Source organism: Halopseudomonas formosensis (genome assembly GCF_900115905.1).
Lineage (GTDB): Bacteria > Pseudomonadota > Gammaproteobacteria > Pseudomonadales > Pseudomonadaceae > Halopseudomonas > Halopseudomonas formosensis.
In genome coordinates, this window is record NZ_FOYD01000002.1 from 115,344 (window position 1) to 173,014 (window position 57,671).

At 63.6% G+C, this 57,671-nt stretch carries 47 protein-coding genes and 1 pseudogene (2 of these 48 cut by a window edge); 18 read left to right on the plus strand and 30 right to left on the minus strand.

Annotation, left to right across the window (positions count from 1 at the left end; translation table 11 throughout):
• Positions 1-543: the 5' portion of a putative 2-dehydropantoate 2-reductase gene (locus tag BM046_RS03585; RefSeq protein ID WP_090537082.1), read on the minus strand. The gene continues 399 nt to the left of window position 1, outside the view; 543 of the gene's 942 nt are visible here — the first part of the coding sequence; it begins with the start codon at positions 541-543; the stop codon falls past the left edge of the window.
• A 226-nt stretch (positions 544-769) separates the two neighbouring features.
• Between BM046_RS03585 and BM046_RS03590 the strand changes: the two genes are divergently transcribed.
• Entirely contained in the window at positions 770-1,846 is a 1,077-nt protein-coding gene (locus tag BM046_RS03590; protein WP_090537084.1) for a 3-deoxy-7-phosphoheptulonate synthase, read from the plus strand.
• 54 nt (positions 1,847-1,900) lie between these two features.
• On the opposite strand, the gene BM046_RS03595 is transcribed toward BM046_RS03590, so the two are convergent.
• Positions 1,901-2,170 carry a GNAT family N-acetyltransferase gene (locus BM046_RS03595; protein WP_090537086.1) on the minus strand — a complete coding sequence of 90 codons (270 nt, stop codon included), beginning with the start codon at positions 2,168-2,170 and terminating at the stop codon, positions 1,901-1,903.
• Between the two features lie 85 nt (positions 2,171-2,255).
• Positions 2,256-3,650, minus strand: a complete 1,395-nt coding sequence (locus BM046_RS03600) for a GntP family permease (RefSeq protein WP_090537089.1) — start codon at positions 3,648-3,650, stop codon at positions 2,256-2,258.
• A gap of 264 nt (positions 3,651-3,914) precedes the next feature.
• Between BM046_RS03600 and BM046_RS03605 the strand changes: the two genes are divergently transcribed.
• Positions 3,915-4,172, plus strand: coding sequence for an Lpp/OprI family alanine-zipper lipoprotein (locus tag BM046_RS03605; RefSeq protein WP_090537091.1), 258 nt, complete (start codon positions 3,915-3,917; stop codon positions 4,170-4,172).
• 57 nt (positions 4,173-4,229) lie between these two features.
• Here BM046_RS03605 and BM046_RS03610 read toward each other — a convergent pair whose 3' ends face one another.
• The 3 genes from BM046_RS03610 to BM046_RS03620 are packed head-to-tail and all read right to left on the minus strand — an operon-like array spanning position 4,230 to position 6,126.
• Positions 4,230-5,120, minus strand: a complete 891-nt coding sequence (locus BM046_RS03610) for a L,D-transpeptidase family protein (RefSeq protein WP_090537092.1) — start codon at positions 5,118-5,120, stop codon at positions 4,230-4,232.
• A 49-nt stretch (positions 5,121-5,169) separates the two neighbouring features.
• A complete protein-coding gene (locus BM046_RS03615; protein ID WP_143084142.1) occupies positions 5,170-5,487 on the minus strand; it encodes a hypothetical protein in 318 nt (105 codons plus the stop codon).
• A gap of 12 nt (positions 5,488-5,499) precedes the next feature.
• A complete protein-coding gene (locus BM046_RS03620; protein WP_218149992.1) occupies positions 5,500-6,126 on the minus strand; it encodes an arylesterase in 627 nt (208 codons plus the stop codon).
• Between the two features lie 13 nt (positions 6,127-6,139).
• Here BM046_RS03620 and BM046_RS03625 point away from each other — a divergent pair, with 13 nt between their 5' ends.
• Together BM046_RS03625 and BM046_RS03630 are read left to right on the plus strand one after the other, a co-directional pair.
• Positions 6,140-6,820 (plus strand): ABC transporter ATP-binding protein, encoded by a 681-nt coding sequence (locus BM046_RS03625; RefSeq protein WP_090537097.1) that lies wholly within the window; start codon positions 6,140-6,142, stop codon positions 6,818-6,820.
• Positions 6,817-9,312, plus strand: coding sequence for an ABC transporter permease (locus tag BM046_RS03630; protein WP_090537099.1), 2,496 nt, complete (start codon positions 6,817-6,819; stop codon positions 9,310-9,312). Before BM046_RS03625 ends, BM046_RS03630 begins: the two co-directional genes overlap by 4 nt.
• 136 nt (positions 9,313-9,448) lie before the next feature.
• Here the strand turns inward: BM046_RS03630 and greB are convergent, their stop codons facing one another.
• The gene (greB, locus tag BM046_RS03635) at positions 9,449-9,925 is read right to left on the minus strand and encodes a transcription elongation factor GreB (RefSeq protein ID WP_090537100.1); all 477 of its coding nucleotides are present in this window, start codon (positions 9,923-9,925) and stop codon (positions 9,449-9,451) included.
• Positions 9,926-10,041: 116 nt separating this feature from the next.
• On the opposite strand from greB, the gene BM046_RS03640 reads away from it, so the two are divergent.
• The 3 genes from BM046_RS03640 to dacB all read left to right on the plus strand — a co-directional run bounded on the left by BM046_RS03640 (position 10,042) and on the right by dacB (position 14,212).
• Positions 10,042-11,754, plus strand: coding sequence for a DEAD/DEAH box helicase (locus BM046_RS03640; protein WP_090537102.1), 1,713 nt, complete (start codon positions 10,042-10,044; stop codon positions 11,752-11,754).
• A 10-nt stretch (positions 11,755-11,764) separates the two neighbouring features.
• A complete protein-coding gene (locus BM046_RS03645) occupies positions 11,765-12,577 on the plus strand; it encodes a TatD family hydrolase (RefSeq protein WP_090537104.1) in 813 nt (270 codons plus the stop codon).
• A 159-nt stretch (positions 12,578-12,736) separates the two neighbouring features.
• Entirely contained in the window at positions 12,737-14,212 is a 1,476-nt protein-coding gene (gene dacB, locus BM046_RS03650; protein ID WP_090537106.1) for a D-alanyl-D-alanine carboxypeptidase/D-alanyl-D-alanine endopeptidase, read from the plus strand.
• A gap of 414 nt (positions 14,213-14,626) precedes the next feature.
• Here dacB and rlmKL read toward each other — a convergent pair whose 3' ends face one another.
• Positions 14,627-16,810: a bifunctional 23S rRNA (guanine(2069)-N(7))-methyltransferase RlmK/23S rRNA (guanine(2445)-N(2))-methyltransferase RlmL gene (gene rlmKL / locus BM046_RS03655; protein WP_090537719.1), complete on the minus strand. Its 2,184-nt coding sequence runs from the start codon at positions 16,808-16,810 to the stop codon at positions 14,627-14,629.
• 254 nt (positions 16,811-17,064) lie between these two features.
• Here rlmKL and rmf point away from each other — a divergent pair, with 254 nt between their 5' ends.
• Positions 17,065-17,280 (plus strand): ribosome modulation factor, encoded by a 216-nt coding sequence (rmf, locus tag BM046_RS03660; protein ID WP_090537108.1) that lies wholly within the window; start codon positions 17,065-17,067, stop codon positions 17,278-17,280.
• A 121-nt stretch (positions 17,281-17,401) separates the two neighbouring features.
• On the opposite strand, the gene BM046_RS03665 is transcribed toward rmf, so the two are convergent.
• The 3 genes and pseudogenes from BM046_RS03665 to BM046_RS03675 form a co-directional block, all read right to left on the minus strand.
• Positions 17,402-18,436 carry a quinone-dependent dihydroorotate dehydrogenase gene (locus tag BM046_RS03665; protein ID WP_090537721.1) on the minus strand — a complete coding sequence of 345 codons (1,035 nt, stop codon included), beginning with the start codon at positions 18,434-18,436 and terminating at the stop codon, positions 17,402-17,404.
• A 127-nt stretch (positions 18,437-18,563) separates the two neighbouring features.
• Positions 18,564-18,785, minus strand: coding sequence for a DUF2835 domain-containing protein (locus BM046_RS03670; protein ID WP_090537110.1), 222 nt, complete (start codon positions 18,783-18,785; stop codon positions 18,564-18,566).
• A 3-nt stretch (positions 18,786-18,788) separates the two neighbouring features.
• Positions 18,789-22,121, minus strand: a pseudogene (locus BM046_RS03675) (NAD-glutamate dehydrogenase); the annotation flags it as partial.
• A 339-nt stretch (positions 22,122-22,460) separates the two neighbouring features.
• Here BM046_RS03675 and BM046_RS03680 point away from each other — a divergent pair.
• The 6 genes from BM046_RS03680 to BM046_RS03705 are packed head-to-tail and all read left to right on the plus strand — an operon-like array spanning position 22,461 to position 29,249.
• Positions 22,461-23,420, plus strand: coding sequence for an AAA family ATPase (locus BM046_RS03680; RefSeq protein ID WP_090537114.1), 960 nt, complete (start codon positions 22,461-22,463; stop codon positions 23,418-23,420).
• A 3-nt stretch (positions 23,421-23,423) separates the two neighbouring features.
• Positions 23,424-24,353: a DUF58 domain-containing protein gene (locus tag BM046_RS03685; protein WP_090537116.1), complete on the plus strand. Its 930-nt coding sequence runs from the start codon at positions 23,424-23,426 to the stop codon at positions 24,351-24,353.
• Positions 24,350-24,814 (plus strand): DUF4381 family protein, encoded by a 465-nt coding sequence (locus BM046_RS03690; protein WP_177197778.1) that lies wholly within the window; start codon positions 24,350-24,352, stop codon positions 24,812-24,814. Before BM046_RS03685 ends, BM046_RS03690 begins: the two co-directional genes overlap by 4 nt.
• The gene (locus tag BM046_RS03695) at positions 24,807-25,802 is read left to right on the plus strand and encodes a vWA domain-containing protein (RefSeq protein WP_090537118.1); all 996 of its coding nucleotides are present in this window, start codon (positions 24,807-24,809) and stop codon (positions 25,800-25,802) included. Before BM046_RS03690 ends, BM046_RS03695 begins: the two co-directional genes overlap by 8 nt.
• Positions 25,795-27,591: a VWA domain-containing protein gene (locus BM046_RS03700; protein WP_090537120.1), complete on the plus strand. Its 1,797-nt coding sequence runs from the start codon at positions 25,795-25,797 to the stop codon at positions 27,589-27,591. The genes BM046_RS03695 and BM046_RS03700 overlap by 8 nt, the downstream gene beginning before the upstream one ends.
• Positions 27,588-29,249 (plus strand): BatD family protein, encoded by a 1,662-nt coding sequence (locus BM046_RS03705; RefSeq protein ID WP_177197779.1) that lies wholly within the window; start codon positions 27,588-27,590, stop codon positions 29,247-29,249. Before BM046_RS03700 ends, BM046_RS03705 begins: the two co-directional genes overlap by 4 nt.
• A gap of 859 nt (positions 29,250-30,108) precedes the next feature.
• On the opposite strand, the gene BM046_RS03710 is transcribed toward BM046_RS03705, so the two are convergent.
• From BM046_RS03710 to BM046_RS03755, 10 genes are all read right to left on the minus strand, one after another.
• A complete protein-coding gene (locus BM046_RS03710; protein WP_090537123.1) occupies positions 30,109-32,460 on the minus strand; it encodes an efflux RND transporter permease subunit in 2,352 nt (783 codons plus the stop codon).
• A gap of 57 nt (positions 32,461-32,517) precedes the next feature.
• The gene (locus tag BM046_RS03715) at positions 32,518-33,639 is read right to left on the minus strand and encodes a WD40/YVTN/BNR-like repeat-containing protein (RefSeq protein ID WP_090537124.1); all 1,122 of its coding nucleotides are present in this window, start codon (positions 33,637-33,639) and stop codon (positions 32,518-32,520) included.
• Positions 33,640-34,021: 382 nt separating this feature from the next.
• Entirely contained in the window at positions 34,022-36,667 is a 2,646-nt protein-coding gene (gene pepN, locus BM046_RS03720; RefSeq protein ID WP_090537126.1) for an aminopeptidase N, read from the minus strand.
• Between the two features lie 10 nt (positions 36,668-36,677).
• The gene (locus BM046_RS03725) at positions 36,678-37,511 is read right to left on the minus strand and encodes a DUF2797 domain-containing protein (RefSeq protein ID WP_090537128.1); all 834 of its coding nucleotides are present in this window, start codon (positions 37,509-37,511) and stop codon (positions 36,678-36,680) included.
• Positions 37,511-37,783 (minus strand): YeaC family protein, encoded by a 273-nt coding sequence (locus tag BM046_RS03730; protein WP_090537130.1) that lies wholly within the window; start codon positions 37,781-37,783, stop codon positions 37,511-37,513. The genes BM046_RS03725 and BM046_RS03730 overlap by 1 nt, the downstream gene beginning before the upstream one ends.
• Before the next feature lie 621 nt (positions 37,784-38,404).
• A complete protein-coding gene (locus tag BM046_RS03735) occupies positions 38,405-39,256 on the minus strand; it encodes a rhomboid family intramembrane serine protease (RefSeq protein ID WP_090537131.1) in 852 nt (283 codons plus the stop codon).
• Positions 39,253-40,212, minus strand: a complete 960-nt coding sequence (locus BM046_RS03740; RefSeq protein ID WP_090537133.1) for a metallophosphoesterase — start codon at positions 40,210-40,212, stop codon at positions 39,253-39,255. Before BM046_RS03740 ends, BM046_RS03735 begins: the two co-directional genes overlap by 4 nt.
• A gap of 5 nt (positions 40,213-40,217) precedes the next feature.
• Complete coding sequence (locus BM046_RS03745; protein WP_090537134.1) at positions 40,218-41,099, minus strand: NAD(+) kinase; 882 nt, start codon at positions 41,097-41,099, stop codon at positions 40,218-40,220.
• A 102-nt stretch (positions 41,100-41,201) separates the two neighbouring features.
• A complete protein-coding gene (locus BM046_RS03750) occupies positions 41,202-42,065 on the minus strand; it encodes a hypothetical protein (RefSeq protein ID WP_143084144.1) in 864 nt (287 codons plus the stop codon).
• 269 nt (positions 42,066-42,334) lie between these two features.
• Positions 42,335-44,365 (minus strand): NADPH-dependent 2,4-dienoyl-CoA reductase, encoded by a 2,031-nt coding sequence (locus BM046_RS03755; protein ID WP_090537139.1) that lies wholly within the window; start codon positions 44,363-44,365, stop codon positions 42,335-42,337.
• A 148-nt stretch (positions 44,366-44,513) separates the two neighbouring features.
• Between BM046_RS03755 and BM046_RS03760 the strand changes: the two genes are divergently transcribed.
• The 3 genes from BM046_RS03760 (at position 44,514) to BM046_RS03770 (ending at position 46,703) form a co-directional block, all read left to right on the plus strand.
• Positions 44,514-45,533, plus strand: coding sequence for an AraC family transcriptional regulator (locus tag BM046_RS03760; RefSeq protein WP_090537142.1), 1,020 nt, complete (start codon positions 44,514-44,516; stop codon positions 45,531-45,533).
• Positions 45,534-46,044: 511 nt separating this feature from the next.
• The gene (locus tag BM046_RS03765; RefSeq protein WP_090537724.1) at positions 46,045-46,248 is read left to right on the plus strand and encodes a heavy-metal-associated domain-containing protein; all 204 of its coding nucleotides are present in this window, start codon (positions 46,045-46,047) and stop codon (positions 46,246-46,248) included.
• 17 nt (positions 46,249-46,265) lie between these two features.
• Positions 46,266-46,703: a DUF411 domain-containing protein gene (locus BM046_RS03770; protein WP_090537144.1), complete on the plus strand. Its 438-nt coding sequence runs from the start codon at positions 46,266-46,268 to the stop codon at positions 46,701-46,703.
• On the opposite strand, the gene BM046_RS03775 is transcribed toward BM046_RS03770, so the two are convergent.
• The 7 genes from BM046_RS03775 to galU all read right to left on the minus strand — a co-directional run bounded on the left by BM046_RS03775 (position 46,704) and on the right by galU (position 55,156).
• Complete coding sequence (locus BM046_RS03775; RefSeq protein ID WP_090537146.1) at positions 46,704-47,501, minus strand: flagellar protein MotY; 798 nt, start codon at positions 47,499-47,501, stop codon at positions 46,704-46,706.
• 376 nt (positions 47,502-47,877) lie between these two features.
• Positions 47,878-48,321, minus strand: a complete 444-nt coding sequence (locus BM046_RS03780; RefSeq protein ID WP_090537148.1) for an REP-associated tyrosine transposase — start codon at positions 48,319-48,321, stop codon at positions 47,878-47,880.
• 348 nt (positions 48,322-48,669) lie between these two features.
• The gene (gene galE / locus BM046_RS03785) at positions 48,670-49,686 is read right to left on the minus strand and encodes a UDP-glucose 4-epimerase GalE (protein WP_090537149.1); all 1,017 of its coding nucleotides are present in this window, start codon (positions 49,684-49,686) and stop codon (positions 48,670-48,672) included.
• 13 nt (positions 49,687-49,699) lie between these two features.
• On the minus strand, positions 49,700-51,094 hold the full coding sequence (locus BM046_RS03790) for a phosphohexomutase domain-containing protein (RefSeq protein ID WP_090537151.1): 1,395 nt from the start codon (positions 51,092-51,094) through the stop codon (positions 49,700-49,702).
• A gap of 48 nt (positions 51,095-51,142) precedes the next feature.
• Positions 51,143-52,750: a glucose-6-phosphate isomerase gene (pgi, locus tag BM046_RS03795; protein ID WP_235818562.1), complete on the minus strand. Its 1,608-nt coding sequence runs from the start codon at positions 52,748-52,750 to the stop codon at positions 51,143-51,145.
• Between the two features lie 215 nt (positions 52,751-52,965).
• Entirely contained in the window at positions 52,966-54,261 is a 1,296-nt protein-coding gene (locus tag BM046_RS03800; RefSeq protein WP_090537155.1) for a UDP-glucose dehydrogenase family protein, read from the minus strand.
• A gap of 10 nt (positions 54,262-54,271) precedes the next feature.
• Positions 54,272-55,156, minus strand: coding sequence for a UTP--glucose-1-phosphate uridylyltransferase GalU (gene galU / locus BM046_RS03805; protein ID WP_090537156.1), 885 nt, complete (start codon positions 55,154-55,156; stop codon positions 54,272-54,274).
• Positions 55,157-55,351: 195 nt separating this feature from the next.
• Here galU and BM046_RS03810 point away from each other — a divergent pair, with 195 nt between their 5' ends.
• Positions 55,352-56,602, plus strand: coding sequence for a DUF2235 domain-containing protein (locus tag BM046_RS03810; protein ID WP_090537158.1), 1,251 nt, complete (start codon positions 55,352-55,354; stop codon positions 56,600-56,602).
• 207 nt (positions 56,603-56,809) lie between these two features.
• Here BM046_RS03810 and BM046_RS03815 read toward each other — a convergent pair whose 3' ends face one another.
• Positions 56,810-57,577: an ElyC/SanA/YdcF family protein gene (locus tag BM046_RS03815; RefSeq protein ID WP_235818574.1), complete on the minus strand. Its 768-nt coding sequence runs from the start codon at positions 57,575-57,577 to the stop codon at positions 56,810-56,812.
• A 46-nt stretch (positions 57,578-57,623) separates the two neighbouring features.
• Positions 57,624-57,671, minus strand: partial view of a sugar transferase gene (locus BM046_RS16380; RefSeq protein ID WP_235818563.1) — the final stretch only. It continues 1,236 nt past the right edge of the window; the window shows 48 of its 1,284 coding nt (coding positions 1,237-1,284); its start codon lies off the right edge, out of view; the stop codon is at positions 57,624-57,626.

The window sequence follows — 57,671 nt, forward strand, 5'->3', positions numbered from 1 at the left end:
GGCACGCAGGCTCGCCTCGCGGAACATGGCCGCACCCTCGGCAATGATCTGCTCCTGGGCCTGGGCATCCGCCCCACCGGAATGGTAGGCCAGGTCGATCATGCCGTTATCCTGATGCACCACCACGCCCGGACCCTTGCGGTACAGGCACACATAGCACAGCCCGCCGATCAGATGCAGATCCGCCGGCAGCTCATCGCGCAGCTGGTCCTCGTTCCCCAGCCCGTTCTGCAACAGCACGACCCGTGCGCCCGGAGCCGCCGCTTTGGCGATCAGCGGTGCCAGTGCCGCATTGCTGGTCGACTTGGCACCCACCAGCAGCCAGTCGCAGGCAGGCATCTGCGCTGCATCGTCATAGGCCTGGGCCGGATTGAGGTTCAGTTCCCCGTGCACCATGCTGTCGATGGTGATGCCATTCTGCTTGACCGCTTCGTACTCGCTGCGCAGCAGAAAGTGCACGTCATAACCCGCCCGGGCCAGCATCACGCCGTAAAATCCACCGATAGCGCCGGTGCCGATCACACCGATACGTGGCTTCGCCATCCGTCAGTCCCCTCTTTCATGTGCTGTATGAATTGCCACCCATGGTAAACCCTGTACCGCGCCGGCAACAGTCACCAAGCCGACAATGCCCGGGGTCGAACATGTGACATTGATCGGATCAATAGCCCCGACAGGCTAGCCCTGGCAGGCATCCATGCTTTAAGCTGTCCGCCATTTGATGACGGGCTGGCGGTTTGCCGGCCTGACCGACTCGCTGGGAAGGAAGATGGCTGATTTACCTATTAACGATCTGAACGTTGCTTCCAACGAAGCAATGATTACGCCGGCCCAACTCAAGGCCAAAATCCCCATGAGCAAAGCGGCCGAGGCCACCATCACCGAGAGTCGCCAGGTGATCCGCGATATCCTCGACGGCAAGGACCAGCGCCTGTTCATCGTCATCGGCCCCTGCTCCATCCACGACGTGGAAGCCGCCAAGGACTATGCCCGCCGGCTCAAGGAGCTGGCCGCCGAAGTCAGCGACAGCCTCTATCTGGTCATGCGGGTATATTTCGAGAAGCCGCGTACCACCGTCGGCTGGAAGGGGCTGATCAACGACCCCTATCTGGATGACAGCTTCAAGATCGAGGACGGCCTGCACATCGGCCGTCAGCTGCTCAGCGATCTGGTGGAAATGGGTCTGCCCACCGCCACCGAGGCACTGGACCCCATCTCCCCCCAGTACCTGCAGGATCTGATTTCCTGGTCGGCCATCGGTGCCCGCACCACCGAGTCCCAGACCCACCGTGAACTGGCCTCCGGCCTGTCCTGTGCGGTCGGCTTCAAGAACGGTACCGACGGCAACCTGGGTGTCGCCATCAACGCCCTGCAGTCCACCGCCAGCCCGCACCGCTTCATGGGCATCAATGCCGAAGGCCAGGTCTCCATCGTCACCACCCGTGGCAACCGCTACGGCCACGTGGTGCTGCGCGGCGGCAACGGCAAGCCGAACTACGACTCGGTCAGCGTCGCCCTGTGCGAGAAGGAACTGGAGAAGGCCGGGATCAAGCCCAACATCATGATCGACTGCAGTCACGCCAACTCCAACAAGGACCCGGCGCTGCAACCGCTGGTAATGGACAACGTCGCCAACCAGATCGCCGAAGGCAACAACTCCATCGTCGGTCTGATGGTCGAGAGCCACATCGGCTGGGGGAGTCAGCCGATCAACAAGGATCTGTCACAGCTGCAGTATGGCGTCTCCATCACCGACGCCTGCATCGACTGGGATACCACCGTCAAGGCCGTGCGCAGCATGCATGCCAAGGTCAAGGACGTACTGCCCCAGCGCAAGCGGGCCTGATCGACAGACCCGATGGATCCCGCCGCCGGACCGGCGCGGGATCCGGCTTCAGTCTCAACCAGCCTGCTGGCGGGACATGTAGCGCTCCATGTAGGAGCAGGAAGGGATCACCTTGTAACCCTGCTCCGCTGCGTACTTCAGCGCCTCGGCGGCCAGCTGTGCTGCCAACCCCCTGCCCCGCAACGCCTCCGGAACGAAGGTACGATAGATATCCATTGTCTGTTTACCCAGATCCATGTAGGTCAGATAGGCGCGCCCTGCGTCATCATCGATATAGAAAATCCGGCCTTCGATATCGTGCTGAACCGCAACCTCTGAATTCATGGCGACCTCCTACGCGTGCATGGAAATGGGATGTTACACAAATTGACCGGGGCCGGGGCGGAAAGATTCCACCCCGGCCTCCCCGTCAGGCGGAGACGCCCACTCCCAGTGCCATCAGCAGCCCTATGGACAGCAGACAGGCCACCACAGGTATCGCCACTGTCACCACGAACATGTCCTTGTAGGCCTCCCGATGACTCAGACCCATGATCATGAAGGTGGCGATAACGGCGCCGCAGTGTGGCAGCGAGTCCAGACCACCGGAGGCAATGGCGGCGATACGGTGCAGGATTTCGGGCTGGATGCCCATCTCCAGATAGCTCGGCGCCAGGGTCTGCATGAAGATCTGCAGCCCGCCGGAGGAGGAGCCGACAATCGCCGACAGGGTACTGATGGAGGCGAACACCGACAGCAACGGCGGCATGTCCACCCCGAGAATCCACTGGGCGAACTCGCCGAAGCCGGCGGTCTGGGTCACCACTCCACCGAAGCCGATGACCGCAGCCGTATTGAGCAGCGGCATGACCGAATCCTCGGCACCCTGGCCGAACACCTTGCCCACCTGGCGGCGGGCATTGCCGAACAGCAGCACACAGGCAATGGAGCCGACGATCAGCGCAATGCTCGGCCAGATGATCGGTTGGGCCGCACTGAAGCGCAGGAGGTCAGCGAATACACCCTGCGCGTCCGACCAATCACCCAGCCCCAGAATCAGTCGCGGCAGCATGATTACCGCCAGTACCAGCGCCAGCGGCAGCAGCGCCAGCCCCCACGGCGGGGCCTCGTTCGGGTCACCGATCAGCTGTTCCATGCGCCGGTCCTGCTCGTTCTCGACAAAGCCCTCGCCCGTGGCCCTGGCCAGACGCCACTCGCGCTCCACATACCACATGCCCAGGCCGGCCATGACCACAGCGGCAAACAGCCCTATCCAGCCACCGGCGAACAGGTCGGTGCCCAGGGCGCTGGCGGAGATCACGTTGTGGATGGAAGGCGAGCCCGGCAGGGCTGTCATGGTGAAGGTACCTGCGCCAATGGAGGTGGCAGCACACCAGATACGCTTGGGCAGATTGGCCTCGCGCATCAGGGTGATACCCAGCGGATACATGGTGAACACCACCACGAACACCACGACTCCACCGTAGGTCAGCAGCGCACAGACCACCATCCCGACCAGCAGCGTGTGCTTGACCCCGAGCCCGCGGGTAATGGCCACGGCGATGCTCTTGGCCGCCTGACTGGTGGCCATGGCCTTGCCGAAAATGGCACCACAGAGAAACAGCAGGAAGAACTTGCCTGCGAAGGTGTAGGCCCCCAGGGGCCCGAACGGATAATGCTCCAGCAGTGCCGCAGGCAGCAGTATCCCATTGGGGATAGCCACCACCAGCGCACAGATGACCGAAGCCAGAAAGATGTTCACGCCTCGCAGCGCAAACCAGATCAACAACGCCAGACCAGCGAACAGGCCAAGGTATCCCAGCATACGACGCAATCCTTTTTATGTTTGTGTTATCGCGCCGTCAACATTACCCCAGCTGCTGTAGGGAACAAACCGGTGAATGCACAGGTCACTGTGCTGAATATGCAGAAAAGCAATCTGGTGATGACGGGTGTCAAGATCCGTTTGTCAGATTTGCTGCCATAATTGCATTTGGTGACGAACTGCCTTAAAAAGCGAACCGGCAGGACGTCATTCATTCTGGTCCTGACGATCAGTCCCTTCGATGAGAGTTAAAGGAGTATCACGATGAAAACTGCGCTGAAACTGTCGGCACTGTCCATGGCCGCTCTGCTGGCTGTCGGTTGTGCAAGCAACAAGGGTTATGAAGAAACAAGCGCTCGCCTGTCTGCCAACGAGAATGCAGCAGCCCGCGCTCAATCCACCGCTGACGAAGCCAACCGCAAGGCCGAAGAAGCTCTGGCTGCCGCCCAGCGCGCACAGCAGACTGCTGACGAAGCCAACGAGCGCGCCCTGCGCATGCTCGAGCGTTCCAGCCGCAAGTAACAGGGCTGTTTATCCCCTCCCCTCCAGCAGTCAGGGGGGAGGGGTTTGTCGAATCCCTCAGAACTGCCCGTAGGGCTCACCTATCACCTCTGGCACCCCCTCCTCGGCGAACACCAGATCACGGATCTTCTGCCAGTCCAGGCGGAAACCGGACACCAGTTCATTGCGTTCCTGCAGCAGCTGCTGAATCGCCGCCTGCTTGTCCAGTACAGACGGGAAGCCATGTTCGTCCAGCGGCGTGTGTACTTCCAGATAGAGCTTGCCGTCCATCACACCCAACTTGTAGGGCTGGTTGACTATGGTCACCGGAGTGCCCACCGGCACCTGCGGGAACAGCTCGGTCACATCCTGGTTGTTCATGCGGAAACAGCCGTGACTGACCCGCATGCCGATCCCGAAGGACTTGTTGGTGCCATGGATCACGTAACCGCTCAGAGCCAGATTCATCTTGTACGGCCCCATCGGGTTGTCCGGGCCCGGCGGCACCACCGCCGGCAGTATCTCGCCCTGGGCAGCATGCTCCTCGCGGATGGACCTGGGCGGATACCAGGAGGGATTGGCTTCCTTGCGTGCCACCCGGGTCTGGCCTATCGGCGAGGACCAGCCCTCCCGGCCGATACCTACCGGCCAGGTACTGACCCGCTGCTCATCCCGGGGATAGAAATACATCCGGTATTCCGGAAGGTTGATGACGATGCCCTCGCGCGGCGCGTCAGGCAGGATATGCATGCCCGGCAGGGTGATCGCCGTGCCGTCGCCGGGCAGCCAGGGATCCACTCCCGGGTTGGCTGCCACTATCTCGTTGAAACCGAAGCCGTGGGCATCGGCCAGGTCCGCCAGGGTATCCTCATAGCGCGCCTTGAGGACGCGAACCTCACCCACCAGTTGCTGCTCGCTCGTGGCCAGCGGATAGTCCGCCGCCTGAACGCCGCACAACGGCACAGCCATTCCCAACGCCACCAGCCATCGCTGCAGAAGCTTCACCGGGGCTCCCCCTCTATGCATACAGATCATACTGTTGAGTCTCTGGCACTGCCCCGGTTCCCGGGCGCGCAGCGGAACGGCGACCGGCCGCGCGCATGGTTCGGGCCACGTCCACGCACTGCGGACACAGGCTGCGAAGCGATTGCCGCTGCAACTCCCGGTACACCGGCTGCGACGGCAGCAGATCGCCACACAGCGATCGCTCCAGCGGCGCATCCAGCCGCAGATTGATATCCACCAGATGTACGTGCCAGGGATCACCCACAAACAGGTCCTGCTGCTCGTCCTGTTCCACTACACACCAACGCTTGGCCATCCAGGACAATGTCACCTGACCTGCTCCTTACCGTGAATCGATGCCGTCCAGCCACTGCCGGATGACGGGCCAGGCATTATCCAGCAAAAGCGGCTGCGCTGCAGCGCCCGGGTGAATGCCGTCGTCCAGCATCAGTTCCGGAACAGTGCCGACGCCCTCCAGCAGAAAAGGCACCAGCGGCACATCCAGGCTCTGCGACAGGTCGACGAATACCTGTTCGAAGGCATCGTTGTAACGGGGGCCGTAATTGGGCGGGATGCGCATGCCCAGCAGTATCACATCCGCACCGCTGGCCCGGGACTGCTCCACCATCGCCGAAAGATTCTGTTGCATATTGGCCGCCGGCAATCCGCGCAGCCCGTCATTGCCCCCGAGCTCGATGATCACCAGCTCCGGCTGCACCTGCTCCAGCAGCACTGGAAGCCGCGCCAGCCCGCCCGCCGTGGTCTCTCCGCTGACCGAGGCGTTGACCACCCGGTGGGGATAATCCTGCTCCTCAAGGCGCTTCTGCAGCAGTGAAACCCAGCCCTGCTCGATTTCCAGACCGAACGCGGCGCTGATACTATCGCCGATCAGCAGGATATTCTGTGCCGGCACGGGCAGCGCCAGCAGCAACAACAGCACGCCCGCGGCGCATCTTTTCAGGACAGTCATCAAGGCCGATTCCATGTCAGAGAGCGTTATCACTGCCCGCCACCTTAGCAAAGTCGTAAATGCCCCGGAAGCCAGGCTTACCATCCTCGACGATGTCAGTCTGGACATCTCCCGCGGCAGCAGTGTGGCAATCGTCGGCGCCTCCGGATCGGGCAAGTCCACCCTGCTGAGCCTGCTGGCGGGGCTTGATCTGCCCAGTACCGGCGAAGTGATTCTGGCCGGCCGCTCGCTGACCGGGCTCGACGAGGACCAGCGCGCCGCCCTGCGGGCCGAGCAGGTCGGTTTCGTCTTCCAGTCCTTCCAGTTGCTCGACAGCCTCACCGCGCTGGAAAACGTCATGCTGCCGCTGGAACTCGACGGCCGCCGCGACGCCGCCAACCGCGCCCGGCATCTGCTCGGCCGCGTCGGTCTCGACCACCGCCTGACTCACTATCCGCGCCAGCTGTCCGGTGGCGAACAGCAGCGGGTCGCCATTGCCCGCGCCTTCGCCAGTGATCCTGCGATCCTGTTCGCCGATGAGCCCACCGGCAATCTGGATGCGGCCACCGGCGCACGTATCACCGACCTGCTGTTCGAACTCAACCGGGAACAGGGCACCACCCTGGTTCTGGTCACCCATGACGAGCGCCTGGCCCAACGCTGCGCCAGCGCCCTGCACCTGGACGCCGGACGGCTGCAGGAGAACTCCGCATGAGCGGCGATCTGCCACTGGCCTCGCGCCTGCTGTTGCGCGAGTGGCGTGCCGGGGAGCTTCGGGTCATGCTCCTGGCGCTGCTGATTGCCGTCACCGTCAGCACCGCCATCAGCTTCTTCACCGACCGGCTGCAACGGGGCATGGTCACCCGCGCCGCCGAGTTTCTCGGTGCCGACATGCGCCTCTCTTCGCGGGACCCATGGCCCGACGAAGTTCTTCAAGAGGCCATCAAGAACAATCTGCAACACACTGATATCGTTGATTTTTCCAGCATCACTTCAAGCGAAACCGAGATGCTGCTTTCCAGCATCAAGGCCGTCGGGCCGGGCTACCCGCTGCGCGGCGAGGTACGCATCAGCGATGAGCCCCATGGCTCGGAGCGCACCGCCACCGCAATCCCGGAGCCCGGCACCGTCTGGGTTGAAGCCAGGCTGCTGAGCCAGCTGGACATGCAGGTCGGCGACCTGCTGGAAGTGGGCTATGCCCAGTTACGGGTGGCCGCGGTACTGACCCATGAACCCGACCGCGCCGGCGACTTCTACAGCCTGACTCCCCGGGTATTGATGAACCTTGGCGACCTGCCGGCAACCCGGGTCATCCAGCCGGGCAGCCGGGTGCGTTACCGCCTGCTGGTCAGTGGCGAGGAGGCCGATCTGCAACGCCTGCGCAGCTGGCTGGAGCCGCGCCTGGAAAGTCACCAGCGCATCACCTCGGTGGCCGATGACAATCGGCAGATCGGCAGTGCCCTGACCCGCGCCAACCAGCTCCTCGGGCTCGCCAGTATCGCCGCCGTGGTGCTGGCCGGAGTCGCCGTGGCCCTGTCCGCCAGTCGTTTTGCCCAGCGCCACTTCGACACCAGCGCCCTGCTGCGCTGCCTGGGTGCCAGCCGCACCCGCACCCTGCGGCTGTTCCTGCTGCAGTTGCTGGGTCTGGGCATCCTCGCCACCCTGCTCGGCCTGGCCAGCGGCTGGCTGATGCAGGCCGGACTGGTCTACCTGCTTCGCGAACTGCTGCCGCCGGACCTGCCGGGGGCCGGACTGCGCCCCCTGCTGGTGGGAGCCGCTACCGGCATGGTTTCACTGTTCGGCTTTGCCCTGCCACCCCTGCTGCGCCTGGGCCGGGTCTCCCCCCTGCGCGTGCTGCGCCGGGAGCTGACGCCGCTGCCCGGCAGCGGCTGGTTCATCTACGGGCTTGCCTTGTCCGCCCTGAGCCTGCTGATGTGGCAGTTCACCGATAATCTGCCGATGACCCTGGCAGTAATAACAGGAGGCGCCATTGCCGCCCTGCTGCTGGGCATCCTGGCCTGGCTGCTGCTGCGCGCCAGCGGCGACCGCCTGCGCCATCTCGGGCTGGCCTGGCGTCTGGGCAGCGGCCAGCTGCTCAAGCACCCCGCTGCTGCGGCAGGTCAGGTCCTGGCCTTCGGTCTGATTCTCATGGCCATGGTGGTGATCTTCGTTCTGCGGACCGAGCTGCTGGATACCTGGCAGGCCCAGTTGCCCGACGACGCTCCCAACCACTTCGCCCTCAACATACTGCCGGATCAGGAACAGGCCTTTGCCCAGGCGCTGGGCGAGATAGGCGCCACCAGCGCCCCGCTCTACCCGGTCACCCCGGGCCGCCTCACCAGCATCAATGGCCAGCCGGTGCGCACCCAGGTGACCAAGGACAGCCCGGGCGAGCGGGCCATCAACCGGGACCTGAGCCTGACCTGGGCCAGCGAACTGGCCCCCGACAACGAACTGGTCACAGGGCACTGGTGGCCGGACCTGCCCGAGGCAGAGGGCCATCGCGTCTCGGTCGAGGCGGAGCTGGCCGGGAGTCTGGGCATAGGCGTGGGCGACCAGCTCGGCTTTGTCATTGCCGGCACTACCCTGGAAGCCGAGGTCAGCAGTATCCGCAGCGTCAACTGGGACAACTTCACCCCCAACTTCTACATGGTGTTCTCCCCCGGCGCGCTGGACGGCATGCCCACCACGCTGCTGACCAGCTTCCACCTGCCGGCGGATCAGCGCGAGGGTCTGCGCCAGCTGACCCGCGCCTTTCCAGCCATGACCCTGCTGGAAGTCGAAGCCATTCTCGCCCAGCTGCGCGACATCCTGCGCCAGGTCACCATCGCCGTGGAATATGTTCTGATATTCGTGCTGCTGGCCGGCTTCACGGTACTGTTCGCCTCGCTGCAGTCGACCCTGGACACCCGCTTATACGAAGGCGCCCTGCTGCGTACCCTCGGCGCCCGCCGGCAACTGCTGCGCCAGGCCAACCGCCTGGAGTTCACCCTGCTCGGCACCCTCGCCGGCCTGCTGGCGGTGCTCGCCGCCGAGCTGGTCACCTGGCTGCTCTACCGCTTCGCCCTGAATCTGGAATGGCAACCGCACTACCTGCTGTGGCTGCTGGTCCCCGGCGCCGGCGCCCTGCTGATCGGCCTGGCGGGAGCGCTGGGCACACGGGCAGTGGTCAATCAGAGTCCTATGGGGTTGTTGCGCAGGGGGTAGTGGGCTGGGTGCTCCCGGGGGGAGCTGGGAGGGACGAGCACCAGCTCGTCCACGGACTGCCAGGGTGTAGCGCACCTGCGCTACGCCTGAGTGCTGATCCGCGAGACAACGCCTGTCGTCGAGCGGGTGCCCGAGTTCAGCTCTTCTCATACTCGATCGAATTGATATACCACACCGTCGTCCCCGCCTCGGTGGTCACTTGCGCCTCGTCATCCACCTCCTTCTTCAACAGCGCCCGCGCCATGGGCGAGTCGATGGAGATGTAGTCCTTGCGGTCGAAGATCTCGTCGTAACCGACGATCCGGAACCTGAGCTTGCGCCCTTTCTCATTCTCGATCTCCACCCAGGCGCCGAAGAACACCCTGCCCTCCTGCTCAGGTCGGTAATCCACCACCTTCAGGTATTCCAGACACTTGCGCAGGTAGCGCACCCGCCGGTCGATCTCCCGCAGGCGCTTCTTGTTGTACTGATAGTCGGCATTCTCGCTGCGATCGCCCAGGCTGGCGGCCCAGGTGACCTTGCGCGTGATCTCGGGGCGTTCCACGCGCCAGAGATGGTCCAGTTCCTGACGCAGATTCTCGTAACCCTGACGGGTAATCAACGGGGTTTTCAACGGCTACTCCTTCCATCACCTGCTGCAGGTGGTCGGCTGAACGAAATGCCTCAAGCAATCGGTCTTGAAAGTGCGTATACTACGCGATCTTCAATCCCCCAAGGTTTACTTCCCGTATGTCCGATACCGCTCCGGCGGCACCGCAATTTGCCGATCTTGGCTTGCCTGCACCGCTTCTTGAGGCCCTCAACAGCCTCGGCTATGAAACACCTTCTCCCATCCAGGCCGAGGCGATCCCGACGCTGCTGGCCGGCGAGGACCTGCTGGGCCTGGCCCAGACCGGCACCGGCAAGACCGCTGCCTTTTCCCTGCCCCTGCTGGCAGGCATCGATGTCAGCCTGCGTGCCACCCAGGCGCTGATTCTTACCCCGACCCGCGAGCTGGCTCTGCAGGTCGCCGAAGCGCTGCAGCGCTATGCGCAGAACATGCGCGGTTTTTCCGTACTGGCCCTGTACGGTGGCTCCCCCTTCGCGCCCCAGTTCAAGGCGCTGGAACGTGGTGCCCATGTGGTAGTGGCAACTCCCGGTCGTCTGACCGACCACATGCGCCGTGGCAGCATCAAGTTCGACAACATCCGTTTCCTGGTCCTCGACGAAGCGGATGAAATGCTCAAGATGGGCTTTGCCGACGACCTGGAAGCCGTCTTCGAGAAGGTGCCCGAGCACACGCAGAAAGCGCTGTTCTCCGCCACCATGCCCGCCGGCGTGCGTACCGTGGCCCGCAATCACATGCGCGAGCCCAAGGAAATCCGTCTGCACAGCGGCAAGAGCAGCAGCCTGGACACCATTACCCAGAAGGTCTGGGAAGTGGCCAACCACCACAAGCTGGACGCCATGACCCGCCTGCTGGAAGTCGAGCCGGTGGAGGCCATGATCGTCTTCGTCCGCACCAAGACTGCCAGTCTGGAGCTGTCCGAGCGGCTGGAAGCGCGTGGCTTTGCCGCCGCGGCGCTGAACGGCGACCTCAGTCAGCAACTGCGTGAGCAGGTGGTCGACCGCCTCAAGCGCGGTCTGCTGGACATTGTCGTGGCCACTGACGTGGCGGCCCGTGGTCTGGACGTGGAGCGTATCTCCCACGTACTCAACTACGATCTGCCCCACGACAGCGAATCCTATGTGCACCGCATCGGCCGTACCGGCCGCGCCGGTCGCTCCGGGACCGCCATCCTGTTCGCCACCCCGCGCGAGCGTCGACTGCTGCATCTGCTGGAGAAGGCCACCGGCCAGAAGATCGAGCAGCAGGCACTGCCGACCGCCGACGCGGTACGCAGCGGTCGCCTGAGCAAGCTGGCCACCCGTCTGCAGACCGCTGCCGAAGGCACCGGCTCGCTGCATCAGCAGCTGGTCGAGGAACTGCTGCAGGTGACCAACATGGAGCCCCTGGAGCTGGTCGCCGCCCTGCTGGCGATCCTGCCCGGCGCCAAGACCCTGATCGAGCCCGTGGCCGATCTGCCGGTCGCCCCGCCGCGACGCGAGCGCGAGATGGGTGATGATCGCGACGCCGGTCTGGTCCGCTACAAGGTTCAGGGTGGCCGTTCCAACAACCTGATGCCCAAGCCGCTGGTCGATGTACTGGTCAAGCATGGTGGCCTGCGCCGTCAGCAGATTGGTCACATCAAGATGTTCACCGAACACACAGGTGTCTATCTGCCCCAGCTGGACCAGTCGGTGCTCAACAAGCTGGCCGGCGTGGAAGTCAACGGCGTCGCCCTGCAGATCCGCGAATGGCCGCTGCCACCCGGTGAAGTCGAGCGTCCGCGCAGCCCCCGCCCGCCGCGCAAGGACTTTGCCGGCAAGCCCCGCACCAGCAAACCGGCGCGGCGTGCCTGAGTAGCCACTGATGCAGTGGGTCGATATCGGCGTCAACCTGCTTGACGCCGCCTTTGACAAGGACAGGGACCAGGTGCTGGAACGCGCCTGGGAGTCCGGGGTCAGCCAGATGGTACTGACCGCCACCACCGTGGAAGAGTGCGCTGCCCTGCAGACGCTCTGCAACACCGACCCGCAGCGGCTGTTCTGCACGGCGGGTATCCATCCCCATCACGCCCGTGACTGGAGTGCCGATACCGAAGCCGATCTGCGCCTGCTGGCCCAGGCCGACCCGGTGCGGGCCATCGGTGAATGCGGCCTGGACTTCAATCGCGACTTCTCCCCGCGGCCAGTGCAGATCAGCGCCTTCGAGCGTCAACTGGAACTGGCGGCGGAGCTGGGCTATCCGGTCTTCGTGCATGAGCGCGAGGCCAGCGACACGCTCAGCGCCATACTGCGAGATTTCCGCGACCGTCTGCCCGCTGCGGTAGTGCATTGCTTCACCGCCGACAAGGATGCCCTGTACCGCTACCTCGATCTGGATCTGCATATCGGCATCACCGGCTGGATCTGTGATGAACGCCGGGGCACCCACCTGCAGCCGCTGGTTCGGGATATCCCCGCCGGACGACTGATGCTGGAAACCGATGCTCCCTGGCTGCTGCCACGCACCCTGAATCCCAAGCCGAAGAACCGTCGTAACGAACCCGCCTTCATCACCGAAGTGGCCACCATGGTCGCCCGCTGCCGAGAGGAAAGCCTCGAGCAACTGGCCGCCCACACCACAGCAACCGCCCGCGCCTTCTTCCGCCTCGACGCGCCTGATGACAGCCAGCTGACATAAGCGCAGCGGCTGAAACACGGGGGCAGTAAAAACCTCGTCCAGCCCCTTGCTACCAGCTAGTCTCCCCTGCGCCCTTGAGCTATTCTGTGCGCAATCGGCTGTCCCTTCGGGAATGGATGCTCGGCACAGCCCCAACGCCGTTTTCCCCGGGAGTCACCCTTGATGCTGCACCTGAAAAAACTCTTCCTCTGCAGCCTGATTCCGCTCGCCGGTTTCCTGACCAGCAGCGACATCCTTGCCCAGAGTGACCGTGGGTCCCTGCCGGCCCGTGTCAGCTCCGCGCTGGCCGCGGCCAAGATTCCAACCGATGCCATGTCTCTGGCGGTGATTCCGCTGGAGGGCCAGGGCATGGCCCAGTTCGTCAATGCCGATCAACCGGTCAACCCGGCCTCGACCATGAAGCTGGTCACCACCTACGCAGCCCTTGAGCTGCTCGGCCCCAATTACCAGTGGCAGACCGATCTCTACGGTACCGGCCCCATCAGCAATGGCGAGCTTCAGGGCGACCTGATCTTCCGCAGCAGCGGCGATCCCAAGCTGACCATGGAGCGCCTGTGGCTGATGCTGCGCGACCTGCGTGCCGCCGGCGTGCGCGAGGTGCGCGGTGATCTGGTCCTGCAGCCCGCGGATCTGCGCATGCCCGCTGATCTGCCACCCTTCCAGGACGACGGCAATGATCCGACACGCCCCTTTCTGGTCGAACCCGACCCGCTGCTGACCAACCTCAAGCTGTTGTCGCTGCGTACCTACGGTGAAGCCGGGGGCGTACGCACCCATCTGGAGCCGGCGCTGCCCGAGGTCACCATCGACAATCAGCTGAGCGTGCTGGCCCCGGTCAACAGCTGCCCCTGGCCGAACGTGCACTACGCGGTGAAGGATGACGGCCAGCGCGCCACCATCACCCTCACCGGCTCACTGCATCAGGGCTGCAGCGCCGAGCGCTATCTGTCGGCACTGGACGCTCCGGTATATACCGCCAGCCTGATCCGCACCCTCTGGCACGAAATGGGCGGGCGTATCCACGGTGGCAACCGCATCGGCCATTCGCCAAGCGGCGCCCGCCTGCTGGCCCGCAGCACCTCACCGGACCTGGTGGACGTTGCCCGGGATATCAACAAGTTCAGCAACAACACCATGGCGCGCCAGCTGTTCCTGACCATAGGCCGCGAACAGCGCAGTGCGGCGGACGCCGACGACCACAAGGCCGCCACCCGCATCATCAACCAGTGGCTGGCCGACAAGGGCATTCAGGCCAATGGGCTGGTACTGGAAAACGGTGCCGGGCTGTCGCGCATGGAGCGCATGACGGCCAGGGACATGAGTCAGCTGCTGAGCCACGCCTGGCGCAGCCCCTATGCCGCCGAGTTCGTCGCCTCCCTGCCCCTGGCGGCGATGGATGGCACCATGCGCCGACGCCTGCGCAATACCCCGGTGGCCGGCCAGGCCCATATCAAGACCGGCACCCTGCGCAACGTCCGCGCCATCGCCGGCATCACCCGAGACAACAACGGCCAGAGCTGGGCGGTCACCGCCATCGTCAACCACCCCGCCGCCGGCGGCAGCCGCGAAGCCCTGGACCTGGTCCTCACCGACGTCCACCGCCGCGGCCCCACCGACGTAGCCGACCGCCGCTGAGCCGGGGGCGGGTGCTCCTGCGGTTCGGGGAGAATCCCGGTTTCGGTGCAGGAAAATCCCGGCTTGGGTGTAGGAGCACCGCCCTCGGTGCGAACCGGCCCAGCCCACATTCGCACCCGGGGCGGGTGCTCCTACGGTGCGAGGTGGTGGCAGCTTCATTTGTAGGAGCACCGCCACGGTGCGAAAGCGAAGTCCGGCCAAAACACCGAGCCAGCCCCGGTGCGAAAGTGGACTCCAGCCAAGACACCGAGCCAGCCCCATTCGCACCCGGGCCGGGTGCTCCTACGGTTCGGGGAAAATCCCGGTTTTGCTGTAGGAGCACCGCCACGGTGCGAAAGCGGAGCCCAGCCAAGACACCGAGTCCGCTCCATTCGCACCCGGGGCGGGTGCTCCTACAAGGCCGGGGGTGCGCTGTTACTGCCGGCGGGTAATCCGCCAGCTGCGGTGTATCCGCGGGTTGCGCTGGAAGTCCTTGTCCAGGGTCTGGGCGGAGATATCCTCGACCTGGTACTTCTCCTCCAGTGCCGGGTCCAGCTTGAAGCGGCGGAAGTTGTTGGAGAAATACAGCACCCCGCCGGGTGCCAGACGGGCCATGGCCATGTCCAGCAGCTGCACATGGTCGCGCTGCACATCGAACACGTCGTCCATGCGTTTGGAGTTGGAGAAGGTCGGCGGGTCGATGAAGATCAGATCGTACTCGCCCCTGTCCTGCTCCAGCCATTTCATCACGTCATCCTGCACCAGCTGGTGCAGGTCCGACAAACCATTGAGCGCCAGATTGCGCCGCGCCCAATCCAGATAGGTTTTCGACAGATCCACACTGGTGGTGCGCCGTGCGCCACCCACCGCCGCGTGCACAGTGGCACTGGCGGTGTAGCAGAACAGGTTCAGGAAGCGCTTGCCGCGGGCCTCCTCGGCGATGCGCAAGCGCATGGGTCTGTGGTCTAGGAAGAGCCCGGTATCCAGGTAGTCGGTGAGGTTGACCAGCAGCCTGACCTGTCCCTCCTGCACCGTGAGGAACTCGCCCCGACGATCCATGCGCTCGTACTGCTGCTTGCCGGTCTGGCGCTGACGCTGCTTGAGCACCACCCGCTCGGCGGGTATGCCCAGCACCTGCGGCAGGGCCACCAGCACATCCTGCAGCCGGGCCTGGGCCTTGTCCTCGCTGACGCTGGCCGGCGCGGCGTATTCCTGCACATGGGCCCAGCCATCATAGAGATCGACCGCCACGGCAAATTCGGGCATGTCCGCGTCATACAGCCGGTAGCAGCTGATGTTCTGCTGGCGGGCCCACTTGCCCAGGGTCTTGAGATTCTTCTTCAGGCGGTTGGCGAACATCTGCGCCGATTCGCTCAGGCGCGCCTCGGTAACCGGCGCCGCGCCGGCCTTCTCCCCCGCCGAATCCGGCTGATTGCTGCCGGTGATGTAGCGTTCGGGCTGCAGATCCATCAACAGCAGCTTGCAGGGCAAGGCACCGTTGAACAGCGAGTACTGCTTGTGGCTGCGGATACCCATGCGCCGGCCCAGCTCGGGGTTGCCGGTGAAGATCGCCGCCTGCCACCCGGTGCATTCCCGACGCAGCACCTCGCCCAGCTTCTGGTACAGGTAGACCAGACTCGCGGCCTCGCCCAGACGCTCGCCATAGGGCGGATTGCAGACGATCAGACCGGTCTGCCCCCGGTCCGGGTGGGGTGCGAAGGTGGCCAGCTCGCCCTGGTAGACCTTGATCCATTCGCCCAGCCCGGCGCGCTGGATGTTGTTGCGCAGCGGCTGCAGCAGACGCGGATCGGCCTCGTAGCCGCGAATCCATGAGGGCGTACGGGCCAGGCCGGCTTCGGCACGCTGGCGGGCCTCTTCCAGCAGACGGTTCCACATCGCCGGCACGTGCTGCAGCCAGTGACTGAAGCCCCAGTGCTGTCGATGCAGGTTGGGCGCGATGTCCGCGGCCATCAGCCCGGCCTCGACCAGGAAGGTACCGGAACCGCACATTGGATCGGCCAATGCCGCCCCCTGGGCCGCCATGGCCGGCCAGTTGGCACGTATCAGCACGGCGGCCGCCAGGTTCTCCTTGAGCGGAGCAGCGCCCTGCTGCAGACGGTAGCCGCGCTGATGCAGGCTGTTGCCGGACATATCCAGCGCCAGCTGCACCTCGCCATTGCGGCAATGCACGTTGATCCGCAGCTGGGGGTTGACCTTGTCTACCGAAGGCCGTTCGCCAGAGGGCGTGCGCAGGCGGTCAACGATGGCGTCCTTGACCCGCAGCGCGCCGAAATGGGTATTGTCGACCCCCGGCAGCGTACCGCTGAAATCCACCGCCAGGGTGCCGTCGCTGGCCAGATGATCCGCCCAATCCAGCGTCGCCACACCGTCATACATCGCCTGGGCGCTGTCCGCTGGGAATCGCTGGAGAATCAACAGCACCCGGTTGGCCAGGCGCGACCACAGGCACAGGCGATAACCCAGTTCCAGATTGCCGCTGGCATGGACGCCGGCCACGGTTTCCCGGGCGCTTTGCGCTCCCAATGCGCGCACCTCGTCGAGCAACAGCCCCTCGATTCCTTTCGGGCAGGTAATAAAAAATTCAAGGGTGTCGCGCATCTGTTTGATTTCCATCGTTATGTAATATCTGGCAGGCAACCCTGAGGATTAAGGGTGCTGTACATATGCCAATTTGATCTTTGTGAACCCTGCCCAATAGGGTACAACGGACTCAAGTGCAAACAAGGGGTTTCGCCTTTTGCGCAATCCCTGGATGCAGGAGCAACTCCTGCATCGATGCGGGCCTTGTCCCGTATCTTTCCCGGGCCGCACACCGCGGTCCGGGTTGTCCTACTACATGAGGGCTGTACTTTATGAGAAGACTAAAGCGTGATCCGATGGAACGAGCATTTTTGCGCGGGTATCAGAACGGCGTTCAAGGCAAATCTCAAGATTCCTGTCCCTTCAATGGCGGACCCAACAGACAGAACTGGATCAACGGCTGGCGTGAGGGCAGAGCCGACCACTGGGCAGGATATACCGGAATTTCAGGCGTGCATCGCCTCAACGAGATGCGCGCAGTAGGGTAATCCCCTCAAGCTTGACCTTTTTCTCCCAGGGCGCTTACTCAAAGCGCCGGGCCCTAGAGGCCCAGGCCCCCGGAACATCACCGGGGGCCATTTCATTCAGGCCCCCGATTTTACGTCTTCGTCAGCCCCGGTCCGCCGACGGCAGCGCCGCAATTGCATCCACGCACTCACGGATCAGCTCCGGGCCACGGTAGATGAAACCGCTGTATACCTGTACCAGGCTGGCGCCGGCAGCGATCTTCGCTGCTGCATCGGCACCCCGGAGAATCCCGCCGGCGCCGATGATCGGCAGCCTGCCTTTCAGCTCGCCCGCCAGTACCCGTATCACCTCGGTGGACACCTCGGTCAGCGGCCCGCCGGACAATCCGCCCGCCTCGTCCGCGTGCTCCAGCCCCTCGACGCGGGTGCGATCCAGGGTGGTATTGGTGGCAATTACCGCATCCATCCCCTGCTCCACCAGCGTACGCGCCACCAGCACCAGCTCCTCGGGAGTCATGTCCGGCGCGATCTTGATGGCCACCGGCACGTAGCGGCCCTGCTCCGCCGCCAGATTTTCCTGGCAGGCCTTGATTTCGCCCAGCAGTGCCTTGAGCGTATCGCCGTACTGCAGAGTGCGCAGACCGGGGGTGTTGGGCGAGGACAGGTTCACCGTAACGTAACCGGCATGGGCGTAGACCCTGCGCAGGCAGTACAGGTAGTCGTCCACCGCCCGCTCGACCGGGGTAACGGCATTCTTGCCGATATTGATGCCCAGTGGTCCCTGGTAGCGCAGCCGGCCAACCCGCTCGACCAGCGCGTCCACACCGAGGTTGTTGAAGCCCATGCGGTTGATGATGGCGTTGGCTTCCGGCAGGCGGAACAGGCGCGGCTTGGGATTGCCGGGCTGCGCCCGGGGCGTGACCGTGCCCACCTCGATGAAGCCGAAACCCAGATCGGCGAGGCCGTCCACTGCCACCGCGTTCTTGTCCAGACCCGCCGCCAGCCCTACCGGGTTGTCGAAGGTCATGCCCAGCACCTGTACCGGATGGGACGCCACCGGCCGCGCCAGATGCCTGGCCAGACGCAGACGCCCGGCAGCACCCAGCATATCCAGCGCCAGATCGTGGGAAGTTTCCGCCGGCAGGCGGAACATCAGGGAACGTAAGGTGGAATACATGGCATGCCCCGCAGGAAAAAAGCTGCGCGGAGTATACCCCATAAACGCCGGATCACCGATCACCGGCTGCAAGGGAATGTCACCTGCGCCGCAGCTGCGAAGGCAGCACAGACGCAGGTGACAAGGGTCAGCCCAGCCGTTCCAGGGACACCAGCTTGCCCTCGTCGGTAAACTTCAGGACGAAGCTGCCGTGCACCCCTTCATGGGTGAGAAAGGGGCGCAGGTGGTGGGCCGGGAGGCTGATGCTGCGCCCATCGCGGCTGTGCATCAGCACTCGGTCGGCCTGGCCCTTGTACCAGGCCAGGAAGCGGTCGGCTGGCAACGCCAGATCAACGATGAGTTGCTGCATTCGTCACCTGTCCACAGTGCTGGCCAGTTCGGCCAGCTCCCGCGTTGCTACCGCCATCATCGGATAGTCGCTGGGGCCGGCGGCCCGCAATTCTGCAACCAGCTTCTGCCAGCGCGCCATGGGCACCTGGTTATCCTCCAGCCAGGCCGACACCAGTTCCGCCGCCGAGGCCGTGGTCCGACCGTTCTGCAGCACGCTGATGGTCAGGGCACTCAACTGGTTCTCCAGCTGGTCACGGTAGGCTTCACGGGCCAGAGCCTGCCACTGCGTGATGGCCGGCAGGCTGTTGACCTGCTCGCCCAGCCAGGGCAACTGCAACTCGCTGCCCAGGGTAAACAGCACCTTGGCCACCTTCTCCTCTGGCTCACCAGTGGCATCGGCGGCGCGTATCACCCCGAGCAACGTATACAGGTGCACCGTGCCCGCAGCCTGACGGGCGATGGGCGCCGGGACCCCGGCCTGGATGAAGTAGTCGAAACGCTCCTGCCACAGCTCCCGTACAGAGCCTTCGAGCATGCCGTCGAAACCGGCGTTCAGCGCGCGAATCCTGGGCGCGAAATGCTCGGCTTCGACGGAGGGCTCCAGCTCCGGCCCCCGGCGACGCAGGAACCAGCGCGTGGCGCCCCGGGCCAGCCGCACCAGCTCGTGCATCAGCTCCAGCTGCAGTTCTGCGGGCAACTGGTTATCCAGTTGCTCGATGGCCGCGAAGGCTTCAGCTATGTGGAACACCTCCCGCGCCAGCACATAGGCGGCCACTATCTGACCCACATTGGCACCGGTGGACTGCTCCATGCGCCGCAGGAAGGTGATGCCCATGTGGTTGACCAGGTCGTTGGCCAGCTGGGTGGCAATGATCTCGCGGCGCAGTTTGTGGCGGCCCAGCGCCTCGGCATGGCCTTCAACCAGCTGCCGCGGGAAGGCCCGCTGCAGGGTCGCCGCCAGCAGCGGATCGTCCAGCACAGGGGCAGCCACCAGCCGCTCCTTGAGATCAGCCTTGGCGTAGCTGACCAGTACCGCCAGCTCCGGTCGGGTCAGGCCCTGACCGGTACTGGCCCGCTCGGCCAGTTGTTCATCCTCGGGCAGGGCTTCCAGCACACGGCTCAAACGGCCGCTGGATTCCATCACGTTGATGAAGCGACGGTACTCGATCATGGTCGGAACCACCTGTGACCGGGCCAGACTGATGGCCTGGGTCTGCTTGTAGTTGCTGGCGAGCACCAGCTGCGCCACCTCGTCGGTCATCTCCACCAACAGGCTGTTGCGCTGCTCCAGGGTCATCTGTCCGGAGGACACCAGCTCATTGAGCAGGATCTTGATGTTGACCTCCTGGTCGGAGCAGCTGACCCCGCCGGCGTTGTCGATGAAGTCGGTGTTGCAGGCGCCACCCCGCAGGCAGTACTCGACCCGCCCCAGCTGGGTCATGCCCAGGTTGCCGCCCTCGCCTATCACCCTGGCGCGCACCTCGTTGCCATTGACCCGCAGGCCGTCATTGGCCTTGTCGCCCACGTCCGCGTGGCTTTCACTGGAGGCCTTGATATAGGTGCCGATGCCGCCGTTCCAGATCAGGTCAACGGGTGCCTTGAGCAGGCGATTGATGAGTTCGTTGGGAGTCAGGTGCTCTTCGTCGATGTCGAAGACTTCCCGGATCTGCGGGCTGAGCGGGATCTGCTTGAGCTGGCGGGAGAACACGCCGCCACCCTCGGAAATCAATTCCGTGTTGTAGTCGGACCAGCCCGAGCGCGGCAAATGATAAAGGCGCTGACGCTCATCGAAACTGCGACCGGCATCCACCGGGTTGGGGTCGATGAAGATCTCCAGGTGGTTGAAGGCCGCCAGCAGGCGCACCGAGCGGGAGCGCAGCAGACCGTTGCCAAATACGTCGCCGCTCATGTCGCCGATACCTATGACGGTGATCGGGTCCTTCTGCACATCCACGCCCAGCTCGCGGAAATGCCGCTGCACCGAGATCCAGGCGCCCCGGGCGGTGATCGCCATGCCCTTGTGATCGTACCCCACCGAGCCACCGGAGGCGAAGGCATCGCCCATCCAGAAGCCGTAGTCGGCGGCAATACCGTTGGCAATGTCGGAGAAGGTCGCCGTGCCCTTGTCCGCGGCCACCACCAGGTAATAGTCATCGTCATCGTGACGGATCACCTGCGGCGGCGGTACCACCTTGCCGTCGACGAGATTATCGGTGATATCCAGCAAACCCTGGATGAAGATGCGGTAGCAGGCGATGGCCTCCTGCTGGACAGCATCGCGACCGGCCTCATGGGGCAGACGCCGCGGCACGAAACCACCCTTGGCACCTGCGGGCACGATCACCGCGTTCTTCACCTGTTGGGCCTTGGTCAGCCCCAGCACCTCGGTGCGGTAGTCCTCCTCCCGGTCGGACCAGCGCAGACCACCCCGGGCGACCTTGCCGCCGCGCAGGTGCACGCCTTCGACACGGGGCGAGTAGACGAAGATCTCGTACATCGGTCGCGGCAAAGGCAGCTCCGGAATCGCCGCCGGGTTGAACTTCAGACTGAAGTAATCCTTGGGCTGACCCTGGGCATCGGTCTGGTAGAAGTTGGTGCGCAGAGTGGCCTTGATCAGGTCCAGATAGCGGCGCAGGATGCGATCCTCGTTGAGCACCGCCACGCCGTCCAGCGCGCTCAGAATGGCCTGTTCCAGCTTCTGCTCCAGCTCCCCGGCGCTGGGCTTGCGGGCCAGGAAGAAGCGGGTCTTGAACAGCCGCACCAGCTCCCGCGCAATGGGCGCATGGTTGGCCAGGGTGGCGGCGATATAGGGCAGCTCGAAGCCCATGCGGATCTGCTTGATATAGCGACCCAGGGCACGCAGCAGGGCCGCCTCGCGCCAGTGGATACCCGCCAGCAGAATCAGCCGGTTGAAGGCGTCGTTCTCCGCCTTGCCGTTCCAGATCGCAGTGAAGGCGCCGCGGAACAGCTCATTGACATCCTCGATGTCCAGCTCGGCATCCAGCGCGTTGCAGAACACGAAGTCATGGATCCAGAACGTCTGGCCGTCATCCCGGGTGATCTGGAACGGAAACTCGCCGAGTACCCGCAGGCCCAGGTTGTCCAGCACAGGCATCACGTCGGACAGCGGCAGCGAACCGCCGAAATGATAGAGCTTGCAGTGCAGCTCGGTGTCCTTGCCCCCCTCACGCTGGTAGAAACTCATCGCCAGCGGGTTGTCCGCACTCAGCCCCTGCAGAAACTGCAGGTCGGCTACGGCAGTGGCCGGACTGAAACGGGTGCTGTAGCCCGGGGGGAAGCCCCCACGAAACCGCGCCAGCAGCTCGCCGTCGGCATTACCGGACTGCTGCATCATCCGCCAGGCGCAGAGCAGACCGTCGATCAACTCGCGCTCGTGCCGTGAGCCGAGATCCTCCAGAGAGGTAACGCCGAAATATTCTTCGGCAAACAACGCCAGGGCTTCCTGCTCGCCCGGCTCGGCCAGCTCCTTGACCCGTTGGCGGATGTACTGCTGAAAATCCGCCTTGCTGCTGGCAACGATAAAACTCATGAACCTACTCCCTCAAATCCGAGCGAAAGCCGCTGTAAAAGGTAAAATGTGCTCTGGAGCTGATTCCAGATTAGTCCTGTCCGGGTGGATTTCGGTAAAGTACCCGACACAGGACGTAAATTATTGGTGCCCAAAGGAAGACCCATGCCCCATCGAGCCTCACTGCTGCAACTGAAAACCTTCATGGCCCAGCAGATCTTCGGTCAGGAAACGCTGATAGAGCGCATGCTGATCTGCCTGCTCGCTGGCGGCCACCTTCTTGTGGAGGGTGCACCTGGACTGGCTAAAACCAAGGCAATAAAAACCCTGTCCGAAGCCATCGAGGCGGACTTTCATCGTATTCAGTTCACCCCTGATCTGCTGCCCGCGGACATTACCGGCACGGAAATCTACCGTCCCGAGACCGCGAGTTTCAGCTTTCAGCAGGGGCCGATCTTCCATCATCTTATATTGGCCGACGAAATCAACCGCGCGCCGGCCAAGGTCCAGTCCGCGCTCCTCGAAGCCATGGCCGAACAGCAGGTCAGTATCGGTCGGGAAACCTGGCCGCTGCCGGAGCTGTTCATGGTCATGGCTACCCAGAACCCCATCGAGCAGGAAGGCACCTACCCGCTGCCCGAAGCGCAGCTGGACCGCTTCCTGATGCACGTGCGCATCGGCTTCCCAGATGCCGCGCTGGAACGTCAGATCCTTCATCTGGCCCGGGGCGAGGCCAAGGGTTTCGAGCCGCGCATTGCCGAGCGCATCACCCAGCAGAGCATCCTGGCCGCACGTCAGGAGGTCCTCGGGCTGTTCATGGCTGACGCGGTGGAGGAGTACCTGATCCAGCTGATCATGGCGACCCGTCGCCCCGAGCTGTACAACCCGCAGCTGGCGGAATGGATCCAGATGGGCGCCAGCCCCCGGGGCACCATCGCCCTGGATCGCTGCGCCCGGGCCCACGCCTGGCTCGCCGGCCGGGACTTCGTCAGTCCCGAGGATGTCCAGGCGATAGTCCACGACGTACTGCGCCATCGTCTGATCCTCAGTTTCGAGGCCGAGGCCGCCGGAATAGATGCGGACCGGGCAATCAACCTGCTGCTCGAATCGGTTGCCGTGGTCTAGGTAATGGACGCACCTGCGGCTTATACCTCGCTGGAAGCGCTGCTGGACATGCGCCGCCACTGTCAGGATCTGCCCGCCACCCGGCGCCAGGCCATGCTCGGGCGCCTTGCCGGCCGTCAGCACTCACGCCTGCGCGGTCGCGGCATCGACTTCGATCAGGTCCGTCAGTACCAGCCCGGGGATGACATCCGCAATATCGACTGGCGGGTAACCGCACGCACCCGCAAGGTCCACACCAAGGTCTTCAACGAGGAACGCGAGCGACCGGTCTTCATCATCTGTGAACAGAGCGCCCGGTTGTTCTTCGGCACCCGGCCGCGCTTCAAGTCGGTGCTGGCCGCCGAGGCCGCCGCACTCACCGCCTGGATGGCGCTGGCGCACAACGACCGGGTTGGCGGCATGGTGTTCGGTGCCGGTGGCTTCCACGAAGTGCGTCCCAGACGCAGCCGCCGAGCCATTCTGCAACTGCTCGGCCAGCTGCTGGAGGCAAACCTTCGCCTGTCCCCGGAAACCGCCGCTGTCCCCGACGAGCCGCTGAATCTGGCCCTGCGGCGCAGTCGCGAGATCATCCGCCCCGGCAGCCTGCTTTACCTGCTCTGCGACCACTCGGCGATCGACCAGATCAGCCTGCCCCTGATCACCGCCCTGGCCGGCCACAATGATCTGGTACTGCTGCCGGTACACGATCCGCTGGAAGCCAGCCTGCCCAGCAGCCCCGCGCTGGAGTTCGCTCAGGGCGAGCAGCGGCTGACGCTCAACACCACCAGCACCGCCCTGCGTGAGGCATGGGCCGCCCAGTTCCTGGCCCGCCAGCAGAACTGGCAGAAACTCGCCTCCCGGCTGCGCGCCAGTCTGCATCCACTGGACACCAGTCGCAGCGCCGTGGACCAACTCCAGCACCTGTTGATACAGCACACCCGGAGGCGGAATTGATCGAGCAACTGCACCAGCAGCTCATCCCGCCGGCCGCCCCGCCGCCCATATCCTGGTGGCCACCGGCGCCGGGCTGGTGGGTGCTCGCCCTGAGTCTGCTGCTCCTGCTGCTTCTGCTCCCCTGGCTGCGACGTCAGGGTCGGCGGCGCCGTCGCCGACGAGTGCAGCCGCATATGAGCCTGTTCTCCTCGATCCCGCCGGGCCTCAGCGACAGCCACTGGCTGGCGGAGGTCAACACGCGGATCAAGCAATTGCTCAAACAGCGCGGCGAAGATTCCGCCACCCGCCTGTTCGGCGAGGCCTGGCTCGACTACCTGTGCAGCCGCTACCCGAGCGCCCGGCGATCTGCCCTGCAGCCGCTGGCCGCCGATCTCTATCGCCCCCAGGTGCAGCTGGGCGAGGAGAAGCGCGAGGCACTGCTCCGCGAACTGCGCCAGTGGATGCGACACGACGATGTTTGAATTCGCCTGGCCCCTGAGCTTTCTCCTGCTGCCCCTGCCCTGGCTGTATCGCCGCCTGTTGCCGGTGGCCCAGACCCGCTCGGCCGCATTGCAGGTGAGTTTCATGAATCGCCTGCAGGAGCTGCAGAGCCTCTCCCCGGAGATCCGCAGCGCCGGGCGCAAATGGCCGCATGTCGTCGTCTGGCTGCTGCTGGTCATGGCCGCGGCCAGGCCCCAGTGGCTGGGCGATCCGCTGCCCACCGCCTCCAGCGGTCGCGACATGATGCTGGCAGTGGACCTGTCCGGCAGCATGGAATTTCGCGACATGCAGCTCGATGGTCGGGAGGTCAGCCGCCTGACCATGGTCAAGGAGCTGCTCGCCGACTTCATCGCAGGCCGGCGCGGCGACCGCCTCGGATTGGTGCTCTTCGGCAGCCAGGCCTATGTACAGGCCCCCCTGACCCACGACCGCGATGCCATTGCCCAATGGCTGGAGGAAAGCTTCATCGGTCTTGCCGGGCGTGAAACCGCCATCGGTGATGCCATCGGTCTGGCCATCAAGCGCCTGCAGGCCGAGCCGGCGGCCAGCCGGGTACTGGTACTCATCTCCGATGGCGCCAACACCGCCGGCAGCGTCAGCCCATTGCGCGCCGCACGACTGGCCGCCGAGCATCAGATCCGCATCTTCACCATAGGTGTCGGCGCCGATGCGCTGCCCCAGGAAAGCGCCTTCAGCTTCTTCGGGCTGCAGTCGGACCCGTCGATCGAGCTGGACGAGGCCAGCCTGAGGGAAATAGCCCACCTGACCGGTGGCGAGTACTTCCGCGCCCGCAACGCCAGCGATATGCAGGACATCTACCTGCGGCTCGACGAGCTGGAGCCCGCCCTGCGCGCCGGGTTGCCGGATCGGCAGGCCACCGCCCTGTACCATTGGCCGCTGGGCGCCGCTCTGCTGCTGAGTCTCGGCCTCGCACTGCTGACGGTGGCGAGGAGTCGGCAACATGACTGAGCTGCTCGGCTTCACCCTGCTGCGCCCCTGGTGGCTGCTGGCCCTGCTGCCCGCAGCGATCCTCCTGGTGCAGCTGCACCGCCACGGCTGGCAGCACTCGGACTGGGAGCAGTTGCTGCCGCGGCCACTGCATCAATGGCTGCTGCGGCGTCAGGCCGGTGGCAGCCGCGGTCTGCGTTTCGCCGCCCTGGGCCTGACCTGGACCCTGGTGATAGTCGCGTTGGCCGGCCCCGCCGTCGAAACCGGCGCCGAATCGCGCCGGGTCGATGACAACGCCCTGGTGGTGGTGCTGGATCTGTCACGCAACATGTTGGCCAATGACCTGCCGCCTGACCGCATGGAGCGTGCGCGACTCAAGATACGCTCCCTGATCCAGGACTACGGTGACAGCCAGCTGTCGCTGATCGTCTATGCCGGCAGTGCCCATCGCGTCACGCCGCTGAGCAACGACCACGCCACCCTGACCAACCTGCTCGGCGCCCTCAGCCCGGACATCATGCCTTCCGACGGCCAGAATCTGGGCGCCGCCCTGGACATGGCCCTTCAGACAATCGCTCCATTGCCGAGCAAGGGCAGTCAGATACTGCTGGTGACCAGCGGCCTGGACAATGGCGCCCGGGATGTCCTGGCCGAGCATGCCCGGCAGCTCGGTCCGCAGCTGTCGATCCTCGGCGTCGGCACCCGCTCAGGCGCCCCTGTCCCGCTGAGCGAGGGTGGCTTTCTGCGCGACGACCAGGGCCGCATCCTGCTGCCGCGACTGAACAGCCAGCAACTGGGTAATCTGGCCCGCGAGCATGGCGCGCGCTATCACGAGATCACCACCAGCGATCGTGACCTGCACTATCTTCTGCGGCCATTGCAAAGCTCGGGCACCGCAGCCACCGGTGACCGCGTCCTGCTGGTCGACCACGGCCACTGGCTGGTCCTGTTGCTGCTTCCGATTGCCGCCCTGGGCGCCCGCCGGGGTTGGCTCGGGCTGCTGCTGTGCGCCCTGCTGCTGCCGCAGGACGCCCTCGCCTTCAGTTGGAATGACCTCTGGCAACGGCCGGATCAGCAGGCCATGCAACTGCTGCGGGACCAGCAGCCGGCGGCCGCCGCGCAGCGCTTCCGCGATCCCGAATGGCGTGCCTGGGCGCTCTATCAAGCCGGTGAGCATGCTGCCGCCGCCGAGGAGTGGGCAACGCTCAGCCATATACAGCCGGACAACCCGGAATACCTTTTCAATCGCGGCACCGCTCTGGCCATGGCCGGTGACTATTCCGCTGCACTGGAAGCCTATGAACATGCCCTGACCCTGGACCCGACACACCAGGGTGCACGGCATAACCGCGATGCGCTGGAGGACTTTCTGGAGAAGCTCCGCGAGCAGCAGGAGCAGCAGCAACAGGGCTACGCAGACGAAGCAGCGAACGGCGACCAGAGCGCTGGCCAGAATGGCGGTCAGGACAGCGGCACGGGCAATGGTACGACACAGGGTGGCCCCGGCGCCCAGGAGGCGGCCGATGGCGCCGGTGATCAGGCCCCGGGCCAGGACCCGGGTGCCACCGGCAGCAGCCCGGCGGTTACCGGCAGCCTGTCCACGGACGGCGAAGCGGCCAACGGCAATGATCCGGGCACGGAAGACGGCGAGGCCCCCGCCAGCGCCAACGGCAGCCGCCTGCCACGCCAGACTCTGGAACGCCAACAGGAACTGGAACAATGGCTGCGCGAGATTCCCGACGACCCGGCGGAACTGCTGCGCCGCAAATTCCTCTATCAGCACCTACAGCAACAGGACACCACGCCATGATTCGCCTGCTGGTCATCTGCCTGCTGACGCTGCTCAGCCCCTTGGCCCACGCCGCCCTCGAAGCCAGCGTGGACCGCACCCGCCTGATCGAGGGCGAAAGTCTCGAGTTGACGCTGGAGAGCCCTGCCGTGGGCCGCCTCAGCGAGCTGGACCTGAGTCCACTGGCCGAGCATTTCGAGGTTCAGCGCAGCCGCCAGCTGAGTCTGGTCAGCAAGGTGGACGGCCGCACCACGCCGGTCACCCGCTGGGTCATTACGCTGCGGCCGTTGCGTACCGGCTTCCTCGTGGTACCGCCGGTGCATCTGGGCCAGTCCAGCAGCCAGCCGATCAGTCTGCATGTGCTGTCCGCCACCCAGGCCGCCGCCGATCAGGGCGCGCAGCTGGCCCCGGTGTTCATCGACAGCGAAGTGGATATCGAGAATCCCTACGTACAGGCCCAGGTACTGCTGACCCTGCGTATCTACCATTCGGTATCCCTGTTCGACGACTCCAGCCTCAGCGGGCTGGAGATACCCAACGCCCGGGTGGAAAGCCTCGGCCGGCCCCGCAACTTCGAGCGGGTGATCAATGGCGTTCGCCACGGCGTGATCGAGGTGCGCTACGCCATCTACCCGCAGCACAGCGGCGAAATGGAAATTCCATCCCAGCTGTTCAGCGCCACCGCCCTGCAACCCGGCACGGGCCGCTCCAGCGCCCGCAGCGGTCGGGTGGTGCAGGTACGTTCACCGAGCATCACCCTGCAGGTCAGGCCCATCCCGACGGATTACCCCGCTGACGCCCCCTGGATCCCTGCCCGCAGCCTGACCCTGACCCAGACCTGGCAGCCGGACCCCGGCATCGACCTGTTCAGCGGTGAGCCGCTCACCCGTACCCTGATACTTGCCGCCGATGGCCTCACCGCCGCCCAACTGCCGGCCCTGCAGAGCCTGAACCCCGACACGGACAACGACAACCAGCTGCGCCAGTACGCTGATCAGCCACAACTGCACACCGACTACAGCGACCAGGGTGCCCGGGGCATCCGTCATGACAGTGCCGCCCTGGTCGCCCTTGAGGAAGGCTCCTACACGCTGCCGGCGCTGCGGGTGCACTGGTGGAATACCCTGGAGGACCGGCTGGAGACGGCGACCCTGGACAGCGTGGTGCTCAACGTCAGCCGCGACACCGACTTCGGCAGCGCAAGCCCGCCAGTGAACTATGCTGCCGAGGAGCCCGCGCTGCTCTGGCCCTGGCAGCTTGCCTGCGCCCTGCTGGGACTGGCGCTGGCCGTCAGCCTGTACTTCCTCCATCGCGCCCGTCGGGCCTTGGCGGAGTACCAGCTGACCGAGACCGAGGAGCAGTTCGACGATCAGGAACAGGGCAATCCCCTGGCCGACCTGCAGGCCGCCTGCCGCACCAACCGCCCCGCCGAAGCCCGCAAGGCGCTGGAGCTCTGGGCCAGGCAGCAGCACAGTGAAGGGCTCATCGGCCTGAGCCACAACCACCTGGAGCTCGAAGAAGCCCTCGACGACCTCAACGCCTGCCTCTTCGGCCGCGCCCGCCACCAGTGGCGCGGCAAACCCCTGTGGCGCGCGGTACGCATGGTCATCCAGAGCCAGCGCCGCGAAGCCGAAGAGGAAAGCACACCCAAGCTGGAAAGCCTCTATCCCGAGGTGTGAGTTCCAGCGCAGGTGCGCTACACCCGCATTGCGGACGAGCTGGTGCTCGTCCTCCCAGGGCACCACCGCGCTGTAGGAGCACCCGCCCCGGGTGCGAAAACGCCCTCCCGGATGCAGAAAGGTGCTGGCCCCGTTCGCACCGAGGCGGTGCTCCTACACGTACGAAACCACTACCTTCCGGGTGCATATGGCGCAGCGCGGGTGCGCTACACCCCGTATTGCGGACGAGCCGGTGCTCGTCCCTCTCAGGGCATCACCGCGCCGTAGGAGCACCCGCCCCGGGTGCGAAAACGCCCTCCCGGATGCAGAAAGGTGCTGGCCCCGTTCGCACCGAGGCGGTGCTCCTACACGTACGAAACCGCTACGTTCCGGGTGCATATGGCGTAGCGCCGGTGCGCTGCACCCCGCATTGCGGACGAGCCGGTGCTCGTCCCTCTCAGGGCATCACCGCGCCGTAGGAGCACCCGCCCCGGGTGCGAACCCCCTCCCGGATGCAGAAAGGTGCCCACCCCGTTCGCACCGAGGCGGTGCTCCTACACCAACGAAACCGCTACGTTCCGGGTGCGAATGGCGCAGCGCCGGTGCGCTGCACCCCGTATTGCGGACGAGCTGGTGCTCGTCCCTCCCTGGGGATCACCGCGCCGTAGGAGCACCCGCCCCGGGTGCGAAAATGTGCTGGCCCCGTTCGCACCGAGGCGGTGCTCCTACACGTATGAGGCCGCTGGGAACGTCGAGCACCAGCTCGATGAGCGGATTCGACCAGACCACGAAGCGCCAGCCTGCACTCGCGCCCTGCCCCACAGGCAAAAAAAATCCCCCGGCTGCGAACAGCCGGGGGATTGTCTGGAGCATGGCTCGATCAGCTGCGGATTTTCTCCGGGCGGATCAGGAAGCGTGCCAGTGCCGGCAGCAGCCACAGGGCGCCGAACATGTTCCACAGGAACATGAAGGTCAGCAGGATACCCATGTCAGCCTGGAATTTGATGTCAGAGAAGATCCAGGTTGCCACACCGATGGCCAGGGTAAAGCCGGTAAAGGTTACCGCCTTGCCTGTGGTCTTCAGCGTTTCGTAGTAGGCCTCCTGCAGCGGCAGGCCCTGACGCAGGTAGGTTTCCAGACGGCTGTAGATATAGATACCGTAGTCAACACCGATACCCACACCCAGCGCGATCACCGGCAGGGTCGCCACCTTCACACCAATGCCCAGGAAGGCCATCAGCGCGTTGGCCAGAACCGAGGTCAGCGCCAGCGGGATGATGATACAGAGTACCGCCGGGATCGAACGGAAGGTCGCCAGACACATCAGGATCACCACCACGTACACGGTGATCAGCATCTTGATCTGGGACTTTTCGATGACCACGTTGGTAGCAGCCTCGATACCCGCGTTACCGGCAGCCAGTTTGAACTGCAGGTTCTCGTTGTTGTACTCCTCGGCAAAGGCTTCGACCTCAGCGGTCACGCGCTTGAGGGTTTCAGCCTTGTGGTCGTTGAGGAACACCATCACCGGTGCCAGGGAGCAGGCAGCGTTGAACATGCCTTCCGGAGCACGGCTGATGGCGGTGTTCAGGTTGTCCTGGTTACGCGACAGGGTCTGCCACTTCAGGCTGCCCTCGTTGTTACCCATGATCACCTGCTTGGCGACCGTCACCAGGGACACCGCGGACTGCACGCCGGACAGGTTGGCCATGCGCCATTCCAGCTGGTCGATGGCTTCCATGGTCTCGTACGCCGAGCACATTTCCGGCGGGGTGCTGACCATCACCACCAGTACGTCCGAGCTGGTGGAGTAGTTGCGGATGATGAAGTCGTTATCCATGTTGTAGCGGGAGTCGGCATGCAGCTCAGGTGCACCCGGATCCAGGTCACCGATCTCCACCTTCTGGCCATGGTAGATACCGAAGGCAAAGGCGACCACGGCGATGACCACGGAGATCGGTGCAACGGCAGGATGTGCGAAGCCCGACAGACCGCGCCACAGACGCTGGGGACGCGAGTTGAGGTCGCGATTGCGCTCGACAGCGCTCTTGCTGATACCGATGTAGGACATCAGGGTCGGCAGCAGCACCAGGTTGGTGAGGATGATGACGCCCACACCTACGGAGGCAGCGATACCCAGCTCGCGGATAACCTCGATCTCGATCAGCAGCAGCGTGGCGAAGCCGACACCGTCAGAGACCAGGGCCACCATGCCGGGAATGTACAGCGAGCGGAACGCACGGCGGGCAGCGGTATAGGCACCGTCAGCAGTGATCGACTCCATGGACATGGCGTTGATGATTTGCACGCCGTGGGAGATACCGATGGCAAAGACCAGGAAGGGCACCAGGATCGAATAGGGATCCAGGCCGTAACCCAGGGTATGCAGCAGGCCCATCTGCCAGACAACGGCGACGACCGAGCACGCCAGGGTGATCAGCGAGCTCTTCACGCAGCGGGTGAAGATCAGCAGCAGTACGAAGGTGATCAGCAGCGCGATACCGAAGTACATCACCACCTTGACGATACCTTCGATCAGGTCACCCACTTTCTTGGCGAAGCCGATGATGTGGATGCTGATGTTCGGGTTCTCACCCTGGAATTCGCTGCGGATCTTCTCTTCCAGCAGGCGGGAGAACTCGCCGTAATCCAGCTGGATCAGCTCGCCCTGATTCTCCGGATTGGGATAGGACTCCTGCAGCGGCACCTCGATGATGGTGGACTTGAAGTTGTTCGCCACCAGACGGCCGATTTCACCGGACTTGAGGATGTTGACCCGCAGGTCCTCCAGATCTTCCTCGGTCAGATAGGCCGGCTTGTCCGCGACCGGGCCGCCATCGAAACCGTACTCGGTTACCTCGGTCCAGCGGACGTTCGGTGTCCACAGCGAGCGCAGGTTGGCGCGATCCACGCCGGGCAGGAAGAACACCTCGTCGTTGACCCGCTTCAGGGTTTCCATGTACTCGGTCGAGAAGATGTCGCCATCCTTGATGGCGACGGCGATCCGGATGGAGTTACCCAGGTTCGCCATGTCATCCCGGTGCTCGATCATGTTGGCGATCCAGGGATGCTGCAGCGGGATCATCTTGTCGAAACTGGTGACCGGTCGTACCTGGGAGGCCTGAAAGGCCATGAACAGGGTAATGGCTGCAAACAGCAGCAATACCACCAGCCGGTTGTTGAATATCAGCCGCTCGACAAACGGAGCGGTTTCCTGATGATGTGTGGACATCAAAATCTCCTGGCGTGTAATTCTTATTGAAGCAAGACGTTGGTCAGTTGCTTATCGTTATTCTTCTGTCGCCGGTACCGGCACCACAACGGCATCGGAGCTGGCTGCAGCGCCATCGGGGCCCGCGGCCACCGCACCACGCTGACCTACCAGCAGCACGCCGTTACCGGCCAGGGCTGTGGCGCTGGCCAGAGCAACCCGGTCGCTGCGGATGCGCACGTCGAAGCTGCGTCCGGCGTCTTCACTGATGGCAACAACGCCACCGACACCGACAATGACCAGGCGGCCGTCAGGTGTCAGGCCGCCACCGGCCAGAGTGGACTCGAGCGGTCCGTTGTTGGGGGTCATCAGGGTGACTTCCTGCCAGGTATCGCCGAAGTCATCGGAACGGAACACGTTGCCACGCAGACCCCAGGCAATCACGCCACCGGCTTCACCGGTACCGGATACACCGAACCAGGAACCGTCATAGGGTGTGTCCTCAAGGGTTTCCCAGGTATCGCCATAGTCGGCGGAGCGGTACATGGTGCCCATCTCGCCGACCATGAACAGACCGCTATCCTTCACCTCGGTCAGGGCATTGAAGTGGAAGCCTTCCTCGTTATCCACGTCGAAGGACACGTCTTCCCAGGTCTCGCCGCCATCATCGGTGCGCAGCAGCAGACCGTAGGCACCGATGGCAAAGCCGGTATCGGCGTCACGGAAGCGCACGTCCATCAGCGGCTTTTCCAGGTAGCCGAAGCCTTCTTCGTCCATCTCGTCCAGCTCGGGGTCACGGTACTGAACGGTCCAGGACTCCCCTCCGTCCGCCGTATGCAGTACCAGCGAGTCGTGGCCGACGGCCCAGCCGCGCTTGTCATCGACGAAATAGACTGCGGTGAGCAACTGGCGTGCCGGCACGGTGGCCTGGAGCCAGGTTGCGCCCTTGTCATCGGAATAGACGATATGCCCACGTGCCCCAACGGCCACGAGACGATCGCCAGCATGCGCCACATCAAGCAGGAGCGTCTTGCTCGCCTTGAGTGACATGATGGCTGGTTTGAGTTCAGTGCTGGATGCTGTTGTCTGCGCCAGGGCGGAAGACGAACCGGCGAACAGTACGCTGGTGAGACCCAGCGCCAATGCGATTCTGCATGACAGAGATTTTCTAGAAACGCGCCATGATAACGGCTCGTGCATAATCCTTCCCCTTGTTCTTATATATGACTCTGCCTGATGGCATGTCTGGCGATACTATCCAGAATCGACAAGACCCGCCAACTGGACTTGGTTATGTTTTGTTAACCAGTCGAACATACCGAAAAACGCCCTGAACCAGCCGGATCAGAGGCGTCGAACGGTATCTGGAGCGTCAGGGCACAGGGAATACGATCATCTGACACGTCCCACCGCGCTGACACAGCGGGACATAGTGATATCACGCCTGCGACCTGCTGGCCACATCGAAGGCGTTTGGCGAAAGACCATCAATGATGAGAATAGTCTGCGATTCAGGCGCTGGCAGGCAGGAGAACAGCCGCGCCCTGTGGACGAAACCCAGCTGTTCCCACACTCCGCACCCTTAAGCCAGCGCCTTGCTCACCACCTCATAGACATCCGGCGACAGCTTGTCCTGCTCCAGAATCCGCGCCAGCTCCGCCTTCATCATTTCCTGACGCGCCGGATCGAACTTGCGCCAGCGGGTCAACGGGGTGACCAGGCGCGAGGCGATCTGCGGATTCATCAGGTTCAGTTCGATGACCCTGTCAGCCAGGAACCGGTACCCTGCCCCATCCTTGCGGTGGAAGTTGACCAGATTGTTGTTGGCGAAGGCGCCGATCAGCGAGCGCACCTTGTTCGGGTTGCGGATGTTGAAGGCCGGGTGCGTCATCAGCTCCTGCACCCGCTCCAGTCCGCCGGGCAGCGGGCTGCTGGCCTGGATGTTGAACCACTGGTCCATCACCAGGGGGTAGTCGGCCCAGCGCTGGGCGAACTCCTGCAGGGCGGCATGCTTCTGATGCTCGTCCGGAGAGTTGACCAGCGCCACCAGCGCGGCCTGGCGATCAGTCATGTTGCTGGCCTCGACGAACTGGCGCACGCAGGCGGACATGGCAGCAGAGGACCCGGTCAGCATCAGGTAACCCAACAGAGTATTGCGCAGGCTCCGACGGGCCATGCTGGCGGCATCGGCGCTCCAGGGCTGGGCAGCGCTGCCGAGGGCGTCAAAGCGTTGCCACATGGGCTCGGCCAGCGCATTGGCCAGCTCGCGGCGTACCCACTCACGCACATGGTGGATGGCATCGACGTCAGCGACCGGGGCCAGCTCGATCAGATAGGCCTCCGACGGCAGACGCAGGATCTCCGCCACCATGGCCTGATCCAGCTCGGCGTCGGCCAGTACACTGCGCCATACCTCGAGCAGGCGCTGATCCAGCAGCAGCGGACGCCCGGCCTGGTGGATTTCCACCAGACCCTGCAGCACGTCCACCGCCAGGGACTGGGCAGCCTCCCAGCGATTGAACCCGTCCGGGTCATGCATGGCCAGGAACACGCGGTCCTCGCGGGTGTAGGGGTAGACCAGCTTCACCGGGGCGGAGAAGCCACGCAGCAGCGACGGCAGCGGCTCTTCGGTGATGCCCTCGAAGACAAACTCCTGCTCGGCCTCGGTCACCGCCAGCACTGTCTCGTTGCCCCGCGACTGCGCCTCGCCCGCCAGCTTCAGCGGCATCTCGCGGCCCTCGGAATCCAGCAGCGCCATGCGCAGCGGAATGACGAAGGGCAGCTTCTCGCTCTGCCCCGGCGTCGGCGGGCAGCTCTGGCGACAACGCAGGCGATAGGTAGAGCTGCCGGCCTCGAACTCGCCGTCAACTTCCAGTACCGGGGTGCCAGCCTGGCTGTACCAGCGCTTGAACTGGGTGAAGTCCACCCCGTTGGCATCTTCCAGCGCGGCGATGAAATCATCGCAGGTCACGGCCTGACCGTCGTGGCGCTCGAAGTACAGGTCGGTACCCTTGCGGAAGCCCTCCGCCCCCAGCAGGGTGTGCAGCATGCGCACCACCTCCGCACCCTTCTCGTAGATGGTCAGGGTGTAGAAGTTGGAGATCTCCATGTAGGACTCCGGGCGCACCGGGTGCGCCATGGGGCCGGCGTCCTCGGCAAACTGGTTGGCCCGCAGGAAGGTCACGTCCTCGATGCGCTTGACCGTGCGCGAGTTCATGTCGGCACTGAACTCGGCATCACGGAACACGGTGAAGCCTTCCTTGAGCGACAGCTGGAACCAGTCACGGCAGGTCACCCGGTTGCCTGACCAGTTGTGGAAATACTCATGGGCGACCACCGACTCGACACGCTGGAAGGCCGCGTCGGTCGCAGTATCCGGGTGCGCCAGCACACAGCTGGAGTTGAAGATGTTGAGGCCCTTGTTCTCCATGGCGCCCATGTTGAAATCGTCCACCGCCACGATCATGAAGATATCCAGATCGTACTCGCGGCCGTAGACCTCCTCGTCCCAGCGCATCGAGCGCTTCAGGCTGTCCATCGCATGACCGCACTGCTCGCGGTTCTCCGGCTCGACATAGATGCGCAGGTCGATGGTGCGGCCGCTCAGGGTGGTGTAGCTGTCCTGAATCAGGCACAGATCTCCCGCCACCAGGGCAAAGAGGTAGGACGGTTTGGGGAAGGGATCTTCCCAGGTCGCCCAGTGGCGGCCGCCCTCGTGCTCACCACTGGCAATCAGGTTGCCGTTGGAGAGCAGGATCGGATAACTGCCGCGATCAGCCAGAATGGTCGTGGTGAAGCGACTCATCACATCCGGCCGATCCAGGTAATAGGTGATCTTGCGGAAGCCCTCGGCTTCGCACTGGGTACAGAACATGCCTCCGGACTTGTACAACCCCTCCAGCGCCGTGTTGTTCTGCGGCTCGATACGGGTGGTGATCGCCAGTTCGAACTCCGCTGCCTGCGGGTGCAGAGTCAGGCTGTGTTCATCTACCTGGTAGTCGGTCGTGGCCAGGGTCTGGTCGCCCAGTGCCACACTGACCAGCTCCAGCTGCTGACCGTCCAGCACCAGCGGCACCAAGCCCGCGTCGCCGTTGCGACGGATGAACAGGCGGCTGTGTACCAGCGCATGGTCCTCGAACAGCTCGAAGGTCAGATGGGTCTCGTCGATCCAGTAATCCGGTTGCCGATAGTCCTTGAGGTAGATGGTCTGGGGTTGTTCTGTACGCATGATGAAGTCCTCAGGACACACTGAATGCCATAGTGTAGGCGGTGTATTTGCGAATATTGATGACGGCGGTATCCAGCATCAGGTATTGACCCTTGATCCCCAGCAGGGTGCCCTCGAGCACCGGGTCCTTGTCCAGATTCGCCGACTGCGGTTTGGCCGGGTATTCCAGCACCGGATAGCGGATGTGCTGCACCTGGGCATCGGTCAGTGGCTGCAGCGCCTGGATACCGAAGCGGGCCTGCAGCGCCTGCAATCCCGGCTGCGCCCCTTCCAGCAGACGATCACGCTCGGCGATCAGATCCATCGGCTCCGGCTCGCCCTTGAGCAGCAGACGCCAGTTGGTCTTGTCCGCCACCTGCTGACGCAGCAGGTCTTCGACCATGCCCGACTGCTGACGGGTCGCCACGCGCATGATCGGCAATGCCTGGCTCGCGCCCTGATCGATCCAGCGGGTCGGAATCTGACTGGCCCGGGTAATGCCCACCTTGAGGCCGGAGGAGTTGGCCAGGTAGACAATGTGATCGGTCATGCAGAACTGCTCGCCCCAGGCCGGCTCGCGGCAGGTGCCCTGCTCGTAATGACAGCGCTCGGGGCTGACGATGCAGAGGTCGCATTGCGCCAGCTTCTTCATGCAGGGGAAACAGAAGCCCTGGCTGTAACTCTTTTTGGTAAGCCGGTTGCAGTGCTGGCACCGGATCTCTCCAAGGGCCTCGAGGCGGATGGTGCGCCCGAGCAGGTCATTCAGGGGCAACTGCTCATCGCCCAGGGGTAAAGCGTACCGGACGGGTTCGCCCAGGGTACCGAGCATCTTGCGGATACTGCCCTCGCCGCTGACCAGCGCCATCAGTGCAAAGTGCCCTTCGCCGCCGAAAACAGCGACTCATCCAGGTTGGCCGGCGCCTTGGAGGCGTTCTTGCAGCTCTGCGCGATATAACCGGTGCGCTCTTCCTCGGGCAGGTTGTCCATCTCCCAGGCGATGATCGCCTGCAGACAGAGCTCCTTCTGCTCCTGGGTGAGTTTGCGGCCATCAGCCCATTTCCCCAGCTCCACAGCCGTCTTCAGGCTCTCGTAGACCTCGGGGGAAATATTGCGCAGCATCTGAATGAAGGTATCCATGGAATCTCCGGAAGTGAAATCGGGGAACGCCGGGCAACCGCGCCGCCACCCGGGAAATACCGCCATTGTACATTTTTTCGCAGGCCGGGACGTGCCCGGGAGTGCCTGGGAGGAACCTGAGAGGGACGAGCACCAGCTCGTCCAGGGAGCAGCGCACCCGCGCTACGCCATTCGCACCCGGCCGGCATTTATTCGCACCCGACGCGGGTGCTCCTACCCCGATTCCGCTCCCGTAGGAGCACCACCCTCGGTGCGAACCGGAGCCAGCACATATTCGCACCCGACGCGGGTGCTCCTACCACGGCTTCGTTCCTGTAGGAGCACCGCCCTCGGTGCGAACCGGGCAAGCACATATTCGCACCCGGGGCGGGTGCTCCTACCCCGATTCCGTTCCTGTAGGAGCACCGCCCTCGGTGCGAACCGGAGCCAGCACATATTCGCACCCGACGCGGGTGCTCCTACCACGGCTTCGTTCCTGTAGGAGCACCGCCCTCGGTGCGAACCGGGCAAGCACATATTCGCACCCGGGGCGGGTGCTCCTACCCCGATTCCGTTCCTGTAGGAGCACCGCCCTCGGTGCGAACCGGGGCAAGCACATTTTCGCACCCGGGGCGGGTGCTCCTACAGCGCTCCCCGCATCCGCTGCATTCCGCCGGCGATGACGCCGCAGATGCAACCCACCACCAACCCGCCGACATGGGCGGCGTTGGCGATAGCACCGAAACCCAATACGCTGATGATCCCCGACAAACAGAACACCAGCCAGGCGAGCATCATGATCACCACGCCCTTGGGCAGGTCGAAATGCATGTTCGGCGCCAGCAGCTGGTACAGCCAGCAATAGCCCAGCAGCCCGTACAGCACCCCCGAAAGGCCGCCGAACAGCGCGGTCGGCCCGCTGAAGACCCACTGGGCATAGTTGGAGACCAGGGCAAACAGCAGCGTCAGCCCGAGCAGCCAGAAGCTGCCGGACCGCAGCTCGATGCGCCGCCCCAGTTCCCAGTACCAGAGCGCATTGAAGGCCAGGTGCATGATGCCGAAATGCATGAAAATCGGTGACACCAGACGCCACCACTGGCCCAGATCAGGACTGGCCGCCAGCTGGCCCATGCTGTTCACCGGAGTGAAGGACAGCCAGGCCAGCGCGTGCAGATTGCGCCCCAGCCCGGTCCAGACCGCGACCGCCGCGGTGATGGCCAGTATCGCCAGAGTCACCGGGAGATGCCGCAACATCACGCCCCAGCCAGGCCCAACTGCAGGACGCGCGACGCGCACCGGTTCGGCCGTTTCCGGAGGAACACCATCGCGGTAGAGGGTACGCACCAGGTCCGCATCGGCCTCGCTACGGGTCCAGATCACCTGCTCACCCCGCTCCTCGGTGACCCGGTGCGGCACGCCCTGCATACGCAGAAAATGGATCAGCCTGGACAGATCCTCATCCAGATCGCAGGCCAGCGCCCGGTACTTGCTCATATCACGTCCACCCAGACAAAGTTTTCCGGCACTATCCGCTCTTCCCCACTCCAGCGGTAGGCCACCAGCCGCCCATACTTGACGGCACTGTAATCCAGACAGGCCAGGTTCGGGCGCAGGGGCTGCGGCCTGCCCTGCTGCCAGTAATGACCGACGAACAGCAGCGGCTCGTCCACCCCGTAATACAGCAGCTCACGCTTCTGACGGAAGGTCAGCGGGCGAATGGCGATGTGCTCCGGCAGGTCGTCCGGCTGGAACACCAGATCCCCGTAGGTCTCCGGCGACTCCTCCCAGAACTTGGTGCGGAACATGCCGCGCACCACCCCGTCCCCGCTCTTCATGGTCAGGCCATGGGGCAGCCGCATGCCGATGCCGCGCAGCAGGCGGTCAAAGACCTGATCGGCGAAGCTCTCGGGCTCGACCGACGCCTGAAGAAAATCCACATCCGGTCGGCCGTCCGGGTATTGCTCGGCGAAGGGGCGGATCAGTCGATCATCCCAGCAGGCGTGCACCAGGCGGAAGGGGCCCATGTCCATGTACAGCGGCAGGGTCCAGAACCAGTCGAGAAACTCGTCCCACTCCGCTGCCCTGCCCTCGAACTGCTCCAGGGTCGCCTGGATCTGCCGCTGATTTCGGTCGGTATGCTCGCGCACCCAGGAGCGACCGCTGCCCGCCGGCGCCGGCGTCACCCAGCCCAGGGCATTGAACTCGTGATTACCCATGATGCAGCGCGCCGCGCCGGCCTCGACCATGTCGCGCACGATCAGCAATGCCTCGCGGATGCGCGGACCACGGTCGATGATGTCACCGAGAAACAACGCCTGTCGCTGCGGATGGCGCCACACCCCACCTACCCGCGCATACCCCATCTGCTCCAACAGCTTCTCGAGCGTATGCGCGCAGCCATGCACATCTCCGATGATGTCATAGCCCTGCCAGAGCTCGATGTCTGTCATTCGGCTTACTCCGTCAGGCGACTGCTCCAGCCCAGCTTGCTGCGGCAGATCGCGTAGAAATTGTGATCCAGAGGGTGAATGAGCCGCAGCTTCTGCGGCTTCTTGCGGATGATCAGCGTATCCCCCGGGGCACAGGCAATGTGCTCCTGGCCATCGCAGCTGACCTGCGGATAGATCTCGTTCTGCCGGGCGATGGTGATGCGGATCTCGCTGTTGCCCTCCACCACGATCGGGCGGCTGGACAGGGTATGCGGGAACATGGGCACCAGCACCATGGCGTCCAGCTTGGGATGCATGATGGGCCCGCCGGCGGACAGCGAATAGGCGGTGGAGCCGGTCGGAGTGGCCACTATCATGCCGTCGGACTTCTGGCTGTAGACGAACTGACCGTCGACGAACAGCTCGAACTCTATCATCCGCGCCGACTTGCCCGGGTGCAGCACCACGTCATTGAGCGCCTCGCTGGCACCCAGCTGCTCCTCGCCCCGGCAGACGATGGCGTCCAGCAGGAAGCGGGACTCGGCCATGTACTTGCCGGTCAGCACATCCCCTACCCGCCGCTCGAGCTCTTCGGGCGAAATGTCAGTAAGAAAGCCCAGCCCGCCGCGGTTCACCCCCAGCACCGGCACATTCGAGCGGCACAGGGCGCGTGCGGCTCCCAGCAGACTGCCGTCCCCGCCGACAACGATCACCAGATCGCAGATTTCACCCATCATCCGCCGCGAGCACACCTGCAGCTGATGTCCCGGCAGCATCTCGGCCACCGTATCCTCAAGGATCACGGTATGGCCCTTGCTCAGCAGGAAGCGCTTCAGGCGCCGCAGGGTGTCCACCACACGGGCACTGCCCAAGCGACCAATCAGCCCGATATTGCGGAAATGCTCCATACACCACTCTCTGATTCGGCTTGAAAAATTCCGCACAGGCTTGAGCACGGACAGGGGGTAATTATCCGTGGCAGAGCGGTATCTGGCAAATAGGGGACGGTTTCAGTCGGTCCCGGTGGGGGCGCGGGTCTGCAGTCGCTGCAGTTCCCGGCGCAGGCTGCCGTTGAGCTTCTGCTGCTCCTCCAGCTGCCGCTTGATGTCCTGCAGCTCACCGCGCACGATCGTCAGGTGATCGGCGTGCTCACCGCGCAGACGATCAAGCTCGTCGCGATGTTCCTGCTCCTGTTGACGCAGGCGGGCCTGCAGCTCGCCGATCTGGCGCAGGTACTCATCCACTTCACCCGCGTGGGACTTGCGCAGCTTCTCCATCTCTGCGGTCATTTCCAGCAGCGGGTCGACACTGTCCGCTGCTTCCTCCTCCTGGGACGCAGTCGCGCCGTACCAGGCATCCTCGGCCACCACCTGCAGGTTCTCGGTGGTGAGGAGGACCTTGGCCTCCTCATCCTCCCCGATAATGCCCAGCCCGTTGCGGGTCACTGCCTGCTTGATCCAGGCCAGATCAGCCTTGCCGCCGCGCTGACCCGGCTTCCACATGCTGTGCTGGTATTCCTTGTGATGACAGAAGCCCAGGCAGGACAGCCGAATCGGCCCGCCGCCCATATCCGGCCCCCGGGCGGCCTTCTCCGCCAGGGTGCGCAGGGGCAGGTTCCAGAGGCGATTCACATAGCCATCGAGATCGAAATCTACAGTGAAGAACACCGCAGCGCGTACATACAGTCGTGAGTTGATCTGCAGAAAGACCGCTTCCACGGTCTCGTCAGCAAAATCCGGAGCGGTTACCAGGCCATCGAGCAGAGCCTCAAACTCAGCGTACAGCATCTCCCGGACAATGCCCTGATCAGAAAAGAACATCACCGCTTCAGTCAGCAGCGGCTTTTGTATTCTGTCCGGATCACGTGAAGTCATGATGGCTGTACCCATTTGCTTTGTTTATCTCGCACTTTGCTCTTTTTTTCGGACGATTGCATCGCCCCGGTCGGAGTTTACGCGAAACGGCGAATCACGATTGTGACAGACTTGGCAGCTGCGTTGACTGACTCCCGGCGGGCGAGAGTCGACCCAGGCCCTTGCGAGTGCCTGCAAACGAAAGCAGCGCCGAAGCGCTGCTATGAGGGTTGCTCATTATCGGGTGGGTCGGCGAGCCCCAGCCCGCCGCCCCCGCAAACACGCCCGGCTCAGATCTGCGCAGCCAGCCGCGAACCCTGATCGATGGCGCGCTTGGCATCCAGTTCAGCGGCCACATCCGCACCGCCGATCAGGTGCACGGACTTGCCCGCCGCTTCCAGACCTGCCTGCAGTTCACGCAGCGGCTCCTGACCGGCGCAGAGGATGATGGTATCCACCGGCAGCACACTGACCTCGTCGCCGCGACGGATATGCAGTCCGGCGTCGTCGATCTTCAGGTATTCGACGCCATTGAGCATCTTCACCTGCTTGGTCGCCAGACCGGCACGGTGGATCCAGCCGGTGGTCTTGCCCAGGCCGGCACCGACCTTGCTCGCCTTGCGCTGCAGCAGATAGACCTCGCGGGCCGGCGGATGCGGCTGCGGGGTCACACCGGCGATACCGCCACGGGCGTTGAGTTCGGGATCTATCCCCCACTCCTTCCAGAACAGCGCCGTGTTGGTACTGGGGCTTTCGCCCTGATGGCAGATGAACTCGCTGACATCGAAGCCGATACCGCCGGCGCCGATCACCGCCACCTTCTGCCCCACTGGCTTGCGCTGAAGAATGGCATCCAGATAGCCGATCACCTTGGGGTGATCCACGCCGGGGATCTCCGGCACCCGCGGCACAATACCGGTTGCCAGGATCACTTCGTCGAAATCGGTCAGATCCGCGCTGCTGACGCGGGTGTTCAACTTCAGCTGCACACCCGTGGTCTCGATGCGCCGGCGGAAGTAGCGCAGGGTTTCGTAGAACTCCTCCTTGCCCGGAATCAGCTTGGCCACATTGAACTGACCGCCGATTTCCGCCGCCGCGTCGAACAGGGTCACCTCATGGCCGCGCTCGGCTGCCACGGTCGCCGCCGCCAGACCAGCCGGGCCGGCACCCACTACCGCGATCTTTTTCACAGTGGTGGTCGGAATGTAGTTCAGCTCGGTCTCATAGCAGGCGCGGGGGTTGACCAGGCAGCTGGTCAGCCGGCCGCTGAAGGTATGGTCCAGACACGCCTGGTTGCAGCCGATACAGGTATTGATCTCGTCGGCCCGGCCCTCTGCGGCCTTGTTGATGAAATCGGGGTCGGCCAGGAAGGGACGCGCCATGGACACCATATCGGCATGCCCCTCGGCCAGCACCTGCTCGGCCACCTCCGGGGTGTTGATGCGGTTGGTGGTCACCAGCGGAATGGACACCTCCCCCTTGAGCCGAGCGGTCACCTTGGTAAAGGCCGCACGGGGTACCTTGGTGGCGATGGTCGGAATGCGCGCCTCGTGCCAGCCGATGCCGGTGTTGATGATGGTCGCCCCGGCCTTCTCGATCTCCTTGGCCAGCAGCACCACCTCATCCCAGGTGCTGCCGTCCTCGACCAGATCCAGCATCGACAGGCGATAGATGATGATGAACTCGGGGCCCACTGCAGCACGCACCCGGCGTACTATCTCCAGCGGCAGGCGCATGCGGTTCTCGTAGCTGCCACCCCAGCGGTCGGTACGCTTGTTCACCCGCTCCACCAGGAACTGGTTGATGAAGTAACCCTCCGATCCCATGATCTCGACGCCGTCATAGCCGGCGCTCTGGGCCAGGGCAGCGCAGTTGGCGAAGTCGTCGATCTGCTTCTGGATGCCCGCCTCGTCCAGCTCCTTCGGGGTGAAGGGGTTGATCGGCGACTGCACCGCACTGGCGGACACCTGCGCCGGGTTGTAGGCATAACGGCCCGCATGCAGGATCTGCAGACAGATCTTGCCGCCGGCCTCGTGCACCGCCTGGGTCACCACCTTGTGCTTCTCGGCCTCTTCAGGCGTGCTCAGCTTGGCTGCGCCCTTACCCACGCTGCCTTCCTCGTTGGGGCCGAAGCCGCCGGTCACGATCAGGCCCACGCCACCACGGGCGCGCTCGGCAAAGAAGGCTGCCATCCGCTCGAAGCCCTGGGGACGCTCCTCCAGGCCGGTGTGCATCGAACCCATCAGCACCCGGTTGCGCAGCGTGGTGAAACCCAGATCCAGCGGCGCCAGCATATGGGGATAAAGGGACTGTCCGTTCATGGTCATACTCCAGTGTCATCAGGCGTCGGCTCATCGGCCGACTTGCTATGGAGCAGACGATAGGCCCTGCCCCTGACCCGCTCAATCACCGCAAATGACATTTTCATAACCCTGAGTTACATTCTGCAGCTCCACAAGGAGTCACAGCATGAAGCTCGGCGACCTCTCGGTCGGCTACCTCTACAGCCTGCAGGCGGCGCTCAGGCATCTGGGTCATGATGCCGACGCCCTGTTACGGCGCTATCGCGTTCCCCCGGACATGCTGGCCCGGCCTCTGGCGCGCATCAGCATTCCGCGCTTCATGCGCCTCGGCCATGCCGCCATCCAGCTCAGCGGCCGTAAGGACATCGGCCTGCTGATGGGCCGGTACAGCCAGCCATCGCACCTGGGACTGCCGGGGCTGACCGCCCAGTGCGCGCCCAGCCTCGGCCAGGCTTTCGATGTACTGGTGCGCTTCGAGCGCCTGACCAGCCAGAACTACCGGGGCCACTCCAGCTTTCATCCACCGGCCACCCGTTTCTATTCGATCAGTCCCTACAACAACTTCAACCTCTTCGTGGTCGACTCCGCCCTCGCCTCCCGCCGGCAGCTCGCCATGCAGCTGACGGGAGGCGCAGCGCGGCTCAGAGAAGTGCACATCGAGTTCCCTGCGCCGGACTATGCCGACCGCTACGAGAGCCTGTTCGGCTGCCCCGTCCTCTTCGAGCAGGAGCACAACCAGCTGATCTGGGAAGCCGGCAGCCTCGACCTGCCGCTGATCCAGAGTGCTCCCGGCACCCACGCCCAGCTGGTGGAGTTGTGTGAGCAGCAACTGCAGGATCTCACCCGCCACCGGCACCTGCGCGAACGGGTCGAGGAAATCCTCTCCCCGCGGCTGCACAGTCAATTACCGGAACTGGACGAAGTCGCCGCCCGCCTCGGCATGGCCGGATGGACCCTGCGCCGCCGCCTCAAGGCCGAAGCCGGCACGCGTTTCCAGAACATCATCGACGACATGCGCCGGGACCTGGCGCTGAGCTACATGAGGGATACGGAAACCGCACTGGGAGAAATCGCCTTCCTGCTCGGCTTCTCCTCACCGGCAGCATTTCAACGCGCGTTCAAACGTTGGACCGGCGTAGCACCAGGGCAATATCGCCGGCAGACGAGACAGCAAAAGCCGGATTAAAGAGAGTGCCCAGCCGGGCCTCCATTCGCACCCGGGGCGGGTGCTCCTACAATCAATATCCGGCGTTGAGGTTCAATACCCCGGAAAGGGATCTGGTTTTACCTGTAGGAGCACCGCCCACGGTGCGAACTGGGCAGGCACACATTCGCACCCGGCGCGGGTGCTCCTACAACAAATACGCGAATTCGCACCCGTGGCTGCTGCTCCTACCGCGCGAAGGAGTCGGATGCCTACCCCTCACATCTCCTGTGCATCATCTACAGCGTCATCCCATTCCTGGGCGCGTTGCTCCAGCAGTTCTTCTTCATACTCGTTCATATTGTTCTCTCCTTCTTGATCATTCTCTGCATGGGAACAGGTTCAACCTAACTCCCCTGCTTTACAGTCAGATGAAAGCCACACGGGAAAGTTCAGAAGCAATTGACTTTGCCACGGTGTCAGGGTTGAGACTGTGGCCATTCAAACCATCGAGGAGATTGTTCCCGTGAGCATCCAACTGAACGTCAAGGAAATGACCTGCGCCCACTGCGTCAAGCACGTCACCGAGGCCCTGACCGCCGTTGCCGGTGTCGAATCGGTCGACGTCAACCTGGAAGCCGGCAAGGTCAGCGTCAAGGGCAATGCCGACAGCCAGGCGCTGATCAACGCCCTGGACGAAGCCGGCTACCCGGCCAACGTCGCCCACGATGGCAAGACCACCTGCTGCGGCGGCTGACAGTCAAGGAGGAAAACATGCTCGGCAAATTACGCTTAATCGCCCTGGCCGGTCTGTTCATGGGCGGTCTGGCCCAGGCGGCAGACAACCTGACCATTGACGTCCACCGCGACGCCAACTGCGGCTGCTGCAAGGACTGGATCCTGCATCTGGAGAACAACGGCTTCACGGTCAATGACCATGTGGAAGCCAACATGGGCAGCTTCAAGCAGACCGCCGGCGTACCCCCGCGCCTGGGCTCCTGCCACACCGCGATCATCAACGGTCAGTTTGTGGAGGGCCACGTGCCTGCAGAACAGATCCACCTGCTGCAGAACCGCCCCGACCTGCTCGGCATAGCCGTTCCCGGCATGCCCGTCGGCTCTCCGGGCATGGAGTACGGTGATCGCAAGGATCCTTATCAGGTAGTGGGACTGACCAGAAGTGGCGAAGTCGAGGTCATCGCGGAGTACTGATCAACTTCGCTCCAACCTCAGCGTCACCCGGCGGTTCTTTTCCCTGCCTTCCCGGGTGTTGTTGTTGGCGACGGGGTAGCGCTCGCCGTGGAAACGGATGCTGATCATGTCCTCATCCACGCCCCGCTCGATCAGGTAGGCCTGAACCGCCAGCACCCGCTGGCGGGACAGCTCGCGGTTGCTCAGTCGGTCGCCGACATTGTCCGAGTGCCCATCCAGCTCAATGCGCGACACCTGCGGATCAGCCTTGATGTACTCCAGCGCCACATCCAGCATCTGTCTGGCCCGAGCATCCAGCACGGCACCGCCACTGGGAAAGCCGATCGCCGTGCGCGAGATCTGATCGATATTCATCGGCAGCAGGCCATCGGCACAGGCCTGAAAATCCTTCCACGCCTGCGGATAGCCGACACTGGACACCACCACCCGCACCTGCTGACCCGCATCGCTCAGGCTGCCCTGCAGAATGGTCGGCTGCAAACCCCGAGACAGCCCCGCGAGCATCTGCCCCGCCTGCTGCCAGGGTAACCGCATTACAGTGGTGCCCGACTGAACCGTCCCCTGCCCGAGCGGCTGCACCCGGGCATCCGGGCGCCACGGCGGCGGATCGTTGTACAGCTGCGCGGCTCCCGGCCGCATCAGCTCGCTCCAGGCCGACAGCTGGAACATCGGCCGCTCACCCGCCCGGCGGATGAACACCGCCTCGCCATAACCGTCAACGCGCTGGCTCAAACGACACTCGAACTTGTCCCCTTCCACCGACCACTGCACATCTTCCATGCGCGTCTGGAACGTCATAGCCTGGGCAGGCAGAGCTGCTCCCAGCAGCAGGACAAGCGGTAAACGGAACAAGCAAGGCACTCCGAAAACAGGGCTACAGGACAAGAAGTCGGCGCACGAGCGCAAAACTTTAGCCCAGAACCAAAACCCAACTCCGCCCGGTTCGCACCGTGCCCGTCCCGTTCGCACCGAGGCGGTGCTCCTACAACAAAACCAATCTCAACTCCGACCCGTAGGGGTACCCGCCCCGGGTGCGAATGCGTGCCTACCCCTTTCGCACCGAGGGCGGTGCTCCTACAACAAAACCAAACCCAACCCCGAACCGTAGGAGCACCCGCCCCGGGTGCGAACGCGTGCCCGCCGGTTCGCACCGAGGCGGTGCTCCTACGGGGTCCTACAACCAAACCGCATCCCAATGCGGATAATCCTCCACCGACTCCACCAACCCCGCCCTGATCGGGTTGGCTATGACATATCTGGCCAACGCCTTGAGGTCATCCTCCCGGCGCACCGCTCGATCATGAAAACCCCGCTGCCATATACGCCGCCCGATTCTCCGCGCACAAACACCCCTCACCCGCCCCACCACTCGGCCGAGCGACTCGTCATTCAACTGCATCAACCAATGGAAATGATCCGGCATCACAACATAGCACCAGGTCTGAACACCGTTTTGCAGCGCCTCCATACGCAAGGTATTGACCAGAATCCGGGCATTGTTCAGGTCGGAGAAAACCGGTTCGCGTTCCTGGGTAACGGCGGTAATGAGGTACAGCCTGCCAGCCTCGGACACGCGCCCAAGACGCAGACGGTGGGATTGGTAGGTTGCTTGTGACACGGCATTGGGCCTCCTGGATGGGGGATTTGGATATATCCAGGGGGTTATCGGGGCAGGAGTAAAGGAGAGGATGGCGGGGTTGTGATGTGGTGCACGGCGAGGTGTGGGTGAGGAGGGTTTGTGCCCGCCCCCGTTCGCACCGAGGCGGTGCTCCTACAAAAAAACCAATCCCACCCCCGACCCGTAGGAGCACCCGCCCCGGGTGCGAAGGGGGGCTGCATGGGGCGTGGATTGTGGTTGCCCGGTTCGTACCGGGGCGGTGCTCCTACAACAGAACCACAACCCAACCCCGAACCGTAGGAGCACCCGCCCCGGGTGCGAAGGGGGTGCGCCCGGCACAAAGGAGGCTTAGCGGTAGCCTTTGGGGTTGTTGGACTGCCAGCGCCAGGCGTCGGCGCACATGGCTTCGAGGCTGAGTTCGGCGCGCCAGCCGAGTTCTTCGGCGGCGAGGGTGGGGTCGGCGTAGCAGCAGGCGACGTCGCCGGGGCGGCGGTCGGTGAGGACGTAGGGAAGTTTGTGGCCGCAGGCTTTCTCGAACGCGTGCAACATGTCCAGCACCGAGTAGCCCTTGCCGGTACCCAGGTTGAATGCCTTGATGCCCAGATCGCGGTCCAGCCATTCCAGGGCCTTCACGTGGCCTTCAGCCAGGTCCATGACGTGGATGTAATCCCGCACACCGGTACCATCCGGTGTCGGGTAATCGCTGCCGAACACGTTCAGATGCTCACGCCGGCCCACGGCCACCTGGGCGATGTAGGGCATGAGGTTGTTGGGGATATCCGCCGGGTCTTCGCCGATCCGACCGCTGCTGTGGGCCCCGACCGGATTGAAATAGCGCAGCAGGGCGATATTCCAGCTGTCGTCGGCCACATACAGATCGCCCAGCATCTCCTCGATCATCAGCTTGGAACGGCCATAGGGATTGGTCGCACTGGTGGGAAAGTCCTCACGGATCGGCACCGTGGCCGGGTCGCCATAGACAGTGGCGGAGGAGCTGAATACCATGTTCTTCACCCCGGCCCGCTGCATGGCCTCGCAGAGCACCACGGTCCCGCTGACGTTGTTGTGGTAGTAGCGCAGCGGCTGGGCAACCGACTCGCCCACCGCCTTGAGTCCGGCAAAGTGGATGACGGCATCCACCTTGTGGGTCTGGAACAGGCGATCCAGCAGCGCGGCATCATTGATGTCGCCCTCCACCAGAACCACCTCGCGCCGGGCAATATCCTCCACCCGGCGCACGGCCTCGGCGCAGCTGTTGCTGAAGTTGTCCAGCACCACCACGTCATAGCCCAGTTCAAGCAGGCGCACGCAGGTGTGCGAACCTATGTAACCGGCGCCGCCGGTAACCAGAATGGTCTTGCTCATTTACTCAGTCCTTTCAAACCGCCTTGATCGCCTCTACCAGCTTCTCGGTCTCCCGCTCCATCAGGGCGATATCACCCCGACTCTCCACGTTCAGTCGTATCACCGGTTCGGTATTGGAGGCGCGCAGGTTGAACCGCCAGTCCGCGTAGCAGATGCTCAGGCCATCAGTGTAATCCACATCCAGCGCGGCGGGGGCATATTGGTCTTCGATGGCCCGCAACACGGTCGGCGCATCGCTGACGGTGAGATTGATCTCGCCGGAGGACGGATAGGCAGCGATGCGCTCATCCACCAGCTCGGACAACGGCTTGCCCTTGCGGCACATCAGCTCGGCCACCAGCAGCCAGGGGATCATGCCGCTGTCGCAATAGGCGAAGTCGCGGAAGTAATGATGCGCGCTCATCTCGCCACCATAGATGGCATCCTCGGCCCGCATGCGCTCCTTGATGAAGGCATGGCCGGCCTTGGTCTGAATCGCCACCCCGCCATTCTGCTCGATCTGCTCCACGGTATTCCACACCAACCGCGGGTCGTGAATGATGCGCGCGCCGCGCTCCTTCTGCAGGAAGGCCTCGGCCAGCAGCCCGACGATATAGTAGCCCTCGATGAAGCGCCCCTGCTCGTCGAACAGGAAGCAGCGGTCAAAATCCCCATCCCAGGCAATACCCATATCCGCCTGATACTTGAGTACCGCATCGCGGGTAATGCCGCGGTTTTCCGGCAGCAGCGGGTTGGGAATGCCATTGGGAAAACTGCCGTCAGGATTGTGGCAGATCTTCACCAGCTCCACGGGCATATGCAGATCGGCAAAGGCCTTTTCCAGCGCATCAATCGCCGGACCGGCAGCACCATTACCCGCGTTGACCACCAGGCGCATCGGAGTGAATGCCGCCGGATCGATGTAGTTCATCAGGTGCTCGACATACTGCTCCCGCACGTCGACCAGCTCATAGCTGCCACGGTCGGCATCCGCCACATTGGGGTCCCGCCCGTCCACCAGCTCATATTCCCGCGCTTCGGCCAACGCCCGAATGTCGGCCAGACCGGTGTCAGCGGAAATCGGCCGCGCACCCTCGCGCACCAGCTTGAAGCCGTTGTAGTCGATGGGATTGTGCGAGGCAGTCACCTCGATGCCGCCGTCCACACCCAGATGGAAGGTCGCAAAATACACCTCTTCCGTGCCGACCATGCCCAGGTCCAGCACATCCACCCCCTCATCGCGCAGACCGTTGGCCAAGGCCGCCTTCAGGGCCGACGAGCTTTCACGGATGTCCCCGCCCAGAACCACTTTTCTGGGCTTCAGCCACTGGGCAAAACCCCGGGCGATGCGGTAGGCGATGCCTTCGTCCAACTGCGTGCCCAACTGGCCGCGGATGTCATACGCCTTGAAGCAGGTGATAGCAGACATAAAAGATCCTTGTTTTGATATTTGGTTTGGGGTGAGGCTTATCCCCGTTTACTTCAAAATCCGCCCCAACAACCCCGCCGTCGACGAATCCACCCCACTCACCTCGCCCTGCCCCCGTATCCATGCCAGCGTATCCACTGCGAGCTTCTTGCCCATCTCCACGCCCCACTGGTCGAAGGGGTTGATATCCCAGATCACCGACTGTACGAAAACCTTGTGTTCGTACATGGCAACAAGCGCTCCCAGGCTGTAGGGCGTGAGTTCGTCCAGCAGCAGGGTCGAGCTGGGTTGATTGCCGCGGTAACGCTGGTAGATGGGCAGCTGATCCGCATCCTTCAGCGCTGCGTCGCCGAGGGCCAGCAGGCGGGATTGGGCCAGGCAGTTGGCCAGTGCCAGCTCATGCTGGGCGATGAGTTCTGCGGTGACCTCATCCCGGGCCTGTTCGTAACGGCGGGCCGGGAGGATGAAGTCGCAGGTTACGGCTTCGGTACCCTGGTGCAACAGCTGATAGAAGGCGTGCTGCGCGTTGGGACCCACGTCGCCCCAGATGATCGGGCAGGTCTGGTGTTCCACGGGCTGGCCATCGCGGGTCACGCTCTTGCCGTTGGACTCCATCTCCAGCTGCTCCAGATACAGCGGCAGCTGCTTGAGACGGCCATCGTAAGGCAGCACCGCCTGGGCGTTGATGCCCAGCACGTTGGTATTCCATACCCCGACCAGGGCCATCAGTACCGGCAGGTTCTGCGACCAGTCGGCATTGCGGAAGTGTTCATCCATCAGATGGGCACCGGCGAGCATCTGGCGGAAGCCGTGCATACCGATGGCCAGAGCAATGGGCAGGCCGATGGCGGACCACATCGAGTAGCGACCACCGACCCAGTCCCATATCTGCAACTGATGCTCTTCGCTGATACCCCATTCGGTCATCTTCTGCACCGCAGAGGACACGCCGAGGAAGTGGCAGTGCAGCACGCCCGGTTTATCACCCAGCGTGTGCTGCAACCAACAGCGCGCGGTATCGGCGTTGCTCAGGGTATCTATGGTGGTGAAGGACTTGGACGAGATGATGAACAGCGTCGAGTGGGGGTTCAGGGTGCGCAGCAACTGGGACAGCTGGCTGCCGTCCATGGTTGAGGCGAAGTGTACGGTCAGGCGCGAGGAGGTCTGCGCCGCGCTGTCGCACAGGGCCTCGACCATCATCTGCGGGCCCAGGTCCGACCCGCCGACGCCGATATTCACCACATCGGTCACGACCTCGCCGGTAGCGCCCCGCCACTGCCCCGAGTGCACCTTGTTCACGATGCGCTCCATGCGGCGCAATTGCTCGTGCACCTGGGCGGCGACGTCCTGGCCGTCAACCACACAGGACGCTCCCTCGGGCAACCGCAGAGCCCAATGCATCGCCGCCCTGCCCTCGGTGGAGTTCACCGGCTCACCGCCAAACAGTCGGTCGATCCACTCTGGTAGCTGCTGCTGCCGAGCCAGATCGAACAGCCGCTCGAGGGTTTCCACGGTCAGGCGCTGCTTGGAGTAATCGAACAGCAGCGGCCCGCAATCAGCGTGCAAGCGCTCGAAGCGCTGCGAATCATCGGCGAAGAACTGCGCCAGATGGGTGTCCTTGATGTTATTGGCATGCTCAGCCAGGACCCGCCACATATAACTTACTCTCCTGAAATGGATCGTCATACAGCAAAAACCAAAACCTGCCGCGGCCCCGTAGGAGCACCCGCCCCGGGTGCGAATGAATGCCTGCCCAAGACGCAAATCTGTGCCCGCCGCGTCCGCGGTTCGCACCGCGGCGGTGCTCCTACAACAAAACCAAACCTGCCCCCGAACCCGTAGGAGCACCCGCCCCGGGTGCGAATGGGTGCCTACCTGCGCCCTATCCCGTAATAGGTAAACCCGGCCCGTTTCACAAACTCGGGGTCCCAGACATTTCGACCATCCAGCAGCAGCGGCTTGTTCATCTCCGCATGCAAACGCTTGAAGTCCGGGCTCCAGTAGGCCTTCCACTCGGTCACCAGCATCAGCGCATCAGCGCCGGCGGCAGCTTCGTAGGGATCGTCATGCAGGACCAGATCATCCCGCTCCCCCGCCCAGGCCGCCAGTGCCGGCAGAGCGCGGGGATCATGCACATGCACCTCGGCCCCCTGTGCCCAGAGCGCAGTAATCAACTTCAATGCCGGTGCATTATCAATGCGCGAGGACTCAGGCTTGAAAGCGGCACCCCATATCGTCACCTTGCGGCCGGTCAGCTCAGTGTCATAGTGCTGCCACAGCTTGCGGAACAGCGCCTCCTTCTGGCGCTCGTTGATCTGCAGAACCTCCTCGATCAACTGCGCCTGCAGGCCGCTGTGCTGCAGGGTGCTGGCCAGGCTCATTACATCCCGGGAGAAACTCAACCCCCCGAAACCGCAGCCCGGATACAGATAGGCTTCACCGATCCGCTGGTCGGCGCCCATACCCTGGCGCACCCTCTCGATATCCACATCCAGACTGTCCGCCAGATTGGCCATATCGTTCATGAAGCTCAGGCGCGTGGCGAGCATGCCGTTGATCGCCAGCTTGGTGAATTCCGCCTCACGCGGGCGCATGGACATGATCGAATCCCGGCGGCGGTTGAACGGTCGCAGAATCTCTGCCACCAGCCGTCCCGCCCAGGGTATATCCGCCCCGACCAGCCAGTGCGCAGAACGGGTAAAGCCGTTCAGGGCAGCCCCCTCGGTCAGCAGATCAGGCACACTCACAACAGCGCCATGCCGCGCATCGGCGCCCTCGCGGGACTGCATGGTGTGCTGCAGCGCCTCGGTGCTGCCCACCGGGAAGGTAGACTGGTTCACCACCAGAAACTCGGGGTCGATGTCTACAGGCAGTGAGCGGACCAATTCATGGGCATAGTCCAGCAGGTCCGGCGCCAGCGCCAGCCAGAGCACGGTCACACGCGGGTCGGGACGCTGATCCAGACCAACTACCTGCAGACGCCCCTCGCGCTTCTGCTCCAGCATCAGATCAGCCAGGCCCGGCTCGCGCAGAGAAAAATTACCGGTATTCAAGGTGTTCGCCACCCCACCGGGGGATACATGCAGAGTGACCTGATGCCCGGTCGAGGCCAGCGCCGCAGCGCTGACCATGGCACAGAGCGTATCGCCGTATACAGCAATGAACATGGGCCAGTCCTCAGCCTTGATAGCGCGCCAGCATCGCCCGGAAGTCCGCACCCAATGTCGGATGCTCCACCCCGTAGGCTACTGTTGCCTCCAGATATCCCAACTTGCTGCCGCAGTCATGGGACCGGGCGGAAATATGCCAGGCCTCCACGCCCTCACCCTGCATCAGCTCCGCGATGGCGTCGGTCAGCTGTATCTCGCCACCTGCTCCGGGCTGAGTGTTCTCCAGCAGATCGAAGATGCGTGCCGGAAGCACGTACCGCCCGACCACAGCCAGATTCGACGGTGCCTGATCACGGGGCGGCTTTTCCACAACCCGGCTCATCAGCGCATGCTGCCCCGGCTGCAGGTCAACGCCATGCACATCCACCACACCGTACTGGCTGACCAACTCCTCAGGCACCGGCTCAACCAGAATCTGCGCATGGCCGCCGGTCTCTACAAAACGCCGCGCCATCTGCTGCAGGTCGTTCTCGGGCCCCCGCTGCTCCACCAGCACATCCGGCAGCAGCACCGCAAAGGGCTCGTTACCCACTACCGGACGAGCGCAGTACACCGCATGGCCCAGACCCAGCGCACGGCCCTGGCGCACAGCGGTCACCTTAAGCTGTGGGGGGGCAATATCACGCAGCACCTGCAGCAGCTCGTGCTTGCCACGACGCTCCAGCTCGGCTTCCAGCTCGTAGTTCACATCGAAGTGATCCTCGATGGCCTTCTTGCTCGAATGGGTCACCAGCACGATTTCATTTATTCCCGCCGCCAAAGCCTCTTCCACCACATACTGGATAACCGGCTTGTCGACCACGGTGACCATTTCCTTGGGGATCGCCTTGCTGGCGGGCAGAAAGCGCGTGCCCAGACCGGCAACCGGTAGAACTGCCTTGGTAACCTTCACGGTAACTCCTGTATATCAGTCATCAATCAGAGAATAGGAAAGCCCAGCGGGAACAGAGTTCAGAAACTTTCGCGGCCCGGATATTAACCCAAGCGCGGACGGAGTTCAGTCCGAATGTGAACCAGAGCGCAGCCCCCACCAACCAATTTGTTTATAACAGTCCGACATCACAAGAACGTGAACGGGGGACATGCCATGACACGCCGCCTCATCCTCTGCCTGGACGGCACCTGGAACTCCAACGACAAGAGCGACAAGGTCACCAATGTGGTCAAGTTGCTGCGCTCCATACCATCGGTGGACAGCCGAGGCACCAGCCAGATCCTCTACTACGGCCGCGGTGTGGGTACCGGCAATGGAGAAAAGATCCGCGGCGGCTTCAGCGGAGCAGGACTGGATGCCAACATCATCGACGGCTTCCGCTTTCTCGGTAACAACTACCACCCCGGCGACGAGATCTATCTGTTCGGTTTCTCCCGCGGCGCCTACACCGCCCGCAGTCTCGCAGGGCTGATCAACCTGGCCGGCATCTTCTGCTCCGCCTGTCTGGGCCGGCCACTGGAAAAGCTGCTGGACATCTGGCGGGACCGCACACTCAGCAGAGAAGAGAAGCAGGCCGCCATCAAACGCATCCCGGATGTCCATCGTCATGAGCGCGTGCAGGTCAAATGCGTCGGCGTCTGGGATACCGTCGGCTCACTGGGCATACCCGGCGATCTGGCCAAACAACTTTCACTTGCAAGCCGCTGGTACTTCCATGATGTGCACCTGGGCCCGCATATCGACGTCGCCCTGCACGCCCTGGCCATCGACGAGAAACGCGGCGCCTTTCCTCCCACGCTTTGGGAAAAGCCCATCGACCAACCACTGCCGCCAGGGCAGGTCGTCGAACAGGTATGGTTCCCCGGCGTGCACTCCAACGTCGGCGGCTCCTATCAGGATGATCGTCTCTCGGATATCGCCCTGGACTGGATGATCAAGCGCGTGCGCAGGCATACCCCGCTCGAGATAACCGATCGGGGCCTTAACCCGGCCAACCTCCCGGTGGAGAAGTGCGTACAGGGCAAGGGCATCGAAAGCCGCACAGCCCTGTACATGACCAGCTACCCCTATCCGTACCTGCGCACCCTCTGCAACGTGCTCACACCACCCACCGGCAAGGTCGACGGCCTGATCCGCAACCTCTTCAAACCCGAGAACAGCAGACGCAACCTGCCCGACAGCAACGAAGAAACCGTGAATGAATACCTGCACATATCAGCACTGCAGCGCTGGCGCCTGCCCCAGGTGCAGCATGACCTGGCGGAGGACAAAGACAGCCCCCTGCAACCCTACCGCCCACCGAATCTGGCGGCGCTGATCAGCGAGAGAAAAGGAAAGAAGATAGAAGTAGTGGGGTGGGATGGAGAAGTGATGGCGGCCAATGAAATACCCTGGCCAGAGTGACGAAGTCCGCTTTCGCACCCGACACGGGTGCTCCTACAAACGGCGCCCACCGTAGGAGCACCGCCGGATCGCCGGACCGCCCCGGTGCGAACGGCGTGCCCAGCACGCCCAAATGCGCCACCCCATATCGCACCCGACACGGGTGCTCCTACAACCCACAACGCGACGCCCCTGCAGGCGCCCCGGGCCCATGCAAACCACCCCAGCCTATCGTTCCCACCGGGTAGCCAACATCCCCAACCACTCGTAAATTGCCCGTTCACTCTTTTCCAGATGCCGAGCCGAAGGAATCCAATAACTGAGGCGGTCCGTATCATCCCGCCGCGCCAAATAATGCGTCGGGGCCGCAATGGGCCTCAAGCCCGCATTGCGAAAATGTACCATCGCCCGGGGCATATGGGAGGCGGAGGTCACCAGCAACAGCTGCGTCCCTTCCCCGAGCACCCTCGCCGCCGCGCGCGCTTCCTCGCCAGTATCCGTTGCGAAATCCAGCATCCGCAGATGGGTGTCAGGCACGCCGATATCCATAGCTATGCGACCAAAAGCCCGAGCCATGGGCTCGACCCCAGCACGGCGATCCGCCCCGCTCACCAGCAAGAGCGCATCCGGCCGACGATGCCACAGGCGCAGGCCTTCCAGCAGACGATTGGCCGAAGCCTCACTCAGCTGCCCGGTCACCACCCAAGGCTGATGCGGCTGATAGCCGCCACCCAGCACCATAACCGCCGCCACGGATTCTTCAGGAGGCCAATCATGCAGCGCTGGATGCCGCGCCTCTACAGGCCCCAGCAAGCGATCGGCAACCGGAGCCCAACTGAGCAACACCAGCAGCAACACCGCAATAACAACAACGCTGCCTCCTGCCCTGCGCCAACGCAACCGAAGCAGCAATCCAAAGAACAACAACCCAGTGCAGAATGGCAGCGGCATCAGAAGCTGTGCGGCCATGACCTTGATCAGGGTGTAGAAACTCACATCGGTCAAACACCGCTCCTTATCCTGCTCTTACTGGCAAGTGCGCTTATCGAGCCCCAAACCCGGTAAGAATGGTCTTGATGGTCTTCACTAC

Excerpts from the sequence above, each read along its gene's own strand:
- BM046_RS03770 (WP_090537144.1), top strand. The coding sequence starts at position 46,266 with ATGCTCGGCAAATTACGCTTAATCGCCCTGGCCGGTCTGTTCATGGGC.
- BM046_RS03740 (WP_090537133.1), bottom strand. The coding sequence starts at position 40,212 with ATGACAGACATCGAGCTCTGGCAGGGCTATGACATCATCGGAGATGTG.
- BM046_RS03590 (WP_090537084.1), top strand. The coding sequence starts at position 770 with ATGGCTGATTTACCTATTAACGATCTGAACGTTGCTTCCAACGAAGCA.
- BM046_RS03605 (WP_090537091.1), top strand. The coding sequence starts at position 3,915 with ATGAAAACTGCGCTGAAACTGTCGGCACTGTCCATGGCCGCTCTGCTG.
- galE (WP_090537149.1), bottom strand. The coding sequence starts at position 49,686 with ATGAGCAAGACCATTCTGGTTACCGGCGGCGCCGGTTACATAGGTTCG.
- BM046_RS03745 (WP_090537134.1), bottom strand. The coding sequence starts at position 41,099 with ATGGAGCATTTCCGCAATATCGGGCTGATTGGTCGCTTGGGCAGTGCC.
- BM046_RS03725 (WP_090537128.1), bottom strand. The coding sequence starts at position 37,511 with ATGGCGCTGGTCAGCGGCGAGGGCAGTATCCGCAAGATGCTCGGTACC.
- BM046_RS03710 (WP_090537123.1), bottom strand. The coding sequence starts at position 32,460 with ATGTCCACACATCATCAGGAAACCGCTCCGTTTGTCGAGCGGCTGATA.
- BM046_RS03670 (WP_090537110.1), bottom strand. The coding sequence starts at position 18,785 with ATGCAGCAACTCATCGTTGATCTGGCGTTGCCAGCCGACCGCTTCCTG.
- BM046_RS03715 (WP_090537124.1), bottom strand. The coding sequence starts at position 33,639 with ATGCACGAGCCGTTATCATGGCGCGTTTCTAGAAAATCTCTGTCATGC.
- BM046_RS03695 (WP_090537118.1), top strand. The coding sequence starts at position 24,807 with ATGTTTGAATTCGCCTGGCCCCTGAGCTTTCTCCTGCTGCCCCTGCCC.
- BM046_RS03790 (WP_090537151.1), bottom strand. The coding sequence starts at position 51,094 with ATGTCTGCTATCACCTGCTTCAAGGCGTATGACATCCGCGGCCAGTTG.
- BM046_RS03620 (WP_218149992.1), bottom strand. The coding sequence starts at position 6,126 with ATGACTGTCCTGAAAAGATGCGCCGCGGGCGTGCTGTTGTTGCTGCTG.
- BM046_RS03700 (WP_090537120.1), top strand. The coding sequence starts at position 25,795 with ATGACTGAGCTGCTCGGCTTCACCCTGCTGCGCCCCTGGTGGCTGCTG.
- BM046_RS03730 (WP_090537130.1), bottom strand. The coding sequence starts at position 37,783 with ATGGATACCTTCATTCAGATGCTGCGCAATATTTCCCCCGAGGTCTAC.
- BM046_RS03755 (WP_090537139.1), bottom strand. The coding sequence starts at position 44,365 with ATGAACGGACAGTCCCTTTATCCCCATATGCTGGCGCCGCTGGATCTG.
- BM046_RS03760 (WP_090537142.1), top strand. The coding sequence starts at position 44,514 with ATGAAGCTCGGCGACCTCTCGGTCGGCTACCTCTACAGCCTGCAGGCG.
- BM046_RS03625 (WP_090537097.1), top strand. The coding sequence starts at position 6,140 with ATGTCAGAGAGCGTTATCACTGCCCGCCACCTTAGCAAAGTCGTAAAT.
- BM046_RS03610 (WP_090537092.1), bottom strand. The coding sequence starts at position 5,120 with ATGGCTGTGCCGTTGTGCGGCGTTCAGGCGGCGGACTATCCGCTGGCC.
- BM046_RS03705 (WP_177197779.1), top strand. The coding sequence starts at position 27,588 with ATGATTCGCCTGCTGGTCATCTGCCTGCTGACGCTGCTCAGCCCCTTG.
- BM046_RS03765 (WP_090537724.1), top strand. The coding sequence starts at position 46,045 with ATGACCTGCGCCCACTGCGTCAAGCACGTCACCGAGGCCCTGACCGCC.
- pgi (WP_235818562.1), bottom strand. The coding sequence starts at position 52,750 with ATGTGGCGGGTCCTGGCTGAGCATGCCAATAACATCAAGGACACCCAT.
- BM046_RS03800 (WP_090537155.1), bottom strand. The coding sequence starts at position 54,261 with ATGTTCATTGCTGTATACGGCGATACGCTCTGTGCCATGGTCAGCGCT.
- BM046_RS03640 (WP_090537102.1), top strand. The coding sequence starts at position 10,042 with ATGTCCGATACCGCTCCGGCGGCACCGCAATTTGCCGATCTTGGCTTG.
- BM046_RS03665 (WP_090537721.1), bottom strand. The coding sequence starts at position 18,436 with ATGTATTCCACCTTACGTTCCCTGATGTTCCGCCTGCCGGCGGAAACT.
- pepN (WP_090537126.1), bottom strand. The coding sequence starts at position 36,667 with ATGCGTACAGAACAACCCCAGACCATCTACCTCAAGGACTATCGGCAA.
- BM046_RS03775 (WP_090537146.1), bottom strand. The coding sequence starts at position 47,501 with ATGACGTTCCAGACGCGCATGGAAGATGTGCAGTGGTCGGTGGAAGGG.
- BM046_RS03750 (WP_143084144.1), bottom strand. The coding sequence starts at position 42,065 with ATGACTTCACGTGATCCGGACAGAATACAAAAGCCGCTGCTGACTGAA.
- BM046_RS03595 (WP_090537086.1), bottom strand. The coding sequence starts at position 2,170 with ATGAATTCAGAGGTTGCGGTTCAGCACGATATCGAAGGCCGGATTTTC.
- BM046_RS03810 (WP_090537158.1), top strand. The coding sequence starts at position 55,352 with ATGACACGCCGCCTCATCCTCTGCCTGGACGGCACCTGGAACTCCAAC.
- BM046_RS03680 (WP_090537114.1), top strand. The coding sequence starts at position 22,461 with ATGCCCCATCGAGCCTCACTGCTGCAACTGAAAACCTTCATGGCCCAG.
- BM046_RS03645 (WP_090537104.1), top strand. The coding sequence starts at position 11,765 with ATGCAGTGGGTCGATATCGGCGTCAACCTGCTTGACGCCGCCTTTGAC.
- BM046_RS03600 (WP_090537089.1), bottom strand. The coding sequence starts at position 3,650 with ATGCTGGGATACCTTGGCCTGTTCGCTGGTCTGGCGTTGTTGATCTGG.
- rlmKL (WP_090537719.1), bottom strand. The coding sequence starts at position 16,810 with ATGCGCGACACCCTTGAATTTTTTATTACCTGCCCGAAAGGAATCGAG.
- BM046_RS03735 (WP_090537131.1), bottom strand. The coding sequence starts at position 39,256 with ATGAGCAAGTACCGGGCGCTGGCCTGCGATCTGGATGAGGATCTGTCC.
- BM046_RS03630 (WP_090537099.1), top strand. The coding sequence starts at position 6,817 with ATGAGCGGCGATCTGCCACTGGCCTCGCGCCTGCTGTTGCGCGAGTGG.
- BM046_RS03685 (WP_090537116.1), top strand. The coding sequence starts at position 23,424 with ATGGACGCACCTGCGGCTTATACCTCGCTGGAAGCGCTGCTGGACATG.
- rmf (WP_090537108.1), top strand. The coding sequence starts at position 17,065 with ATGAGAAGACTAAAGCGTGATCCGATGGAACGAGCATTTTTGCGCGGG.